The organism is Carboxylicivirga sp. M1479 (genome assembly GCF_007097485.1).
Classification (GTDB): Bacteria; Bacteroidota; Bacteroidia; order Bacteroidales; family Marinilabiliaceae; genus Carboxylicivirga.
Map to the genome: position 1 here is coordinate 115,343 of NZ_VKDE01000018.1, position 57,671 is coordinate 173,013.

The 57,671-nt window shown below is 37.7% G+C and carries 34 protein-coding genes and 1 riboswitch (2 of these 35 running past the window's edge); of the genes, 23 read left to right on the top strand and 11 right to left on the bottom strand.

Annotation, left to right across the window (positions count from 1 at the left end):
• On the top strand, window positions 1-33 hold the 3' end of the coding sequence (locus FNN09_RS12410) for a tyrosine-protein kinase (protein ID WP_143302683.1). It extends 2,361 nt beyond the left edge of the window; the window shows 33 of its 2,394 coding nt (coding positions 2,362-2,394); its start codon lies beyond the left edge, outside the window; it ends in the stop codon at window positions 31-33.
• Window positions 34-39: 6 nt separating this feature from the next.
• Here FNN09_RS12410 and FNN09_RS12415 read toward each other — a convergent pair whose 3' ends face one another.
• Window positions 40-795: a glycosyltransferase family 2 protein gene (locus tag FNN09_RS12415; protein ID WP_143302684.1), complete on the bottom strand. Its 756-nt coding sequence runs from the start codon at window positions 793-795 to the stop codon at window positions 40-42.
• Between the two features lie 5 nt (window positions 796-800).
• Window positions 801-1,388: a hypothetical protein gene (locus FNN09_RS12420; RefSeq protein WP_143302685.1), complete on the bottom strand. Its 588-nt coding sequence runs from the start codon at window positions 1,386-1,388 to the stop codon at window positions 801-803.
• Window positions 1,389-1,669: 281 nt separating this feature from the next.
• Between FNN09_RS12420 and FNN09_RS12425 the strand changes: the two genes are divergently transcribed.
• From FNN09_RS12425 to gyrB, 5 genes are all read left to right on the top strand, one after another.
• Entirely contained in the window at window positions 1,670-2,809 is a 1,140-nt protein-coding gene (locus FNN09_RS12425) for a pyridoxal phosphate-dependent aminotransferase (protein WP_221932490.1), read from the top strand.
• Between the two features lie 90 nt (window positions 2,810-2,899).
• Window positions 2,900-3,631, top strand: a complete 732-nt coding sequence (locus FNN09_RS12430) for a cell division ATP-binding protein FtsE (protein WP_143302687.1) — start codon at window positions 2,900-2,902, stop codon at window positions 3,629-3,631.
• A 159-nt stretch (window positions 3,632-3,790) separates the two neighbouring features.
• On the top strand, window positions 3,791-6,835 hold the full coding sequence (locus FNN09_RS12435; RefSeq protein WP_143302688.1) for a tetratricopeptide repeat protein: 3,045 nt from the start codon (window positions 3,791-3,793) through the stop codon (window positions 6,833-6,835).
• Entirely contained in the window at window positions 6,836-8,596 is a 1,761-nt protein-coding gene (locus FNN09_RS12440; RefSeq protein WP_143302689.1) for a hypothetical protein, read from the top strand. It abuts the gene before it with no gap.
• A 164-nt stretch (window positions 8,597-8,760) separates the two neighbouring features.
• Window positions 8,761-10,725, top strand: coding sequence for a DNA topoisomerase (ATP-hydrolyzing) subunit B (gyrB, locus tag FNN09_RS12445; RefSeq protein ID WP_143302690.1), 1,965 nt, complete (start codon window positions 8,761-8,763; stop codon window positions 10,723-10,725).
• A gap of 56 nt (window positions 10,726-10,781) precedes the next feature.
• On the opposite strand, the gene dapF is transcribed toward gyrB, so the two are convergent.
• Window positions 10,782-11,567 carry a diaminopimelate epimerase gene (gene dapF / locus FNN09_RS12450; protein WP_143302691.1) on the bottom strand — a complete coding sequence of 262 codons (786 nt, stop codon included), beginning with the start codon at window positions 11,565-11,567 and terminating at the stop codon, window positions 10,782-10,784.
• A gap of 277 nt (window positions 11,568-11,844) precedes the next feature.
• Between dapF and FNN09_RS12455 the strand changes: the two genes are divergently transcribed.
• Complete coding sequence (locus FNN09_RS12455; protein WP_143302692.1) at window positions 11,845-13,320, top strand: Do family serine endopeptidase; 1,476 nt, start codon at window positions 11,845-11,847, stop codon at window positions 13,318-13,320.
• An 81-nt stretch (window positions 13,321-13,401) separates the two neighbouring features.
• On the top strand, window positions 13,402-14,262 hold the full coding sequence (locus tag FNN09_RS12460; protein WP_143302693.1) for an RNA polymerase sigma factor RpoD/SigA: 861 nt from the start codon (window positions 13,402-13,404) through the stop codon (window positions 14,260-14,262).
• Between the two features lie 33 nt (window positions 14,263-14,295).
• On the opposite strand, the gene uvrB is transcribed toward FNN09_RS12460, so the two are convergent.
• The 3 genes from uvrB to FNN09_RS12475 form a co-directional block, all read right to left on the bottom strand.
• On the bottom strand, window positions 14,296-16,305 hold the full coding sequence (uvrB, locus tag FNN09_RS12465; RefSeq protein WP_143302694.1) for an excinuclease ABC subunit UvrB: 2,010 nt from the start codon (window positions 16,303-16,305) through the stop codon (window positions 14,296-14,298).
• A gap of 87 nt (window positions 16,306-16,392) precedes the next feature.
• Window positions 16,393-17,244: an outer membrane beta-barrel protein gene (locus FNN09_RS12470; protein ID WP_143302695.1), complete on the bottom strand. Its 852-nt coding sequence runs from the start codon at window positions 17,242-17,244 to the stop codon at window positions 16,393-16,395.
• A 363-nt stretch (window positions 17,245-17,607) separates the two neighbouring features.
• The gene (locus FNN09_RS12475) at window positions 17,608-19,515 is read right to left on the bottom strand and encodes a long-chain fatty acid--CoA ligase (RefSeq protein ID WP_143302696.1); all 1,908 of its coding nucleotides are present in this window, start codon (window positions 19,513-19,515) and stop codon (window positions 17,608-17,610) included.
• Between the two features lie 279 nt (window positions 19,516-19,794).
• On the opposite strand from FNN09_RS12475, the gene FNN09_RS12480 reads away from it, so the two are divergent.
• Window positions 19,795-21,138, top strand: coding sequence for a lipopolysaccharide assembly protein LapB (locus FNN09_RS12480; protein ID WP_143302697.1), 1,344 nt, complete (start codon window positions 19,795-19,797; stop codon window positions 21,136-21,138).
• Between the two features lie 61 nt (window positions 21,139-21,199).
• Here the strand turns inward: FNN09_RS12480 and FNN09_RS12485 are convergent, their stop codons facing one another.
• Entirely contained in the window at window positions 21,200-22,255 is a 1,056-nt protein-coding gene (locus tag FNN09_RS12485; protein WP_143302698.1) for an aldose epimerase family protein, read from the bottom strand.
• Between the two features lie 339 nt (window positions 22,256-22,594).
• Between FNN09_RS12485 and purL the strand changes: the two genes are divergently transcribed.
• On the top strand, window positions 22,595-26,284 hold the full coding sequence (gene purL / locus FNN09_RS12490) for a phosphoribosylformylglycinamidine synthase (RefSeq protein ID WP_143302699.1): 3,690 nt from the start codon (window positions 22,595-22,597) through the stop codon (window positions 26,282-26,284).
• 1,151 nt (window positions 26,285-27,435) lie between these two features.
• Window positions 27,436-31,164, top strand: a complete 3,729-nt coding sequence (locus FNN09_RS12495) for a DEAD/DEAH box helicase (protein WP_143302700.1) — start codon at window positions 27,436-27,438, stop codon at window positions 31,162-31,164.
• A 157-nt stretch (window positions 31,165-31,321) separates the two neighbouring features.
• Here FNN09_RS12495 and FNN09_RS12500 read toward each other — a convergent pair whose 3' ends face one another.
• From FNN09_RS12500 to FNN09_RS12510, 3 genes are all read right to left on the bottom strand, one after another.
• On the bottom strand, window positions 31,322-33,094 hold the full coding sequence (locus tag FNN09_RS12500; RefSeq protein WP_143302701.1) for a long-chain fatty acid--CoA ligase: 1,773 nt from the start codon (window positions 33,092-33,094) through the stop codon (window positions 31,322-31,324).
• A gap of 11 nt (window positions 33,095-33,105) precedes the next feature.
• Window positions 33,106-34,011: a lysophospholipid acyltransferase family protein gene (locus tag FNN09_RS12505; RefSeq protein WP_255434113.1), complete on the bottom strand. Its 906-nt coding sequence runs from the start codon at window positions 34,009-34,011 to the stop codon at window positions 33,106-33,108.
• 68 nt (window positions 34,012-34,079) lie between these two features.
• Window positions 34,080-38,156 carry a two-component regulator propeller domain-containing protein gene (locus FNN09_RS12510; protein WP_143302703.1) on the bottom strand — a complete coding sequence of 1,359 codons (4,077 nt, stop codon included), beginning with the start codon at window positions 38,154-38,156 and terminating at the stop codon, window positions 34,080-34,082.
• 440 nt (window positions 38,157-38,596) lie between these two features.
• Here FNN09_RS12510 and FNN09_RS12515 point away from each other — a divergent pair, with 440 nt between their 5' ends.
• The 8 genes from FNN09_RS12515 (at window position 38,597) to FNN09_RS12550 (ending at window position 52,550) form a co-directional block, all read left to right on the top strand.
• Window positions 38,597-39,277: a ferredoxin--NADP reductase gene (locus tag FNN09_RS12515; protein WP_143302704.1), complete on the top strand. Its 681-nt coding sequence runs from the start codon at window positions 38,597-38,599 to the stop codon at window positions 39,275-39,277.
• Window positions 39,278-39,371: 94 nt separating this feature from the next.
• The gene (gene miaB / locus FNN09_RS12520; protein WP_143302705.1) at window positions 39,372-40,718 is read left to right on the top strand and encodes a tRNA (N6-isopentenyl adenosine(37)-C2)-methylthiotransferase MiaB; all 1,347 of its coding nucleotides are present in this window, start codon (window positions 39,372-39,374) and stop codon (window positions 40,716-40,718) included.
• Window positions 40,718-42,007, top strand: coding sequence for a tRNA (N(6)-L-threonylcarbamoyladenosine(37)-C(2))-methylthiotransferase MtaB (mtaB, locus tag FNN09_RS12525; RefSeq protein ID WP_143302706.1), 1,290 nt, complete (start codon window positions 40,718-40,720; stop codon window positions 42,005-42,007). Before miaB ends, mtaB begins: the two co-directional genes overlap by 1 nt.
• 964 nt (window positions 42,008-42,971) lie before the next feature.
• A complete protein-coding gene (locus FNN09_RS12530; RefSeq protein WP_185968981.1) occupies window positions 42,972-46,052 on the top strand; it encodes a SusC/RagA family TonB-linked outer membrane protein in 3,081 nt (1,026 codons plus the stop codon).
• Between the two features lie 20 nt (window positions 46,053-46,072).
• On the top strand, window positions 46,073-47,815 hold the full coding sequence (locus FNN09_RS12535; protein WP_143302708.1) for a SusD/RagB family nutrient-binding outer membrane lipoprotein: 1,743 nt from the start codon (window positions 46,073-46,075) through the stop codon (window positions 47,813-47,815).
• A 255-nt stretch (window positions 47,816-48,070) separates the two neighbouring features.
• Complete coding sequence (gene tdh / locus FNN09_RS12540) at window positions 48,071-49,093, top strand: L-threonine 3-dehydrogenase (protein ID WP_143302755.1); 1,023 nt, start codon at window positions 48,071-48,073, stop codon at window positions 49,091-49,093.
• Between the two features lie 211 nt (window positions 49,094-49,304).
• Complete coding sequence (locus FNN09_RS12545; RefSeq protein ID WP_143302709.1) at window positions 49,305-50,525, top strand: hypothetical protein; 1,221 nt, start codon at window positions 49,305-49,307, stop codon at window positions 50,523-50,525.
• A 63-nt stretch (window positions 50,526-50,588) separates the two neighbouring features.
• Window positions 50,589-52,550: a dihydrofolate reductase gene (locus FNN09_RS12550; protein WP_143302710.1), complete on the top strand. Its 1,962-nt coding sequence runs from the start codon at window positions 50,589-50,591 to the stop codon at window positions 52,548-52,550.
• Between the two features lie 24 nt (window positions 52,551-52,574).
• Here FNN09_RS12550 and FNN09_RS12555 read toward each other — a convergent pair whose 3' ends face one another.
• Window positions 52,575-53,207: a DUF6252 family protein gene (locus tag FNN09_RS12555; RefSeq protein ID WP_143302711.1), complete on the bottom strand. Its 633-nt coding sequence runs from the start codon at window positions 53,205-53,207 to the stop codon at window positions 52,575-52,577.
• A gap of 130 nt (window positions 53,208-53,337) precedes the next feature.
• A riboswitch (cobalamin riboswitch) is annotated at window positions 53,338-53,514 on the top strand.
• 22 nt (window positions 53,515-53,536) lie between these two features.
• Here FNN09_RS12555 and FNN09_RS12560 point away from each other — a divergent pair.
• The 4 genes from FNN09_RS12560 to htpG form a co-directional block, all read left to right on the top strand.
• Window positions 53,537-54,682: an ABC transporter substrate-binding protein gene (locus FNN09_RS12560; protein WP_143302712.1), complete on the top strand. Its 1,146-nt coding sequence runs from the start codon at window positions 53,537-53,539 to the stop codon at window positions 54,680-54,682.
• Window positions 54,682-55,728, top strand: coding sequence for an iron ABC transporter permease (locus FNN09_RS12565; protein ID WP_143302713.1), 1,047 nt, complete (start codon window positions 54,682-54,684; stop codon window positions 55,726-55,728). The genes FNN09_RS12560 and FNN09_RS12565 overlap by 1 nt, the downstream gene beginning before the upstream one ends.
• The gene (locus tag FNN09_RS12570; RefSeq protein ID WP_143302714.1) at window positions 55,721-56,746 is read left to right on the top strand and encodes an ABC transporter ATP-binding protein; all 1,026 of its coding nucleotides are present in this window, start codon (window positions 55,721-55,723) and stop codon (window positions 56,744-56,746) included. The genes FNN09_RS12565 and FNN09_RS12570 overlap by 8 nt, the downstream gene beginning before the upstream one ends.
• Window positions 56,747-56,902: 156 nt before the next feature.
• Window positions 56,903-57,671 carry the 5' portion of a molecular chaperone HtpG gene (htpG, locus tag FNN09_RS12575; RefSeq protein WP_143302715.1) on the top strand. Its footprint extends 1,286 nt past the window's final position, so the window shows 769 of its 2,055 coding nt (coding positions 1-769); it begins with the start codon at window positions 56,903-56,905; its stop codon lies beyond the right edge, outside the window.

Consider the following 57,671-nt stretch of genomic DNA (forward strand, 5'->3'; position numbering starts at 1 on the left):
GCCGAGTATTATGGTGGACAAACGCACGTTTAAAAATAGCTATTTCTTTACAAACTGGATAAGCTTACTAAAATTCTTAATAAACAGAGCTAAAAAGCCGCCTACTCTGTTTTTAGATAAAGCTTTGTAATCTTCTTTTGTTTTTTGTAGGATGTTTTTAATAGAGTTATTGCTTACTCCCCCAATGCGCATATTAACAATCGTGTCGTTCAGGTAGTAACTTTGTGTCTCTTTATCGCTAAAAAGTCGCAACATGTAATCGTAATCGGCCGATATTTTGAATGTAGTATCGAACTTTCCAATCTTGTTAATGTGGTCTTTTTTAATGTAAACAGTAGGGTGAGGCGGCATCCATCCTCTTTTTAAAAGTGATTTTGAGAATTTTTGACTTTGCCAAAAACGAATGATCTTATAGGGTGGTGTGGTTTGTATGTAATTGAGGTTGCCATACATGGTATTGTATTCTTCCTCGGTCATCAGCATTTTTTCAATAATTTCCTTACTAGCAAACATGTCATCAGCATGCAAAAAACCAACCCAGTCTCCTTTTGCCATGTTCAGGCCTTTGTTCATTGCATCATATATGCCCTTGTCTGCTTCGCTAATCCATTGGTCAACTTTATCTTCATTGTTTTTGAGTACATCTATGGTGTTATCAGTCGACAGACCATCGATAATAATGTATTCAATGTTTTTACGCGCTGTTTGTTCCCAAACACTATTAATTGTTTCAATTAAAGTTTGTGCAGAATTAAATGTAACGGTAATAATTGTGATTTTCTTTTCTGGTTGCATAGGTTTTAATCGAAATAATATAGCTGAATGTCCTTCTTGAGATTTTCCTTGGCCTTGTTAATGTAAAAGTTGGTTTCATTAACGCCTTTTTCAAATATTATTTTTGATAAGTGAATAGCGGGTGAGTTGGGTTGCACTTCGCCAGATGCGGTGTTTATAAGTTTAATAACTACATCCCTTGATTTTAATATGGCATCCCAGGTTGGGGCGGGTAGGTAAATTTGCATGGCAAAATTATGTTCGAATTCATGTCGAATCGAGCTTAGTAGTTGCTTTTGTAACTGCAAGCTTGTCATGTTTGCTTTGTTTTCTCTTAATACAATTGCTTCCGGACTAATGCGTTCTAAAAGAATTGCTAAACGTTCATACGCTTGCAGTCTTGTTGGTATTAGTTCTTTAAAAGTACTGTTGGCCAACTCTAATTGCTTTTGTTTTAGGTTGTGTTTTAAAAACCATCGGAGTAGAACTAAGATGGGGGTGCTTATTAAAACAACTATACACGATAATTTAATTATTTCTTCAAAAACGATCATGGATGTGAAAATAATGTGGTTGAAATCAATTGTTGTTAAATTGTAAATTAATAAATCCAAATAAAATTAAGTGTTTAATATTTGATTTGTTACACGTGGTTCGTCAATAGTTTGTATGTGTAAGCAAAAAACATTTAATTATAATGGTGTATGTGCTATAAAATCTTGGTTGCTTATGATTTTTAACTAATTTTGTCCTATTCGCTTTGCAAGATATAAAATGTTTTGCTCCGAGAAGTGACAAAGTTATTGATCATTGTAATTAATAGGAGAGTTTTTTAATGAGTACAAGTATCATCTCTAACAGAATTAATGCATTATCTGAATCACAAACAATTCAGATGAACCAAAAAAGCCGTGAGCTTCAGGAAAGTGGTGTAGATGTAATTAATCTGACTCTTGGTGAGCCTGATTTTAATACACCCGAACATATTAAACAGGCAGGTATTAAGGCCATTAACGATAATATGTCTCATTATCCTCCAGTAGCAGGATTCCCAGCATTGAAAAAAGCAATTGCTGATAAACTTGCGAGAGATAACAATATGGCTTATTCCCCAGATCAGATAGTTGTATCAGCGGGAGCGAAGCATAGCTTGGCTAATGTGCTTCAGTGTGTTGTTAATAATGGCGATGAAGTAATTATACCTGCTCCTTACTGGGTTAGTTATATTGAGTTGGTTAAGTTAGCTGAAGGTGTTCCTGTTATAGTAGAGGCTGGTGTTGAAGCTAAATTTAAAATTACAGCTGAGCAATTGGAGGAAAGTATTACGCCTAAAACAAAGGCCATTTTATTTAATTCTCCATCGAACCCTACTGGTAGTGTTTATAGTTTGGAGGAGTTGAATGCCATTGCTGCTGTCTTGGAGCGTCATCCTGATATAATTATAATTTCAGATGAGATTTATGAGAAAATTAATTTTGTGGGTCAGCATGCTGGATTAGGACAGTTCGATGCTTTAAAAGAGCAAACAGTGATTATTAATGGTGTTTCAAAAGGTTATGCCATGACTGGTTGGAGAATCGGATACATTGCCGCTCCTAAAGCCATTGCTAAGGCTGTAACTAAGTTGCAGGGGCAGTACACGTCAGGTGTGTGTGCAATTGCTCAAGCCGCATCAATTCAAGCATTTGTTGGTGATCAGCAGTGTGTTGAAGAGATGCGTGTTGCTTTCAATAAACGACGCGATCTTGTATTAGATATTGTAAAGGATATTCCTGATTTTAAGGTGGCAACTCCCGATGGAGCATTCTATATTTTCCCTGATATCAGTCTTTATTTCGGTAAGAGTGTTGGAGATAGAGTAATCAATTCATCGATGGATATGAGTATGTACCTTTTGGAAAAAGCGCATGTTGCATCTGTTCCAGGAAGTGCTTTTGGAAGCGAGAACTGTGTGCGTTTTTCATATGCAGCAGCCGATGAATTATTAATTAAAGCTTTTGGTCGAGTTAAAGAGGCCTTGGCTCAGCTTAAATAGATGCTGAGCCTTGTTGAAAACTTGGTTTTATATCCCAATAAAAAATTGTTTCTTTGATTGCGTATTATTTAAAGCAATCGTTAATATATTATGAGTAAGCAACCCATTAAAAGTACAAATTCAAAAAGTAAAATTATTGAGTTTAAGTCGGCCAGTATTCGACAGCAAGAGCATCTTATATTACAAGATGTAAATTTCAGTGTTGAGCCTGGTGAATTTGTCTATTTAATAGGTAAAGTTGGGAGTGGTAAGTCAAGTTTGCTTAAAACGATGTATAAAGAACTGCCCCTAATTGAGGGATATGGGTTTGTGGCCGGTTATGCCTTAAAAACCATAAAATCAAGTCAAGTGCCTTTGTTAAGGCGTAAGATGGGGATTATTTTTCAAGATTTTCAATTGCTGTCAGACCGTAGTGTATACGATAATTTAATGTTCGTATTGAAAGCTACTGGCTGGAAAGTGAAAAAGGATATGGACAAGCGCATAAGGGATGTATTATCGCTTGTAGATATGGTCCATAAGGGCTATAAAATGCCACATCAATTATCAGGAGGAGAGCAACAACGCATTGGCATTGCACGTGCGTTGTTGAATTCGCCTGACTTAATTCTGGCCGATGAGCCAACGGGTAATCTTGATCCCGATACTTCGGATGAGTTGATGAATCTGCTTAAAAAGATTTGCTTGTCTGGTAATACTGTCGTTATGGCAACCCATAATTACAATCTTCTCAAGAAATTCCCAGGGCGTACCATTCGTTGTGAGGATACGCGCTTATTCGAGTCTAAGCAGGAAGAAATCGATTTTGACCTCTTGGATTAAAGAAAAATCATCAAATAATTGTTGTATAAAAATACTCTTGGCTTCACTTTCTCAGTGAGGCACTTTTGTTATCTTTAAGCACAATTTTTCATTCTTCGAAAATAAGGATGAGAAAAATACGTTTTACCTATTACAATCTAAATTTAAAGGCCTTATCTCATGATGAGAAAAATCGCATTACTGCTTTTTGTCTGCCTTGTGCACGGTTCCTTTGCGCAACAAACCCTCGATAATGATAACGATAAAGAATTATATAATCAGGCGATGGAAATGTATCGACTGGGTAAATACGGTTTGGCGCGTATCAACTTTACAAAATATGCCAATGAGTCAAAGGGTGAAAATGCCTCTTTAGTTAGCGAAGCTACTTACTTGTCTCGGGTTTGTGCTCAAAAGTTGCAAAACGAGGATGTAAAGTATTTATGGGAGAGCTATGTGCAAGATTATCCTTATAGTAATCGCTTGCATTATGCTAAAATGCATCTGGGGGATTATTATAAAGACCTAAATAAATACAAACAGGCTGCAAGGGCTTACGATAAGGTAAAGGCTTCTGCATTGGACGATGATACAAAAATCGATTATTACTTTTCTTCGGCCTACGTTCTTTTTATGATGGAGGATTACGATAAGGCTCTATCGAAACTTAATAAAATTAAGGGTAAGGATCACAAATATGCGTCATCGGTGCAATATTATTATGCACATATACAATATCAACAAGGGAACTATCAAACAGCGCTTGATGAGTTTAAGCAGCTTGAAAATGACAAAGGCTTTAAAAAGGTTATTCCTTTTTATATTGCTCAGATACTCTATTTGAAAGAAGACTATGTTGGTGCCATAAAGTACGCCGAGCCATTAAGCTCAGAGGGTACTAAGGACCGTCAGGCTGATATGAATCGCATTGTTGCTGACTCTTATTATGCTCAGGGAAATTACAAAGCTTCAATAAAGTATTATAATAGTGCAATTAAGTTATCCAAAGAGCCACTGCGCGAAGATTATTATCATTTAGGATTTGCGAATTATTACATTAAGAATTATGATGAAGCCATTGTTGGTTTGTCGCATGTAACTGCAGCAGACGATGCTTTAGCACAAAATGCCTATTACCATCTTGGCGATTCATACTTAAAAATGGATGATAAGAAAAGAGCACGTGTTGCTTTTGAGGCTGCCTCTAATAATGACTATGACAGGGATATACAAGAAGATGCTTTGTTGAATTACATCAAGCTTAACTATGAGTTATCTTTCTCCCCATTTAATGAAATTATAGATTCATTTTTAAAGTATATCGAATTATTTCCTGAAAGTGATAAGATTGATGAGGCCTATGAATATTTGGGAAAAGCCTTTTTAACCACCAAGAACTATCGTGAGGCACTGGCCTCAATGGAGAAAATACAACGTAAAACGGGCGATGTTTATCGTGCTTTGCAACGCGTAGCTTACTACAGAGGACTAGAACTGTTTACGAATTTAAATTTTGTTGAAGCTATCGAGTTCTTTAATTACAGTTTGAAATATGCTGAGTATGATAAAGAACTGAAAATTGGCGCCTATTATTGGCGCGGAGAAGCCTATTATCGAACGCATAATTACGCTAAAGCGATTGTTGATTTCCGTGAGTACATCTACCAGCCTGGTTCGTATGAATTAAAAGAGTTTACAATTTCTCATTACAATATTGCCTATTCGTATTATAAACAAAAAGAATATGCCGAAGCGCAAACCTGGTTCCGAAAATTTATTAATATGTCCGATGGACGCGACCGTGTTTTATTAGGCGATGCATATAATAGAACGGGCGATACCTATTATGTCAATCGTCAGTTTAGCCAGGCGATTTCATTTTACGATAAAGCATCAAAGGTGCCCGAGGGTGCTCCTGATTATGCTTTGTTTCAAAAAGGTTTTTGTTTAGGCCTGATGAAGCAATACAATGATAAAATTAGTGTGCTGGATCAAATGGTTAATCGTTACCCTCAATCGCCCTATGTTGATGATGCGCTTTACGAGACTGGTCGATCATATGTGTCTTTGAATAATAACGATCGTGCCATTTATTATTACAAAAAAACAAAAGAAAAATACCCCAATGGTAGCTATGCAAAAAAGGCATTACTACAACTTGGCTTGGTTTATTATAATAATGACGATAACCAGAATTCCATCGTTTACTATAAGCGTGTAGTCAATGAATATCCAGGTGCAGAAGAGGCAGAAGATGCATTAGTTGGTATTCGTAATATTTACATGGATAACGATGATCTTAATGGGTACATGAACTATACTTCCTCTTTAGGTGCTTTTGCTCAAGTGGACGAGAGAGAAAAGGATAGCTTGACTTTTGTGCGTGCTGAGAAGTTTTATATGCAAAGTGACTGTGAACGTGCGATATCTCATTTTAAAAATTACCTCGATGTTTTTTCTGATGGAAAATTCGCTTTGAGTGCACATTTCTATAAGGCCGATTGTCAGTATAAAACGGGTGATTACAGCGATGCGCTAAAATCTTTTGAGTATGTGGCTGAACGAGAGCGTAGTTTATTTACCGAAGAGGCTTTAATTCGAATGGGGGAGCTGTTATATCAACAAGGGGCATATAGGAAAGCATACGAGAGCTTTAGTCGCTTAGAGTTAGAGGCTGAAATTGCCGAAAATAGGTTGGAGGCTAAAATCGGTAAAATGCGCTGCTTGGCTAAAATTAATCAACCTGACGAGTGTATTGCCGCTGCCGATGATCTTTTAAGATCGCCAAAAATTGCTGATGAAATTAAAAGAGAAGCAATATACAATAAAGCCAAGGCATATGAACTGTTGTCAAATAAACACTTGGCTTTGGAAAATTATCGACTCATTGCTGCCAATACCAAAAGTGTAGAAGGGGCCGAGGCGAAATTCATGATAGCTCAAATGTTGTACGATAGTGGTGATAAAGATACTGCAGAGAAGGAAGTGTTTGAATACATTGATATGGGCACCTCGCACCAGTATTGGTTGGCCAGAAGCTTTATTTTATTGGCTGAGATTTACCACGATAGGAATGAGACTTTTCAAGCGATACAATACCTGCAAAGTATAAAGGATAATTACGAAGGAGATGATGATATTGAAGAACGGGTGGATGCCTATCTGCAAAGTTGGAGTCAACAATCTGATCTTTCAACAAGTACGAACACACAAAAAGTAGGATAAATGATGACAATAAGAAAAAGTTATATAATTGCCCTGTTTTTTTGCTGTGCCATTGGTCACAATGTTCTTAACGCACAAGAGAACATTAATCAAGATGTGAAAGTTGTTAAGGCTTATACGCCAACCATTTCAGATGCATATAAGGTTAATTACATGCCAGAGTTAAATGACTCAACAACCATTAGTCCTGCATTTAATTATCGTATTCTTAGCACATCGGCAAGCACTAATTATGAGCCAGCACCCATATCGCCTGCAAAAATTAGTTTCAAACGAAAAGAACATCTTAATTCAAGTTATTTAAAAGGTGGAATTGGGAATTATAGTTCACTTTTGGCAGAGCTTGGATACAATGTGTTGGAGAATGAAAAATACTTGCTGGGTTTTAATATTGGTCATATAAGTTCATTTGGAGAGTTGACTCTTGAGAATGAACAATCTGTTGAAGCGCCATTTCATGATACATGGGCCAGTGCTGATTTTAAACATTTTTTTGATGATAAAACTTTTGGTATTGAGCTCGGGTTTAATCGTTCAAAATATCAATATTACGGATACCAAACCCTAGTTTCTGATGAGTTGTACTTAGATAACGATGGTCAAGTTGCCTTGGGCAGTGATTTGTCGCCAGCAGTCGATCAGCGATTATCAGGTTTTGATGTTACAGCGTCATTAATGAATAACGAAACGGATGATCGTAAAACAAAATATTCCGCTTTTGGTGGCTTTAATGCGTTTGGATCATTAACAGGAGTTAGCCAAATGGGATTTAAGCTTGGAGGTCAATTGCTATATCCTGTTAACGACTTAGGAATTAAAGTCGACGGAGAAGTTAAAAGTTTTAGCACCAAAGTGCCAACTGCAACTGATGTGATGTATTCATTTAAAGATCGTTCCCATACTTTAATACGTGTTAACCCAGGTGTTGTGTTTAATTTTGATCGAGCCAGTATTCAGGTGGGAGTAATGATGGCTGGTTTTATTGATACGGAGGGCGATGAATTCTATGTCACGCCTGATGTGCTTGGGGAATTAACTGTTGTTGAAGGTATTGCCACGGTTTATGGTGGAATTACAGGTAGAGTCGGCATGAATGATTATCAATCAGTATTGAATGAAAATGCATTTGCTGCTGCTGATGTCAATGTTAAGAGTTCTATATATGGTGTTAATTTCTTAGCTGGAATTAAGGGGAACTTTAGTTCTGCTACGTCTTTTTCCTTAGGAATGGAATATGGATTCTTTAATAATGAACATTTTTGGGTGAATAGAAGTTACGCACTCCAAACTCCACCAGTTGATCAGGCGGGGATGCACTATTCAAATGTTTTTGATGTTGTTTATGACGATGGCTCCTTGTTAAAAGTGGCTGGTGAAATTTTATATAAGCCAAAGCCAAATATGGAGTTTTTGTTAAATGGAGCTTACTACGGATGGAATTTAGATGGTCTTGAGAAAGCTTGGCATAAACCTGAGGTTGAAATAGGTGTCGAAGGTCGTTTTAATGTTTTGGATAATTTGTTTGCTAAAGCTGGTGTAACCTACTTGGGAGATCGATGGGCAATGGATGTTAGTAATATTGATTTGTCCAAGAAATTGGGTGGTGTTGTAGATGTTAATTTAGGCGCCGAGTATTTCTTTTCTAAACAGTGGTCTTTTTGGGCGACAATCAATAATATGGCCGCCGCTAAATACTATAAGTGGAATGGATACCCTACGCAACGATTTAGTGCCAAAGCAGGGATAATATTCTCATTTTAAATAGCTTTAATTTGTTGAATAATTTGTCCCTCAAAGTGGTGGAAAATTCACTGATTTATAGCATCGAAAAATGATGAATTTTGCTATATTTGTAGGTCTTTCTATACGAAAGATGTATTTAACCGGTAAAGCCGGTTTTTTTACGCTTTTCAAAAGAATATAAGATGAGTGATCAGGTAAATGAGAATGTAAATAAACAAGGTGAATATAGTGCCAGTAGTATTACTGTATTAGAAGGTTTGGAAGCTGTTCGTAAGCGTCCGGCCATGTACATTGGTGATGTTGGTGAAAAAGGATTACACCATTTAGTATACGAGGTAGTTGATAACTCTATTGATGAGGCTTTAGCCGGACATTGTGATACCATTGGAGTGGTTATTCACGAAAATGATTCGATTACGGTTACTGATAATGGTCGTGGGATACCTACCGACTTTCATGAGAAAGAAGGGAAGTCGGCATTAGAAGTAGTAATGACGGTATTACATGCCGGAGGTAAATTCGATAAGGATTCTTACAAAGTATCTGGTGGTTTGCATGGTGTTGGTGTTTCTTGTGTTAATGCTTTATCAAGCATGTTAAAGGCCGAGGTACATCGAGGTGGTAAAATTCACACACAAGAGTATTCCATTGGTAAGCCTGTTACCGACATTATTGAGGTAGGCACAACCGATATTACAGGAACGAAAGTGACTTTTGTACCTGATTCTACAATTTTTAATACAACTACTTATAAATACTCAATTTTAGCCAATCGTTTAAGAGAGCTTGCTTTTCTTAATCAGGGAATTAAAATTGAACTTTCCGATGAGCGAGAGTTAGATGAAGAGGGAAATGTAAAGACTGAGGTTTTCTTTTCGGAAAGAGGTTTAGAGGAGTTTGTTGAGTTTATTGATGAGGCTCGTGAAAAACTAATCGATAAAGCCATTCATATTTCCACGGAGAAAAATGACATTCCTGTTGAGATAGCAATTTTATACAATACTTCGTTCTCTGAAAATATTTATTCGTATGTGAATAATATTAATACGATTGAAGGAGGAACGCACTTAACTGGTTTTAGACGTGGTTTAACACGTACCTTGAAAACATTCGCCGAGAAATCGGGTATGTTAAGTAAGCTAAAATTCGATATTAATGGTGATGATTTCCGTGAAGGATTAACGGCTGTTATATCGGTTAAAGTTGCTGAACCACAATTTGAGGGACAAACAAAAACCAAGTTAGGTAATAGCGAGGTAAGCTTGTCGGTTGATCAAGCGGTAAGTACCATGCTTGCCAACTATCTTGAAGAGAATCCTAAGGATGCTAAAGACATTGTTAGTAAAGTGATTTTAGCTGCCCAGGCGCGCCATGCAGCCCGTAAGGCTCGTGAGTTAGTGCAGCGTAAAAGTGTTTTAAGTGGAGGTGGTCTTCCTGGTAAACTGGCTGACTGTTCAGATAAAGATCCTGCTGCTTGTGAAGTATTTCTTGTCGAGGGAGATTCGGCGGGTGGAACCGCTAAACAAGGTCGTGATCGTAAGTTTCAGGCCATTTTGCCATTGCGTGGTAAGATATTGAATGTTGAAAAAGCTCTTCAACATAAGGTGTTTGAGAATGATGAGATTAAAAATATTTTCACGGCCCTTGGTGTTACAATTGGAACCGAAGAGGATTCGAAAGCTCTCAACCTTGAAAAATTACGTTATCATAAAACGGTTATCATGTGTGATGCCGATGTGGATGGTAGCCACATTGCAACTCTTATTATGACTTTCTTCTTCAGATACATGAAGAAGCTTATTGAAAACGGTTATTTATACATTGCTACACCACCATTGTATTTAATCAAAAAAGGTAAAAATCAACGCTACTGTTGGAATGAAGAGCAAAGGTTGCAATTGATCCAAGAATGGGCTGGCGGAAAAGAAAGTGCATTGCATATTCAGCGTTACAAAGGTCTTGGTGAAATGAATGCCGAACAGCTTTGGGAGACAACAATGAACCCAGAGGATCGAACACTTCGTCAAGTAACAATTGAAAGTGCAGCAGAAGCGGATAGGGTATTCTCCATGTTAATGGGTGATGATGTACCGCCTCGTAGAGAGTTTATTGAAGAAAATGCGACTTATGCGAATATTGACGTATAGTATATTTCAATGATATAAAAGAAAAGGAGCTCAAATTGAGCTCCTTTTTTTATGATCTATATTTCAATAGTTCCTTTGAAAACGAATTTTGCAGGCCCCTCAAGCCAGATGTCTTTGAAGCTATTTTCCTGTGGGGTAAAAAACACTCTTAGTTTTCCTCCTAATACGTCAATATCAAAGTCCGTATATTCTGGGTTTTTCAGGTGGGCTGAAATCGCACTGGCAACAACGCCTGTTCCACATGCTAAAGTCTCGTCCTCAACACCTCGTTCGTAGGTACGAACTTTTAGTTTATTTGCTTTAGTTTGCTCAACAAAGTTAACATTTGTTCCATTTGGGGCATAGGTGTCCGAGTAGCGTATTTGTTTACCTTGCTGGCGGACATCAACTTCATTTGTGCTTTTTACAAATTGAATATGATGAGGAGAGCCTGTATCAAGGAATGTATAATCACTTCCCTTTTTAATTTCCTCTACATCAATCATCTTAAGAGTGACAATTTCATTTTGGTATGCGGCATGATGTTCTCCATCTACTGCCATAAATGAAAAATCCTCAGGATTCGATACAGCGCCAATGTGTACGGCAAAAGCAGCAATGCAGCGCCCGCCATTTCCGCACATGGAGGCTTCCCTGCCATCGCTATTAAAATATCGCATCGTAAAGTCTAATTTAGGATGATTTTCAAGTAGCATAAGCCCATCGCCACCAATGCCGAATCGTCTATCGCACAGTTGATGTATTAATGAAATATTGTCCCCATCAAAATGCTTGTCCCTATTGTCAATTAAGACGAAGTCGTTGCCTGTTCCCTGGTATTTGAAAAAGTTAATGGTCCTCATTATGAGTTCTTTCTTTGTTGTTTACACTAAACAAAAGACAAATAGTCGTGTTTAAATTACAAAAGTACGCTGATATGGCAGAATATCCTTAATGTTTGGCAAAAAAACGTTAAGATCTCGTTAAAGTTCAGTGGTGGTGCAGTTTTTGGAGATATTGTTTTTGTATATTACAGAGTGCACATCTAAAAAATGTTAATTTAATTAATTGTTAAAGTTCTACAAGGATTAATATGTGGGATTTTAAACCTGACAATAACTACTAAAAATTATTACGAGTATGAATACAAAAAGAGTATTTTACACCTTTGCCATAGCAGTAATTAGTGCTGTGGTAGTTGTTTATGTTTATTCGCATATCAATACTAACGAACCTAAGGTAATTACTATTAAGGAAGAGGTTACTTCGTTAGGGAATTTCACATCCAATACTGCACAGACTAACTTGCCAGATTTAACAATTGCGGCTGAGCGTAGTGTTCATGCTGTAGTTCATGTTAAAACTCGCAGTAGTGGTGGTGATAATTATTCTGGCAATCCGTTCTATGATTTTTTCTTTGGACCAGGAAGTGGTTATCGTCAGCAGCCTCAGCCTGTAATGGGAGCAGGTTCGGGTGTTATATTAAGTGAGGATGGATATATTATAACTAACAATCATGTGATTGATAATGCTGATGATATTGAAGTGACCCTTAATGATAAGAGAACATTTTCAGCGACATTGGTTGGAGCCGATCCAACTTCAGATATTGCTTTGTTAAAGATCGATGAAAAGGGGCTCCCATTTATTAGCTATGGTGATTCAGATAACTTAAAGGTTGGAGAATGGGTTTTAGCGGTTGGTAATCCTTTTAATTTGACATCTACAGTTACCGCTGGTATTGTTAGTGCGAAAGCAAGAAGTATCAATATAATTGCCAATAGGAATCAAACCTTAGGGGTTGAATCATTTATACAAACCGATGCTGCCGTAAACCCTGGTAATAGTGGAGGAGCACTTGTTAATCAACATGGTGAATTGGTGGGAATAAACACGGCTATTGCTTCACGTACTGGATCGTTTACAGGTTATTCATTTGCCGTGCCAGTTACTATTGCTAAAAAAGTAGTTGCCGATTTAAAGGAATTTGGAGAGGTGCAACGTGGCTTATTAGGTGTTAGTATTATAGAAGTCAGTAATGTACCAGATGAATTGGCTGAAGAGTTTGGTGTGACCATTGATAAGATTGAAGGTGTTTTCATTGGTAGTGTTGCGCCTGATGGTGGTGCAGAGGAAGCAGGCCTTAAGGCGGGAGATATTATCTTATCAGTGAATGGTGAGAAGGTAAATTCAGTTCCTGAGTTGCAGGAGCGTGTTAGTATGCATCGTCCTGGACAAAAAGTGGATTTAATTGTATTACGTAATGGAAAACAGAAACCTTTTGAGGTGACTTTACGTAATATACGCGGAACAACCGGAATTATATCATCCAATAAATTTGACGAAACTTTAGGTGCGACACTTCAAAATGTGTCTTCCAACGACTTAAGGCGTCTTGGAGTGCGTTATGGCATACAAGTTGTAAAGGTAGGAAATGGAAGTTTAAGACAAAGTGGAGTTAAAGAGGGGTATATAATTACCAAAGTAAATGATACTAGTATTAAATCAGTTGATGATTTTAAGAAGTCAATTAGTAGCTCGGAAGAGGGGCTGTTTTTGACTGGTATTTATCCAAATGGTAGGGTTGTATACTATGCCGTTAATTTAAATGAGTAAATAGTTTCTGGCTTAAAGGCACGAAAGGTTGGAAAAACAAGGAAAAAGTAGTACTTTTGTGCCGGATTTTTTACATTGAATATGAGACAACTCAAGATAACAAAGTCGATTACTAACCGCGAAAGCGCATCTCTAGATAAGTATCTACAAGAAATTGGACGTGAAGAATTAATTTCCGTCGAAGAGGAAGTAGAGTTAGCTCAGAGGATTAAAAAAGGTGATCAGATTGCATTGGAAAAGCTAACCAGAGCTAACCTTCGTTTTGTTGTATCTGTAGCAAAACAGTATCAAAATCAGGGGCTTAGTTTGCCTGATTTAATTAATGAGGGAAATCTTGGGTTGATTAAAGCGGCTGAGAAATTTGATGAAACGAGAGGTTTTAAGTTTATATCTTATGCTGTATGGTGGATTCGTCAGTCAATATTACAGGCTTTAGCGGAGCAATCGCGTATTGTTCGTTTGCCACTTAATCAGGTTGGTTCTTTAAATAAGATCAATAAAGCTTACTCAAAGTTTGAACAAGAAAATGAGCGTAAGCCATCTCCTGAAGAATTAGCTGATAAATTAGAATTGCCAGCAGAAAAAGTTGCTGACACAATGCGTGTTTCCGGACGTCATATTTCGGTTGATGCACCGTTTGTTGAAGGAGAGGACAATAGTCTTTTGGATGTTTTGGTAAACAGTGATTCACCCAATGCTGATAAGTCACTTATTAACGAGTCTTTAGCTCGCGAAATTGAGCGTGCATTGGCAACTTTAACTGAGCGTGAAAGTGATATTATCAAGTTGTTTTTTGGAATTGGATGCCAGGAAATGACTTTAGAAGAGATAGGTGAGCGTTTTGGTTTAACACGTGAGCGTGTGCGTCAGATCAAAGAAAAAGCGATCCGCCGATTAAGACATACTTCTCGAAGTAAATTGTTAAAGTCGTATTTAGGATAATTATATTGCAACAATATATTGAAAGCCTCGAAATTATTTCGAGGCTTTTTTGTTAATTAGCTCTTCAAGTCTCTTAATTTCATCTCTATGCTGGGCAGCAGTGATGAAATCTAATTCTTTAGCTGCCTTCTGCATTTCTTTTTTAGTTCTTTCAATTGTTTTCTTCAATGCATCGGTGCTCATGTACTCAACCACTGGATCAGCTGCAATATTGGTTTCAGTAGGCTCTAAATAGGCTTTTGCTTGCGTTGATGCTTCAATGATAGATGTTAGTTGCTTGTTTATTTGTTGTGGCGTGATATTATTGAGTTGATTGTATTTAAACTGTTTTTCACGCCTGTAGAGGGTGGAGTCAATCGTTGCTTGCATGCTTTTGGTTATTTTATCGGCATACATTAGAACTCGTCCATTTAGGTTACGTGCTGCTCTTCCTGCTGTTTGAGTTAGTGATCTCTCAGAGCGCAAAAAGCCCTCTTTATCCGCATCTAAAATTGCAACCAGAGAAACTTCTGGTAGATCAAGTCCTTCTCGAAGTAAGTTAACGCCAATTAATACATCAAACGTACCAAGTCTAAGGTTTTCCATTATTTTAACCCGTTCCAAGGTATCTACATCTGAATGGATGTATTCACATTTAATAGATAGTCGAGTGAGGTACTTACTTAACTCCTCTGCCATTCGTTTGGTTAGAGTCGTTACTAATACGCGTTCGTGTTTTTCAATCCGATCATTAATCTCATTAATCAAATCATCTATTTGGTTTTGGCTTGGACGAACCTCAATTTCAGGATCTAGTAATCCTGTAGGTCGAATCAATTGCTCAACAACCACTCCTTCCGATTTCTCAAGTTCATAATCTGCTGGCGTTGCGCTTACATAGATAATTTGATTAATTAACGTTTCAAATTCCTCAAATTTTAGAGGTCTGTTGTCCATTGCTGCTGGTAAACGAAAACCATATTCTACTAAGTTTTGTTTACGTGATTTGTCGCCTCCATACATGGCTCTTATTTGTGGGATTGTAACGTGGCTTTCATCAATAACCATTAGGAAATCGTCAGGAAAATAGTCCAGCAAGCAAAAGGGGCGTGTTCCTTCATGTCTGCCATCAAAATAACGTGAATAATTCTCTATGCCAGGACAATACCCAAGCTCCCGAATCATTTCCAAGTCGTAATTTACCCGTTCGTCTAATCGTTTTGCTTCTTGATTTTTACCACTTTCCTTTAGAAAAGCTAAATGCTCGGTAAGATCATCTTGTATTTCTTTAATTGCCTCTTGGGTTCGTTCTTTTGATGTAATAAATATATTAGCTGGATAGATGGTTATTTTATCCATGGCTTCAATGCGCTTGCCATTTTCTGGATAGAAAATTTCTATATCCTCAATTTCATCTCCCCAAAAAATTACTCTACAAGCATGATCGGCATAGGCTAAAAATATCTCAACAGTATCCCCTTTAACCCTGAAGTTACCTCGCTCAAACAATACTTCATTTCGAGAATATAGACTATCGACCAATTGACGCAAGAATGTGTTTCTTGAAATGGACATGTTTTTTTCGATATTGATCACTCCAGAATGAAAATCCTCAGGATTACCAATGCCATATAAACACGAAACTGACGAAATAACAATCACATCCCTTCGGCCAGATAATAGGGCAGAGGTGGCACTTAATCTAAGTTTTTCGATTTCATCATTGATCGAAAGGTCCTTTTCAATGTATGTGTCGGTTACTGGCAGGTAGGCCTCAGGTTGGTAGTAGTCATAGTACGAAACAAAATACTCTACAGCATTATTGGGAAAGAATTGTTTGAACTCACCATAGAGTTGCGCAGCTAGTGTTTTGTTGTGTGATAGTATGAGAGTTGGTCTCTGAACTTGTTCAATGACATTGGCAACCGTAAATGTTTTACCAGATCCTGTTACCCCTAATAGTGATTGGTGTTTCAAGTCCTGCTCAAGCCCATTTTTGAGCTGTTCTATGGCTTGAGGTTGGTCACCTGTTGGAGAGAAGTCTGAGATGATCTGTAAGTTCATAACTGTAAATTCGGTATTATTCGTTGGGGTAAGAGACAAAAAAAGAGTTGCATTTGCAACTCTTTTAAATTATTTAAGTGGGTTATGTTACCTTCTTTTACGTCGTTTCTTATTGATTGACTTTAGGTTTTTCTTAGACGAACTCTTGTATTGTGATCGTGTTTTTAAGTATGCCTTACGGTTGTACTTGGGTTCATTTTTCCAACGGCTATCATCAATTAGGAATGTGAGGCCTATCGATGTAGTGTAGTAAAAATCATTTGCTTCAGTTTGATAGACTGTTCCATCGGGAGAAGTCCACTCACTATGGGCGTCTAATTCATCGGTTGTTGGGAATGTTCCGATGGCTTCAATGTTAACGCTCCATTGAGAATTAATCCAGTATGATAGACCTAATCCACCAGAAATAGAAGCTGTAATGCCACTTTTGTCCCTCCAATGGGCACCATCTTCTTCTCCTTGGTCATTTCTCGCACCAAAATATTCTGATGCACTGTAATAGAGTATTCCAACTTGACCTATTACATAGGGGTTAAAGGCTCTCTGTTTATAATAACCCAATAATAAGTTTAATGGTCGAAAAGATGCACCTGCATTCATTTCAACATATGTATTATCAAACCAAGCGTAAACATCTCCTTCAAAATCAATATCATCACCATCAGAGTAGGCGTGCTGTGAGCCGCTCATTTTTCCACCCATAAGTGATAAGCGACCAGATAAGAAAGTGTTTAGCTCTTTTTCCCCAACTACTCCAAAGGAATAATTAGTTCTTCCGTCATCCACTAAATCACCATAGAAGTGGTTAGCTCCAACTCGGCCTGTTACACTAAAACCTTCCCAAATTTTGGGCTTTCTTCTGCGTTGAGCATTGGAGTCAGATAGGGTAGAGGATAATATTACAATAACAACAATAAAATATCTTAATGATAATGGCATTCGAGTGTGATTTAATTTCGATGTAAAAATGTAAAAAACTTTACGATTACAAAAATCTAAGGTTTCGAAAGTAGTAATAAAGATGCTTCTTTCTATTAAAAAATTTACGGATCACCTCATTTTCTTAATAAAGGGGCTAATTTATTACACTTATGGCCTCAATTATATCTTGATTGAGGTGAATTATAAAAACGGATGAGTCAAATATACGTACATTCCAGCCATCATTATTAAAAGACAAAGATTTGATTGTGATATGATTTTTAAACCAAAATCTATGTGAGATCATAATGAAATAAAAATCGCTTTCAAGTACCTACTGATGACTTGATGTTTTTTTTACAGAATCTTCGTTTATATTATTTATCTGAGAAAGCTTCTAATGTTATTAATATTTGTGTCCGAAAAAAAGTTTTTAGCGGATGGAGTGTATAAATACTCAATCTCCTGTTCGAAATGTGCTTCAACTTTCGATCGTACCACTTTCATCGTGCTATTAAGAAGTTTATTTTCTTCGGTAAACCCATCTTTTAGTATTACTAGTGTGCTAGGTAACCATCTTGATGGAAAATTTAGCTCAGGATCACTGCTATTTTTAAATTCCTCTATCTCGGTTTGTATGAGTTGTAGTATTTCAACAATAGTCTGATCCGATTCAATGGTTTTGAGGTGATGTTTAAGCCAGTGATTTATTTTTTCCTTATTTAAAACAATTAGCCCACTAGTAAATGGATTCTGGTTATTATGCAATAGAAACTGATCGATGAACGTACAATGATCGATTACTGCCTCTTCAATTCCTTCTGGACTGTACTTTTCGCCATCAGCCCCTATTAATAGGCTCTTAAAGCGGCCTAGTACATACAGATAATTTTGATCATCCAAATACCCCAGATCACCTGTGTATAGCCATCCGTCTTTAATTGTTTGCTGTGTTGCTTCTTCGTTTCTCCAATATCCTTTCATTACGTTTTCACCACGGATGACGATTTCCCCTTTGTCCCCAACTTTAACAGTTTTTCCATCAGTATCACAAATTTTAATTTCAATATCGTTCACTACTTTACCCGATGACCCCAATTTATGGAATAAAGGTGTGTTTGCAGATATTATTGGAGATGCTTCACTTAATCCATAGCCTTGGAACATTGGAATGCCAATCGCATAAAAAAAGCGTTGTAATTCAATATCCAATAATGCACCACCTCCAATAAAATATTGCAGGTTGCCTCCAAAGCGTTCCTTTATTTTGTCAAAGATGATTGTTTTGAAAAGGGCATATATCGGATAGGTCAGTTTTTTTAGCCCATTTCCCGCATTATAGCCATCTGCATTGTACCAATATGCAAAATCAAGACCTTTGGTAAATAATTTTTGCGCAAAAGGACCTTTGCCTTCTATGGCTTTTTCAATGTTCTTTTTAAAGTTTTTGGCAAGTGCAGGCACACTCATTAAAATCTCAGGTTTTACTTCTTGCATGTTAGTCACGAAATTCTTTAACGTTTCGTGCTGATTTCGTCCAATTTGTACCGATGCAATAGAGGCGCCTTTATGCATGAATGAATATAGTGAGGCTGTGTGAGCGAATGCGTGATCCCAAGGTAACACAACTAGCGTTTTATAATGTTGTGGCACGTTTATATAACTAAAAGCTTGTTCTACATTGGCGGTATAGTTCCGATGTGTTAGCATTATGCCCTTTGGATCCGCTGTTGTGCCTGAAGTATAACAGATGTTAGCTATTGTATTGGGGCCAACTTTATCCATTTCAGCTTTAAGTGTTTCTGGATTATTTGTTTTAAACTGGCCTCCTTTGTCAATAAGCTCTTTGTGTATTATTTCCTTTTCGCCAAGTTCAACTTCATCGTCGAGTATGATTATCGTTTTTAACTTTGGGAGGTGTTCAGCGGTTAATCTTATTTTCTGGACTTGGTTTTTAGAAACGATTACTGTTTCAGCCTCGGAGTGGTTAAGACGGAATATTAAATCGGTGTCAGCTTCTAATTTTGTTGATAATGGTACATTAATAGCTCCTATGTGTAGTATTGCTAATTCACTAACTAGCCATAGACGTCTTCCTTCGGACAATAGTGCAACCCTGTCGCCTGCTGATATTCCAAGTGCTAAAAGACCATTTGAGAATTCATAAACTTCCTTTTGAATTTGCTTATAGCTGTAACTTTGAAAGGTATTGCCATTTTTCTCCCACATAAGTGGATTATTTGCATATGCTTGTACGCTATCCTCAAAAAAATTTATTAAGCTTTTCATAGTCTTTTACTTTTCAATTGAATTTAAAAAGGAATATTTCCTGTTCTTCACTTATTGCTTAAATTATATTTTAGCATCAATTGGATGTAATATAATCATTATCATACTAAAGAAAACAATATGGCAGGCAAAGTGTTCGTTATCGCCCAATTGTTGTTTGTATTCGCACATGTTTAATAGTTAATTGTGGTCGTAAATATCAGGTTACTAGATGAGAATGTTGAGTGGCAAGGATATTGATATTTGTTTCACACATTAATTAAGTTAAACCACATGACCATGAAGAGAAAGTCTTTAGTATTAATGCTGTTATTGGGGATAATGGCCAGTAATTCTTATGTAGGAGCCCAAGAATCCAACGCAATGGATAGTGTCGAATGTTTAAAAAACTATTCGTTATATAAGGAGGCACTAAAGAAGAAAATGTATGATTATTCAATTGACGCTTGGCGTTTAATGTTTGAGCAATGTCCTGATGTTACTATACGTTTGTATGCCGATGGGGTTAATATTTATAAGCATTACATTAAAATAGAGCAAGATAAAGCGACAAAACAAGCTTTGGTGGATACCTTGCTTATGATTTATGATCAGAGAATACAATATTTTGGAAGTCATCCCAAATATCCAGAGGGTTGGGTGTTAGGTCGTAAAGGTCTGGATATTGTTACTTATCGAAGAAACAATAAAGAATCGCTTAAAGAGGCAATTTCTTATTTTGAACATTCTTATCAGCAACTTAATGTGAAAATGGAGCCAATGGTTGCTGTCAATTGGCTGCAGGCCACAAATGCACTCGTTAACTCGGGCGATGTTGAACCCAACGAGCTTTTGAATGTATACATGAATGTTGATGAAGTGTTAGCATCCCATATGTCTCGACAAACTAATCCTAAACGAATTGCGATGCTTAACAAAGCAAGCGGAACGTGTGTGGAAATTGTGACTAAAAGAGGATTTGATGATTGTGTTGCACTGGAAGAAGTACTGCATGCAAAATTTGAGTCGGTAAAAGACAATAAGGATGGACTAGAGCGCTTAATCACTTTATTGGATGCCTTTGATTGTGTAGATGGTGAGTTGTATGCAATGGCGGTAGAGCAGAATTATGACTTAAAACCAACTGCTGATGCTGCATACTTGCTTGCTAAGTTTTTTATTAAAAATAACCAATTTGATAAAGCTAAAGAATACTATTTAAAATCAATAAGCTTAGCCAGTGATTCAGGTTTGCAGGCAAAGTGTTTTTATGAATTAGCTGTTGTTACTTTTTCGCATTATAAAGATAGTCCTGAAGCGCGTAAGTACGCACAAAATGCTTTGAGTAGAAAGGATGGGTGGGGCAAGCCACATATCCTAATTGGAAACATTTATGCCCAGGAGAGTGCAAAATATGGAGATAGTGATTTTGAACACCAAAGTGTTTATTGGGTGGCTATTGATCGCTACCAAAAAGCGAAAGCGATTGATCCGGAATGTGTGAAAGAAGCCGAAAAGCAAATCAACCTATATTCTCAATACTTGCCAGATCGTGAGACGGGATTTTTTCACGGGATAGAAGAAGGTGCTAACTATACGGTTGGTTCATGGATTAATGAGAAAACGGTCGTGAGATACCGATAAAAGAAATTCGATCACAAATAATCAAAGAGAGTGCTGTTTTTTTAGCACTCTCTTTGTGTTTTTACTCTGTGAGTCCGAATTTATACAAGGTGGTTTGTTTGTATTTTTCTCCTGGTGATAAAACTGGGCTTGGGAAATGTGTTTGGTTGGGTGAGTCAGGGAATTTTTGAGCCTCAAAGCAAATGCCGTAGTTTTCGGTGAAAGCGACATCGTCCCTTTTAAAACTGCCATCTAAATAATTACCTGTGTATACCTGAAATCCTGGTTCTGTGGTGTAAAACTCTAATGATCGACCAGTACTCTCATCGATAATACGAGCACCCAAGTTAAGGTCGCCAGGAAAACCGTTAATGACAAAGTTATGGTCATAACCGCGTCCATCAACATCAGAAATTCGATCTCCTATGTATCGTGGTAATAGAAAATCAAGAGGAGAGTCGTTAACAGAAACTATTTCGCCTGTTGGAATATCATTCTCGTCTTTCGGTGTGAATCTATCAGCATAAAGGACCATTTGATGCTTTAATACTGGTGTTTGCATGTTTGACAAATTGAAATACGAGTGATTGGTAAGGTTAACAACTGTTTTTTTTGTTGTTTCAGCTTCGTAATCAATTACCAGTTCATTATCAAAAGTTAAGGTGTACGTTAATTTTACATTTAACAAACCTGGGAAACCTTCTTCCATATCATCGGATTGAAGGCGTAGGATAACACCCGTCCGCTTGGGCTCTTTAAATGTTTCCATGTCCCATACCTTTTGGTGAAAACCTTTCGGTCCGCCATGCAATGAGTTGGGGCCATTATTGCAGTTTAAGGTATATTCTTTATCATCAATGCTGAATAGTCCGCCTTTTATTCGGTTAGCATATCTGCCGATGGCTGCCCCAAAGTACGGACAGTTGTTTTGGTATTCCTTAGTTAGGTAATCTTCTACCTCATCAAAGCCAAGTGCAATTTCGGCAAAATTACCACGTCTGTCAGGAGTTTTTATGCTCATAATAATACCACCATAGTTGGTGATTGTTACTTGCGTATGTTTCCTATTCTGCAGTGTGACAATTTCGATGTCTTGATTTAGCTCTGGAATGAACTTTTTATTCTGGTTAATTATCATAGTGGTGATTGTGGATTATATGCAAAAGTACGAAAAAAGTTAATTTTAACATTTTATTACTTTTTCATTGGAGGCGTACGAAAAAAGAGTAATTTTACTCTTGATAATTTGAATGCAATTCAATTATTTACGGACTACTTTTATCCGCAAGGATAACTTTAAATAAGCGCAGGTAGTTTTTTGGTTTTAGAGAGAAGAGGTTATTCATTTGAATAACCTCTTTGTTTTAATGTGCTTTTGTGAAAAAACTTCACTAATTATCTTTTCGAATATCATTAAAACTAAACAACTATTGCTAAATTTGCAGCTCATTAAAAACAAAATTCAAAACTTTCATTCATGGTTCTGTTTTTCAAGGGAGATTCAAAGCAGATTATTGCTGTTGGAGCACATATCGAACTTTCATCTGATAACATTAGTAAATTAGAGTGGCTTTTTAGTGGGGCAAAGCTTTCTGAGGATAAAACTTTAGAAGGCTTTTTTGTTGGTCCTCGTAAAGAAATGATTACTCCATGGAGTACTAATGCAGTGGAAATAACCCAAAATATGGGTATTGAGGGCATTCTGCGCGTAGAGGAGTTTTTTGAGGTTGATTCTGAAAAAGCAGAATTTGATCCAATGCTTCAGGCAATGTATAAAGGTATGGATGATGATATCTTTACCATTGATAAGGAGCCTGAACCGATCGTGCATATTAAAGATATTGCGGCTTACAATGCGCAAGAAGGATTAGCATTAAGTGGAGATGAGATTAAATACCTTGAGGATTTAAGTGTTCGTTTAGAACGTCCTTTAACCGATAGTGAAGTGTTTGGTTTCTCTCAGGTTAATTCGGAGCATTGTCGACATAAAATTTTCAATGGTATCTTTATTATTGATGGAGAAGAGAAAGAAAGTTCTTTATTCCAATTGATTAAGAAAACTTCCAAAGAAAATCACAACTACATTGTATCTGCTTATAAAGACAATGTGGCATTTGTTGAAGGACCTAAGGCAATGCAGTTTGCACCAGGTCGTCAGGATACTGCGGACTTCTTTGAAACGAAAGAAATTGATACTGTTATTTCGTTAAAAGCTGAAACGCATAATTTCCCAACTACTGTAGAGCCATTTAATGGTGCTGCTACAGGTGCAGGTGGTGAAATTCGTGACCGTTTGGCTGGTGGACAAGGATCGTTGCCATTAGCAGGAACGGCAGTTTACATGACTTCTTACTCGCGTTCTGAAGAAGGCCGTGCATGGGAAGATGCCACACCAGCAAGAGACTGGTTGTATCAAACACCAGAAGAAATATTAATTAAAGCTTCTAACGGAGCATCTGATTTTGGTAATAAGTTTGGACAGCCAATGATTTGTGGTTCTGTTCTGACGTTCGAACACTTTGAAAACCAAAAGAAGTTTGCCTTTGACAAGGTAATTATGTTGGCTGGTGGAATTGGCTTTGGTCGTAAAGAACATGCTTTAAAAGCTGATCCGGACAAAGGTGATAAAGTAGTTATTTTAGGCGGAGATAATTACCGCATTGGTATGGGTGGCGGCGCTGTGTCGTCTGTTGCAACGGGTGAATTTGATAATGCCATTGAGCTAAATGCTGTTCAGCGTTCAAATCCAGAGATGCAGAAGCGCGCGATGAATGCTATTCGTGCTTTAGCTGAATCGGATGAGAATCCGATTGTATCCATTCATGATCATGGAGCTGGTGGACATTTAAACTGTTTATCAGAGTTGGTTGAAACAACGGGTGGTACTATTCATTTGGATAAGTTACCTGTTGGTGATCCAACCTTATCATCGAAAGAGATTGCAGGAAATGAGTCGCAGGAGCGTATGGGGCTTGTTTTAAAAGATAAAGATATTGAGAACTTAAAAAATATTTCTGCTCGTGAGCGTGCACCTTTCTATGAGGTTGGTGAAACCACGGGTGATATGAACTTTAAGTTCGAAGACGATAAAGGAAATGCACCAATCAACTGGCAGCTGTCGGATATGTTTGGTAATCCTCCTAAAACAATAATGAAAGACGAAACAGCAGACGAAAAATTCGCAGCTGTTGAGTATGAAACAACACAGGTTGAGAAATACATCAGCGATGTACTTCAGTTGGAAGCAGTGGCTTGTAAAGATTGGTTAACCAATAAAGTTGACCGTTCGGTAACTGGTAAAGTGGCCAAGCAACAGTGTGCTGGAGAATTACAGATACCATTGAATAACCTGGGCGCTTGTGCCATCGATTTCAAAGGAGAAAAAGGAGTGGCGACTTCTATTGGTCATGCTCCAGCAATTGGTTTGGTTGATCCTGCAGCAGGTGCGGTGGTTTCAATTGCCGAGGCTTTAACGAATATTGTTTGGGCACCTTTAACACATGGTTTAAAAGGTGTTTCGTTAAGTGCTAACTGGATGTGGCCTTGTAAAACAAAAGGTGAGGATAGTCGTTTGTACCGCGCTGTTGAAGCAGTAAGTGATTTCAGTTGCGAGTTAGGAATCAACATTCCTACTGGTAAAGACTCACTTTCAATGACTCAGAAGTATAAAGACGGTGACTTGGTTTATAGTCCTGGTACTGTTATTATTTCAGGTGGTGCTGAAGTAAATGATATACGCAAGATTGTTGAGCCTGTTTTGGTTAAGGATACGGATACCACTTTATTACACATTGATTTATCTTTCGATAGCTTAAAGTTAGGTGGTAGCTCATTTGCTCAGGTTGTTAATAAGCTAGGAGCAGAGGCGCCAACAGTAACTGATGTTGAGTATTTCAAAAATGGTTTTAACGCCATTCAGGAGTTGATCAATAAAGGTTTAATATTAGCTGGACATGATGTTTCTGCAGGTGGTTTGGTAACTGCTTTATTGGAAATGAACTTTGCGAATACATCTTACGGTGCCAAGGTTGATTTAAGCGATTACGAAGAAAAAGATCTGGTAAAATTACTGTTTAGCGAAAACCCAGGTGTTGTTATACAAGTAAAAGATTTAGCTGCTGTAAGTTCAATATTGGAAGCGGGTGGAATTCAGTTTATGGCACTTGGTCAGCTTACTGAAGCACGTGAATTAGTGATTGAGAACAATGGTCAGGTATTGAATTTAGATATCGATAAGTACCGTAACGATTGGTTTAAAACATCGTACCTATTAGACCGTAAGCAGAGCGGAGAAGAATTAGCGAAAGAGCGTTTTGAAAACTATCAGAACCATGGTTTGGCTTACGATTTTCCAAAAGCATTTACTGGTAAAATGGATCAATGGAATTTAATGTTAGATCGTAAAGAGCGTTCGGGCATTAAAGCTGCTATTATCCGCGAGAAAGGTGTGAATGGCGATCGTGAGATGGCTTACAGCATGTTCTTAGCTGGCATGGATGTGAAAGATGTTCACATGACTGACCTGATTGCTGGTCGTGAAGATTTATCGGATGTGAACATGATTGTTTACGTTGGTGGTTTCTCAAACAGTGATGTATTAGGTTCGGCAAAAGGTTGGGCTGGAGCATTCCTATACAATCCGCAGGCTAAAAAAGCATTGGATAACTTCTATGCACGTCCTGATACATTGAGTTTAGGTATTTGTAATGGTTGTCAGCTAATGGTTGAACTAGGTTTAGTTTATCCTGAGCACGAAGAGAAGCCAAAGATGCTACATAATAACTCACATAAGTTTGAGTCGATTTTCTTAAACATGGAAATTGCTAAAAACGACTCGGTGATGTTAAGTTCATTATCAGGTTCTAAATTGGGTGTTTGGGTAGCTCACGGTGAGGGAAAATACCAATTACCTTATGCCGAGGATCAGTACAATATCGTAGGGAAATATGCGCACGAATCGTACCCTGCAAATCCGAATGGTAGTGACTATAATGCCGCTGCAATTTGCTCAAACGATGGTCGTCATTTAGCCATGATGCCTCACTTGGAGCGTGCAATTTTCCCATGGCAGTGGGGTTATTACCCTGCCGACCGTAAGGAAGATGAAGTAACTCCATGGATTGAAGCATTTGTTAATGCTCGTAAATGGATTGAAGCTAAGAAGTAGTTTTAAATACACTACATTATAATATAAACCTGACAGGATTAATTCTTGTCAGGTTTTTTTATGAAGTAGCCTTTTGTATAATTGAGCAACAGATGTTATCACTCAAAGAGATGACATCTGTATTTTAACGGTCTACCGTTTTAATTTTACATCCCTCACGTTCGGATGGGCCAAAAGCAAACTATTATTGCTCGCCGTAACATTACAATAGGCAAAAATTATATGATTATTGCTCCCCGCACCTTTGCAATGGGCAAAAGTTGTTTGATTATTGCCCGTTGTAAGCTTGTATTGCGCAATAAACATTTGCTTTTGCGGTTTACGCAATATTTGAAGCTAAAAACAATTGTTTTTTGTATTTCATAATGCTGGTGTGAAAAGCATTTGTAGATGAGCTTACCTGATGGTCGGACGTGTCAAATACATTTGTATTTTTCTTCCCCTAATCACCAAGTGGGCAAAATATATTTGTAGATTACTTATCTGGTCATTCGTTTGGGCTAAATAGATATGTATATCGTTCATCTGAACGAGTAGGCGAGCAATAAACATTTGCTTTTCTGATGTTTGCAAAATATCGAAGTCAAATATATTTGTTGCTTCCTACTGTTTATAATCTGACCCAAAGCATTTGTTTATTAAATTCTAATCGCGTACTAAAGTTTTTTTTGATGTGAATGCAATTGTTTCAAATTGAGTTGTTTATATGTGGTTTTTCTAAGCTTGGGTATTTTTGAACGCTGCGCGCTATGGCCTCTCTTTTAAATAGCTTACGTTTTATCAAAAGCTTTAGAGAGACCGGGAAGCTGAGAACTTGTTCGAAGATCACCCGGCCGCACTTAAGTTTGAGATAAATAAGAAAGTTATTTAAAAAGTAGCCTTGATCTTTTTTCCTTAGTTTTTGTGATCAAGAACAAAAAGTAAGTCCGGTTTGGGCGGATAGCCCAATTGATAAGAATAATTAGGACAACATTGATTAAATTCCTAATGTTTGTGCGCCTATCACTAAAACTACATGATGGTAGGTATTCATTATTTACTGAAAACCAATCAGATGAAATTTAACTACAAAATACCATAATCTATATTGCTGATTTGTCCCATTCTGTTTGTATTTTTGCGAATTAGCACTTTTGAAAAAGGGATGAACCATGGGGGAAAGCGTAAAAGATTATATAGTTGATGCAGTAGAGTTTTATGCTTCGGATGATATAATTCGTACGGGAACAATTTTATACAAAGAAGGCAAAGTGTCTCTTCAGCTTTATCAAAAAGCACTTGATAATTGGATATTTTCAGTAAAAGATACGAAAACACATAAGGTGCAAGTACGTCATTTAAATGAACGTCGTATTGAAACCATGTGTAACTGTTCGTTTATAGGCGGACGTTTTTGCACGCATACCATTGCGGCCTTATTGTTTATTGCCGAAATAGACGGTAATATTCAGTTAGGATTCGATAAGCGTACAGAGATGTCGAACAATCAGGCTGTTTCTGGTCGTTCGGTTTTGGGTTTTGAGCTTCCCTCATTTGAGCATATTACCGAAGGGTTTGTAAAAGCTAATACCACATACTCCATCCTTAATTCGGTAACCTATAGCTACCAGGTTAGTTGTATTTCCGAAATGACTTTACAGTCAAACAAGCTGATAGTGCAACTGGAGCAGAATTTCAAAAAGCATGTGAAGGTAGTTTTTAGTCACATTGATGGTAAGGTGTATGTTTCGCCCGATGAAAAATCCAACCTTAAATCGCTGACTGAACCTGAAGTTATCTGTCTGTTGAAAATAGCACGTTCCAGTAGTCCTGATATGCTAAAGCGTGTGTTTATTAATAGTCTGGAGGGACTTAAGACAGATACCCTCATCAAGCATGGATTGGAAGGGCAGGAGTTTGATACCTACTTTACCATTGGATTTGATGAGAAGGATGGTTTAATAGCGCAGCAAACCGAGTTTGCCAAAGGCTTGATTCCAGTAGAGGAGGAAGAGTCTCAGATTGTGAAGCAAATAGTAGAGCAGATTGATGTTGACCCGCTTCGTATATCGAAAAAGGATGTGGTGTTGAAGCAGGAGCGAGCTTTAGGTTTTGTGTTGGAGCTGAGTACTACTAAAACCTACTTTAGCGATAACTTTATTATTGAGTTAAGCACCATAATAGGCAAGCCTAATAAAACACGCGAGGCCTTAAGCTCACATATCGAAGAGTTTGATGGAGAGCACGATGATTTCCTCTTAAACATTAGTGAACATCAAAAGGAATTACTCGCGTTAATTAACGACTGTAATGCATCGGTAAAGCCATCGGAGTTATTTGTAGTGCACAAACGCATTATGGAACTATTGGCACAAGAGAAGCATGTGTACATTAACCAGTCGAATAACTATAAGCTGCGCAAAGGCGATTTAGAACCTATTGTTATTGCGGCTAACACCATCGATGCTTTTTACATGGTTAAAGAGGATGAGAATTTTGTTTACCTCGAGCCTAAATTGCGAATTGGAGAAAATACTTTTCCAATTGAAGCCATTGAAAAGGAAGCATCGGGACAATTTATTTATGTGATTGATGGTGTATATTATGTGACCAAAGATTATCGCGTAGCCAAGTTAATTACCGAGTATAATGAGCCTATTAAGGTTGTAAAATCCTTTAAGGATTACTTCTTTCATAAAGTAATAAGGCCTTTGGCCGATAGCTTTGATATGCAGTTTGAAAAAGACCTATATTCAATTGAGGCCGTTGAACTGGATTTCAAAAAGAAACAAGTGTATTTGTCGGAGCAAGACCAGCATTTGGTCATCACACCACAAGTTGAGTACCATCATGGTGTTTCGGTAAAATTAACCAACAATGGAAATGTGCTGGTTGAAGAGGATGACAAAATTATTCAATACAAGCGTAATTTCGAGCTGGAGGATGATTTTGCTGATCAACTGTCAACGCTTCATCCCGCCTTTGATGCACAAAAGAGTAGCAAGGTGTTTCATTTGCATTACAACGAGTTTAATCACGACATGTGGTTTTATAAGTTTTTTGATGCCTTGCAGTTAAATAATATTGAGGTTTATGGCTTAAATAATTTAAAGAGCTTTAAATATTCGCCGCATAAAGGTAAGATTACCACTTCCATTAGTTCTGGCGAAGATTGGTTTGACCTGACTTTAAACGTGAGTTTTGGCGATAATGTTGTTAAGCTTTCAGAGATAAGAAAAGCAGTGCTAAAAAAGCAACGCTATATTCAGTTAGCCGATGGATCGGTTGGAGTATTGCCTGCCGAATGGTTTCATCGTTTCGAAAAATACTTTAGACATGGCGAGGTTGATGGCGATCGCTTAATGATATCCAAACTACGCTTTTCGATTGTTGATGAGTTGTTTGATAATATTGACGATGTGAATGTATTGCAAGAGCTGGCCGAGAAACGACAAAAACTGGCTCGCTTTAAGCAAATTGATGCCACACAGGTGCCTGCCAATATAACGGCCGATTTACGCCATTACCAAAAGGAGGGTTTAAACTGGCTTAATTTCTTGCACGAAATGGGCTGGGGTGGAATATTAGCCGATGACATGGGATTGGGTAAAACCCTGCAGGTATTAACGTTTCTGCAGCATGTGTTGGATCAGGATTCTACTACCAACTTAATTGTTGTGCCAACAACGCTTCTGTTTAACTGGGAGAATGAAATCAAAAAGTTTGCCCCTGATTTAAATGCACATTATCATTATGGAGTGCAACGAGTAACGGATGCTTCGGTATTTGATGAGTACGATATTGTGTTTACTACCTACGGTATTCTTTTGCGCGATATTGAAATGTTACGTGAGTATCAGTTTAACTATATAGTGTTAGATGAATCTCAGGCCATTAAAAACCCTGCATCAAGGCGTTATAAGGCTGCTAACCTACTTAAGGCTAAATCACGATTGGCCTTATCGGGTACACCTATCGAAAACAGCACCTTTGATTTATATGCCCAAATGAACTTTGTTAACCGAGGTTTTCTGGGTGGTGTTTCGTCCTTTAAAGAGAGCTTTTCCAATGCAATTGATAAGGAGGGCGATGAGTTAATAGGTGGCGAATTACAGCGAATGATTAACCCATTTGTACTGCGTCGTACCAAAGAAAAAGTAGCATCAGAGCTACCGCCTAAAACCGAAGATGTCATCTTTTGTGAGATGGAGCCTGCTCAGCGTAAGGTCTATGATTATTACCGTGATTTGTTCCGCGATCAGATTATTGGTAAAATGGCCAGCGATGGCGTAGGTAAAAGTAAAATGATGGTGTTGGAGGCTTTAACACGCCTGCGACAAGTTTGTGATTCGCCTCAATTGATTAGCGGTAGTCATTTTGAAACCACTGAGTCGGTAAAGATTAAAGAGATAGTACAGCACATTACCGACCGAACTGCCAATCATAAAATATTGATATTCTCGCAGTTTGTGAAAATGCTTGGATTAATCAAAGATGAGCTTACACGCCGTAATATTGAGTTTGAATATCTGGATGGTAAAAGCACCACCAAGCAACGTGAAAACTCGGTAAATAACTTCCAGAATAACGAGGAGTTGAGGGTGTTCTTAATTAGTCTGAAAGCTGGTGGTACTGGTCTAAACCTTACAGCTGCTGATTACGTGTACATTGTTGATCCTTGGTGGAACCCAGCCGTGGAAAATCAGGCCATTGACCGTTGTTACCGTATTGGTCAGGATAAAAATGTGTTTGCCTACCGTATGATTTGTCGCGATACAGTGGAGGAGAAGATTATAAAGCTACAAGAGAAGAAAAAGAAACTGGCTGGCGATATCGTACAAACCGATGAAAACATCATGAAAACACTCACGGTTGATGATTTAAAAGATTTACTGTCGTAAATAGAACTGGATAGTTTCTATTACCATATAAAAAGCCCCAAACGTAAAATAGAATACGTTTGGGGCTTTTATTTTATAGAATAAGGGATGTCATCTTTAATGAGATAAAACACTTAAAGATGATATCCGTTTTTTTTTATGCTTAGGGTACTACTTCTTAATACATCGCCTCAATAATTTCTTTATATGCAATATTAACCTGCTTACGACGTACCTTAAGTGAATTGGTTAGCATGGTATTGTCAATGCTAAACGCTTCTGGTAGGATCGATATTTTAATAACATGCTCGTGTTTTGGTAGCTCGGTCTGTAAAATTTCAATGCTCTCCTGAATCAAGGTATGAACAGCTGGATGTTTGGCTAAATCAGCGTCAGATGTGTAGTTTATGCCTTGCTTGGCGGCCAATTTTTTCAACACATCAAACGATGGTACAATTAGGGCACTTAGGTATTTTCTGTTATCTCCAATTACACAAAGCTGTTCAATCAAATCACTTTTCGAAAGCTGTAACTCAATTTTCTGAGGAGAAATATATTTACCTGTTGAGGTTTTTATGATGTCCTTAATTCTTTCGGTCATGTGCAGTTTTCCAGGCTCAGGTATGCTACCTTGATCGCCCGTATAGTACCACCCATCAATTAATACCTCAGCTGTTTCTTCAGGCTTTTTATAATAGCCCGAGAATACCGTTTCGCCTTTTACGAGAATCATGTTCTCGTCGTTAATCTTCACTTCAATATTGGGCATTATATCGCCAGTGTAATCAAAATCGTAGTTGCTGTCGGGCATGCACGATACTGTGGCAGTTGTTTCGGTGGCACCGTAACCATAGCAAATAAACAAACCAATACTATGGAAAAAGCGTAATAGAAAGTTATTTAGCGCAGAACCTGCACAAGGCATGTACTTAATATTACCACCAAAAACCTGTCTTATTTTTTTATAAACTAAGGCATTGGCAATGTTTCTTTTTATTTTTAATCCAGCAGGAATGCTTGAGCCATCTTTTTGGTATTCAATATACTTTTGCCCTGTTTTAATGGCCCAGTTAAATACTGCTTTCTGTGCTTTAGGCCACTGATCAGCTGTTAAGCTAATGGCATCGTATGTTTTTTCGAAAAAACGAGGTACAACACACATAACGGTGGGTTTAACCTTAGGAAGTTCGTTGATTACCTCTTTAGGGTTAAGGTTGTACACGTTGATGCCTCCTGAATGTAGCAGATAATAGGTCCAGGTACGTTCAAAAACATGACTCAAAGGAAGAAAGGCCATGGAAACATCATCTTCACCCAGTGTTAAACGTTTGTCGTGAATTTTAAAGGCATACATAAAATGACTGTGGTTGAGCATAGCACCCTTTGGTTCGCCTGTCGTTCCTGAGGTATAGATGATGGTGGCTAAGTCATCAGTCTTTACTGTAGCTAGACGATTGTTCAGTTCTTCACTAAAAGCATCTTCTTGATTTTTTATAATGTCCTCGTATCGGCTAAAACGATCGTCATCAACTTTTTTACAATCGAATGTAATAACGTGTTGTAGTGTTGAGGTGTTATTTAAAGCTTGTTTGGCATTGTCTAGTTGTTCGTTATCGCCAATAAACAGCAATTGCATTTCTGTTTCGATAACGATGTATTCGAGTTGAGTGAAAGTGGCCGTAGGATAAATTGGAACAACAACACTTCCTGTTGATAGTATCGCCAGGTCGCTAGTGGTCCAATGTGGTCTGTTTTGACTGTAGATGCCAATGTTGGCTTGTTTACCTAGGCCTAATTGTAATATGTATTTGGCTAGTTGTTCCGATTCGGCTTTAAATTGGCTCCACGAAATAGACTTATAGTCATTGCCGACCTTGTGTCTAAATACATCACGGCTTGTATATTTATCTGCCTGCTTACGCAGCATATGAGCAATGTGCTTGTTTTCCATGTGTTTGTAATTTATTGTTTTGGCGATCGCTTCCAACGTTTATGTGACCAGAGCCAATCTTGAGGCTTTGCGTCAATAATTTCAACAAGTTTGTCCCTGTACATTTCAGTAATTTTACCTTTGGGAAGAGAGCGAGGTGTATCAGTTAAAAGCGATAGCTTTATCTCGTAATAACCACGTTTAACCCTTTGTATATCTATATAAACGATTGGATAATTGTACTTGACAGCATACTTTTCAGGTCCATTCAGAAAAGCCGTGTTCCGGTTGTAAAAATCAAGCCAGATGGCATTCTCCATTTGTTTGCCCCCTGCAGGTCCTTGATCTGCTGCCATCAGAAAGACATATCCTGAATTCTCATACTTTTCAAACATGGCTGAAGTTTCGTAGATCGATACCAGTTCGGTACCACATTTCATACGACTCTTCTTCAGAATGCTATTGGTATATTTGTTTCTCAATGGTTTGTATAAGGCTGCAAATTGGTTGTTGCATTGTAAGCTGCCCGATTGGCTTCCCCATTCCCAATTGGCATAATGCGCGGTTAATCCAATAATGCCTTTGTGTTCTTTTAGGATTTCATCTAACAATTCAGGGTTAAGTATGTGGTGTCGTTTTATGATTGAAGACTGTTTCATAGTGAACGACTTGAAACTCTCCAATAAGTTATCCGTTAGGTTTCTGTAAAATGCGTTTGTTATTTTATTTATCTCCTCAGCACTCTTTTGAGGGAACGATTTCTCAAGGTTATCAATGATTACTTTTCGTCGGTATTTAACCACGCGACCCATAATTAAACTGGCGAAGTTTGAAAACCAATAAAGCAAGCGAAAGGGCATAACACTCACAAGCCCAACAAAAAATAAAAATATAGCTGTTGTAAATAATTTCATCATCAAAAACTTTCCTGAAAACACCAAGTTTGCATACTTGTTATGGGCTGGTAAGGTTACATCAATTTTAAAAAGTTTGGTAGTATCATATATTAATTCCAACGGTTATGGGCTTGTTTATATTGGCCCGGCGACATGTTGAATTCTTTCTTAAAGCTTTTAATAAAGTAGGAACTGCTATTGAATCCTACTTTATAAGCTATTTCACTAATTTGATCTTCTGTACTTATAAGTTTTGCTGCTGCTTCTTTAAGGCGGATAGTTCGAATAAAATCGGTTGTTGATTTATTGGTTAAAGCCTTAATTTTTCGGTGTAGGTTACTTCTACTCATTCCAAGTTCGCTACCAAGCTCTTCAACGCCAAATGCTTCGTCTTCCATGTTCAGTCTAACAACCTCCAGAGCTTTTGTTATAAATTTCTCATCTACCGATGTGCTGGTAATTTCAGATGGCTGAATAATGGCGTTGCCAGTAAATATTTCTTTGAGCTTTTCCCTGTTTTTTAGCAGGTTATCAATGTAGGCTTTTAGTAAATCAGGATTAAAAGGTTTTGGAACATAGGCATCAGCACCTGTGTTTAACCCTTCAATACTGTTTTCTAGTGATGTTTTAGCAGTTAGTAATATCACTGGAATGTGGCTTGTCTGCACATCCTTTTTCATCTTATCACACAGTTCAATGCCTGTCATAATTGGCATCATCACATCGCTAACAACCAAGTCAAATGAACGTTTTTCAAGCAGATCAAAAGCCTTCTGCCCATTTTCTGCGGTTGTAATTTGATAAGTGTTCTCCAATACCGATGTTAGATATTCGATTACTTGCGGATTGTCATCAACCAATAGTAATTTATAATGGTGTTTCTTGATTGGATCACTTGTTTCTTTTAGTGTTTCAGTCTCTTGATTGTGAGCTGATATTGTTTCAGTAAACTCAGTGTAAGAGGTGTTTGATAAATTGCTGATTACTGGAATTGAAACCAAAAATGATGTGCCTTTATCCTTGCTTGATTCCACATCGATGGTCCCGCCATGTAACTCTACCAATGACTTGGTTAATGACATACCTATGCCAGTACCTACTTTTTGTTTATCAGCTTGTTTATAGGTTTTAAAACGATTAAATACTTCCTGTAAATTATCAGTTGGAATACCAGGGCCATCATCAGATACTTTTATGCTTAACTTTTGCCTTTCTAATACACTCTCTGACGAAAGGTGGATGTCGAGACTCACATTTCCATTTTCTTTTCCGTATTTAAAAGCATTGGAAAGCAGGTTATAGATGATTTTTTCCAGTATGTCGGCATCGAACTGAATCGTGAGTTCTTTGGTATTGCTCTTAATAACAAAGTTCATGTTTTTCTCACTCGCCATGTATCTAAACGACTCTCCACATTCCTTTATTGCTGCTATTATATCGCCATTGGAGGCATTTAGTTCGATAGAGCCTGTTTCTACCTTTCTGAAATCCATTACCTGGTTAATTAGCCTCAATAATAAATTGGTGTTTTTATGAGCGATATTAAATAGGTTCTGCTCTTTCTTATTCAGGTTAAGTTGTGTGCTTAAAGTTTCTAAAGGACCTGATATGAGTGTTAATGGTGTTCTGAATTCGTGAGATATATTGGTGAAAAATTGTAAACGCATTTGATTGAGCTCTTTTATCTTCTCACGTTCCATTACTTCAAACTCAAGTTTACGTCTTAAGTCAATCCATAACACAGTATAACGGATGTAGGCATACATAACTCCACCAATAACCAAGAAATAGGCTAGGTACGCATACCAACGCTTCCACCACGGTGCAAGTACTGTTATTTTCAGACTTGTTTCGGTGTTGCTCCATACGCCATCGTTATTGGCCGCTTTAACTTTAAAAATATATTCACCGGCACTCAGGTTATTGTATTTAACAAGCCTATTGGACGACGCCTTGCTCCATTGTTCCGATGAATTTTCGAGAACATAACTATAGGTGTTTTTTTCTGAGATGAAATAATTAATGGCAACGAATTCAAGGCCAATGTTATTTTGGTTATGCTTCAGAATTATCTCATTTGTGCTAGCTATGTTTTGTATTAATGGACTATTCTTGTCGCCAGCTTTTATGGGTGTATTGTTAATGTATAACTCGGATAGTAATACCTTGGGTACAGTCTTATTCACCTTAATTACCTTGGGGTCGAAAACACTTAAACCCTTAACGCCTCCAACCATTAACGATTGATCTGAGGTATATAATAAGGCACTAAACGTACTGCCCAAAAGACCATCTCGGCCATCGTAGTTCTGAAATCTGCCATTTTCTATTTCATACTTGGAAATGCCTCCCTGTGTTGCAAACCATAATATGCCCTCTTCTGTCTGTTTAATGTCGTATACTTGTTCCTGGGCTAGACCATCGTTATTTGTAAGGTTGATGATGTCTCCACTGTTTGGGTTGATGTTATAAATTCCACCCCCATTGGTGCCTATCCAAAAGTTCCCATCAAGGCTTTCATGAATACATAGTATGGCATTTCTGCCGACCCCACTGTAATTAATGCTTTTATTTTCTTCATCAAATAAGTAGCGAATATGCTTCTTTTCATTATGCAACCAGATGTAAATTCCATTACTTGTGCCTATCCAAAGATTATCTTTAGAGTCGACAAATAAGCTTAGGATATATCCATTCATTAATTGGTCTAATTGTGGGTATATATCACTGAGGGGTGTGAAAGTTTTGTTTTGAGTGTCAAACTCCATCACACCATTTCCAAGTGTTCCAATCCACAGCTTTCCTTTTTTCTGCTGACATATGGACCAAACCGAAATAGATAGTGACTCATAATCGAATAAATTCCTTGGCGTAAAAGTAATCAGTTCATTAGTTGCCTCATTAAGATGGGCCAAACCACTGCCATAGGTTCCAAGCCAGATGTTGTTCTTGTCATCTTCAAAAATGCGTTTAATTACATTGCTTTTAAGGTTTGACGAGAGTTGATTAAAGCGCGAAAACCGGTTGTTTGATACATCAAATAAATTAAGACCACCACCGTCGGTTCCCACCCATATGCGCTTTCGCGAATCTTCGAATAAGGAAATAATATTGTTGTCACTTATGCTTTGTTGATTATAAGGTTGGTGCACATAGTGTTGAAACCTATTGCGTTCCATGTTAATGATGCGTATGCCTTTACCAATAGTTCCAACCCAATACAAGCCATTACTATCGATGTACATTGAGAAGATGGCTTTGGTATCGAGTTGCGAAAAAGCTTGGTTCTGCTCTTGATCGCTTATTACAATTTTTTTGACCGGGTCAATGTTAATAATTCCACCTCCATCAACAGCCGCTAAAATACTTCCATCTTTATTTAGCGTTAATGACAATATGATGTTGACATTGGAATTGTTAGGATCCATTTGAAAACGCTCATATACTTTCATTTCTTTATCAAAACGGAAAAGCCCCATGTTATCAGTCGCTATCCAAATGCTTCCATTGCCATCATCGAGCAAAGCATTGATTTGCATAGTAGGGAACTCAAAGTTGATAAAGAAGTGCTCCTTAGGATTAAAAACGCTTAGCCCATTACCATAAGTGCCAACCCATATTTCGCCATTAAAACCTTCTGCAATTGCCGAAATGGTGTTGATGTATTCTCCTATGCTTTCTTCTTGTGAGAAGCATGTAAAGCCATCTATTTGCTCATGGTAATAATGCAATCCGCCGCCCATAGTGCCAACCCACATATGTCCGCGACTATCAAGTAATAAGGCGCCAACATGGTTGTTTTTTAACGATGCAGGTTGTGTTTCATCTGCCCAGTAACGTTTAAACGATTCGGTGTTTTGATTGTATTTGTTAAGTCCAAAGCAGGTTCCCACCCAAATGTCACCATTGTTATCTTCTACAAGTTTTGTAATAAAGTTACTTGACAGAGTTTCTTCGTTATCTGGTGCGCTATAATAATTCGTTATTTCATATCCATTGTAACGGTTGAGTCCATAATATGTACTAAACCACATATATCCTTTGCTGTCCTGAAGAATTGCATTAACAGAATTATTGCTTAATCCATTCTCAGTGTCCAAACCACTTAATGCCATTTGAGAGAATTGAGCAGAAGCAATACTGACAGAAAACAGAAATAAAAGCAGAAGATATTTGGATGATCGCATAAGATACTTTTTCAGGCGTTCAAGATAAATAAAAATAACTACTCAGGTTTGGCTTTAAGGCAACTTTATAAGCCTTTTGACGCGTTACTAGGCGTGTGTGAATTTTGACTAGTGAAATTATATAACACCATTTAGCTTATCCATAACGCTTCAGAACTAATTTAATAAATAACAAATTTCGCACCCAATGGTTGAGTGTATTGCGAATTGTTAACACTCCTAAATAGTTCTGGAGATGACTATGCTAGGTGGGATTATAGATTATTTTTTTTGCCTAAAACCGTTTAGAGCTTCAATTTATAATACGATTATAACCTTAATTAACACTTGTAGGTCTTTTTTATTAAACCAAATTATAGTTTGGTGTGTTAATTGGTGGGAGAAAACCCATTGTCACAGAAAGTGCTCAATGGAATTTAATTACAACAAAGATTATAAATATGGGAAAAGAGGTTCCGGTAGCAAATAAAATCAAAACCGATTTACACGAAATTTTAGATATACGTCATTTAACTGATAGCACTTTTGTATTAAGGATTGAAAAGAAAGATCTGGACTTTGAGGCTGGTCAGCATGTGTGTGTGGGGCCTCCAAATGGGATCCATACGAGAGAGTATTCCATATATAGTGCTGAACAGGATGATTGTTTAGAGATTTTAGTTAAAGAGGTTGAAAATGGTCTTGTTTCGCCGAGTTTAAAAAAGGTTCAAAAGGGAGGTTATGTAGTCGTGGAAGAGCCTGTTGGCTATTTTACAATCAACAAAGATTTGCCTGCCGATCAAAAGTATGTATTTATTGCCAGTGGCACAGGTATCTCGCCCTTTCATAGTTTCGTAAAGAGCAAGAGCAATCTTAATTATACTTTACTACATGGTGTTAAGAAAGCTGATGAGGCTTATGATTCAGATGTTTATGAAAAAGGTAAATATGTGCTTTGTACATCTCAGGATACTAAAGGCGATTACAATGGCAGGGTAACATCGTATTTGAAAGATAATAAGTTTGGTACCGATGTTCACTATTACTTATGTGGTAATTGCAATATGATTCATGATGTATATGATATATTAGAAGAGCAAGGTGTGAGTACCGATAATATTCATGCAGAGGTGTATTTCTAGTAAGGAATTTCGAAAAGTAGTTAAAGGGAAAGAACTGTAAGATGAGTTATCAAGTATTGAAACTCTCTTCGAGTGCAAAATAAAACATTATACAGTGAAATATCATTTAGTAACATTGGGTTGTCAGATGAATCAATCTGACAGTGAAAGGGTAAAGCGAGTGTTGGAAGGCATGGGTGCCCAATGGACCGATAGTGAAGAAGAGGCGAATATAATCGGTATTTTAGCCTGTTCGGTTAGGCAAAAGGCCATTGATAAGGTGTATACAAAAATTGGTAAGTGGAATAAACGCAAGGCATCGCATAACCTAATTACTTTTATAAGTGGTTGTGTATTACCTGCCGATAAAGAGAAGTTTTTAAAACTCTTTGACATCGTATTTGCCATGCGTGAGTTACCGCAATTTCCACAAATGCTATCACAATATGGTATTACCACTCCAGCAGGATTAGAGCGTGATAATCTTAATCCTAAAGAGGAAATTAGTTTCTTTTGGAAGGTAAAGCCTAAATACAACAGTTCTTTCGAAGCATTTATACCTATACAAAATGGCTGTGATAAATTTTGCTCATTTTGTGCAGTGCCTTATACACGAGGAAGAGAAGTTAGTCGTCCATCAAACGAAATAGTTGATGAGGTAAAGTCTCTGGTGGAAAAGGGCTATAAGTCAATTACGCTTTTGGGTCAAAATGTGAACTCCTATGGTTTGGATAAAAAAGGCAATGAGATAACCTTTAGCGAACTGTTGGATCAAATAGGCCAAATTGGTGAGTCTACTTCAAATCAATTTTGGGTATATTTTACATCGCCTCATCCGCGTGATATGGGCAGAGAAGTGGTTGAAGTGATAGCCAAATATAAATGTTTAGCAAAACAAATACATTTACCTATACAGTCGGGCGACGATAAGGTACTGATAAAAATGAACCGTAAGCATTCGGTGAAAAAGTATCGCGAAACCATTACTGCTATAAAAGAGTTAATTCCTGAGGCTACCTTATTTACCGATATTATTGTTGGCTTTACTGGCGAAACAGATGAGCAATTTGAAAACACACGTAAGGTGATGAAGGAGTTTAAATATAACATGGCCTACATAGCTATGTACTCAAAACGACCTGGTGCCGCCTCGTACAGTTGGCCCGATGATATAGATATAAAAGTTAAAAAAGAACGACTGGCTTTGCTAACCAAAGATTTGGCCGCCGAATCGGGAGCCTATAATTCAAATATGATCGATCGCGTATTTCCGCTGCTGGTTCGCGATACAGATAAAAAACAAGGTTTCTTGAGTGGCCAGACTGAAGGGAAGATTACGGTTCGTTTTGCCTCTGAGGACCATTCTTTAATCGGGCAGATCGTTAATGTTAAAATAACATCGAGCACTAACTTTTCGGTCGAAGGCGAATTAGTTTCTAGTGAGGTTGAAGTTGTTGGGTAATGAAGAAAAAAGTTGGGTTTAAAACACTTGGTTGTCGATTAAATCAATTCGAAACGGATGCTTTAGCATCTAAATTTGTTGGTTTAGGTTACGAGGTGGCCGAAGATAGCCGAAATGCCGATGTGTTTGTGGTTAATACCTGCACGGTGACGAATCAAAGTGACCAAAAATCGCGAAGTGTAGTTAACAAGGCCATTAATCAAGGGCATACTGGTATGATGATTATTACGGGATGTATGGCCAATCATCATAAGGAGCAGTTAGAGAAACGTTACCCGAATGCTTATGTTGTTAATAATGAGCAGAAGAGTGCTATTCCACAATTGGTAGAAGCGCATTTTAATAAAGAAATATTACCTGCCAATGAATCAAAAGGTGGTGTTTTTAGTTATGTGCCTGCAGCTGAAACTTTTCATACCCGTAGCATGATTAAAATCCAGGATGGTTGCGATAATTATTGCACATTCTGTATCATACCCAAAGTGCGAGGACGCGCCGTTAGTCGCTCAGTTGATGATATTTTAGAAAATATCCGACAGGTTGTTGGTTTTGGTTATAAGGAGGTGGTCATAACTGGCGTTAACATTAGTCGCTACTTATCTGATGGAGTAGGTTTCTCTGGCCTGCTGAAACAAATCGTAGATATTGACTTGGATTTCAGGGTGAGAATATCATCCATTGAACCCGATAGCTTTGATGATGATTTTTTTAAGCTCTTAGAGCATCCGAAAATTACACCACATTTGCACCTGTGTTTGCAGAGTGCCTCGGAATCAGTTTTACTCCAAATGCGACGCATGTACACCTACAAACTGTATAAGCGTATCGTTGAAAAACTTCGTAACATCAATCCTTTGTTTAATATTACCACTGATATTATAGTAGGATTCCCTGGCGAGACAGAAAGTGATTTTGCTCAATCTTTATCAGCGCTTGAAGAACTTGGCTTTGGACATGTACACACCTTTAAATATTCAAAACGTGAAGATACCCGTGCTGCTCGCATGACGAAGGTTATTGATGAGCGTGAAAAATCAAAACGTAGCGAATTGATGCGTCAAAAATCCTTACATGCCAAAATAAAATATCGTCAACAATTTATCGGACAATCATTAAGTGTGCTTATCGATACGGTAAAAGATGATTTTTCGAAAGGATATGGCGAATACTATGTGCCAGTAAAGATTAATCAGAAGCTGGAAAAAAATCACTTGCATACTCTTACAATTACAGGTATTGAAACTGGCGGGGACGATCCTTGTCTAATTGCTGAAAGGATAGCACTTTAAATTTAAAAAGAGTACAGGCAAATCATTATAGTACTAGAAATATGCTGAGCTAACGACTTACATATATAGTTCAATGATATTATAACATCATGGTCTTTAAATAATGTGTTATTCGATTAATCCAAACTTAGAACGCGTTAACCAAGCTTAAGATCGTGTTAAATAAGCTTCAGATTGTGTTAACCTACATCCCATCATATCAACCGAAGCCCTTATTAGGTCAGGTAGAGCATAGAAAATGTCAACCGAAGTTCCGAAAATGCCATATAGATGTGCTTATGAGTCAGGCAAAGGGCTTGGTATATTAAATAAGTAAGCAAATGTCCCAAGCAATGGACAGAAAGAGGAAGATAAGTGCAATTTGCCGCTAGTAATATCTAATCTTAATTATGCTCGATTGTACTTCACTAAGACTAATTAAGCATTCACCTCCTAAGCTGAAAGTTTCGTAAACACCAACTTTGAATAATAATTGGTATGAGTTTGTAATTTATTTACTTCTCCAAATCACTTAAAGGTGGACGTCTTTGCTTTTATTTCGTATTATTTCTTGTGTACTGCTGTTCAAAATTGGCTTGTTAATATCGATTAACTATAAAACCCGTATGCTGGTTTCAATTTGTTATGAGCTAAACTTGATATAAATAAACACTTTTTAAGTGCTTGATTGTTAGATGTTGGAACAATGGTACAACAAAGAGACAATAGTACTATCGAAGTGTTAAAAGTTCTATTGATTACAACAATGATTAAATTATTTGTGGTGGCGTGACCATAAATTTGTAATCATGAAATTGACAATGAGCAATAGAGATAAACCATCGAGTATAAAGCATGAAGCACGCAGGTATTTTTTAATACGTAGCGTGCTAATTGTGCTTCTTATACTTATGCTAACCCTTTTGCTACTTCTCACATTTATTTAAATACAAACATGTTAACTAATTCCAAAATTAAACTCTTTATGAAAAGAAGATTTGATTGGTTTCAAAGAGGACTCATGGGAGCTGTTATGTTACTATTATCAGTAAGTATAGCGTTTGCCCAAGATGTTACAATTAGCGGTACTGTAACCGGTGCCGAGGATGGAATGCCAATACCGGGTGTTTCTGTCGTTCAGCAAGGTACAACAAATGGTACAATTACCGATATCGACGGTAATTACTCTATTACTGCTCCATCTGGTGCTGTAATCAGTTTTACTTTCGTAGGTATGAAAGCGCAGGAGTTCACATTAAGTGGACAAACAACAATTAATGTTGCTTTACAACCTGATGCTGTAGATTTAGATGCTGTCGTAGTTACAGCACTTGGTATTAAACGTGAGGAGAAATCCTTAGGTTATGGTGTATCAAAGGTTGATAGTGAAGAAATACAAGCAGCTGCAGGTAGTGATGTATTAAGTTCAATGCAAGGTAAAGTTGCAGGTTTAGACTTGGGTTCATCTCAAGGTGGCTTAGGTTCTTCTAACCGCGTAGTGCTTCGAGGTAACAGTTCTATTTCTGGTAACAACCAACCACTATATGTAGTGGATGGCGTACCAGTAAACAACTCAACCATTGAGGAAACAACAGGTGTATGGGATCGTAAAGATTTCGGTTCAGGTTCAATGGATATCAACCCAGATGACATTGAAAGTGTAACTGTACTTAAAGGGCCAAATGCTGCTGCCTTATACGGTTCACGTGCACAGAATGGTGCTATTATTATTACAACTAAATCAGGATCAAAAGGTCAGGGTTTGGGTGTAGAGATTTCAAGCTCCAACATGTTCGATGTAGTTACTGAGCAGTATTTACCAAAAGTTCAAAATAAATACGGACAAGGAAGTTACATCAACAACGTACCAACCTACACGACAACTGTAACCGACGATAGTTGGGGACCTGAAATGACAGGACAAAGTTTACCGTCGTGGAGTGGATTTGAAGATAATTTAACTTATTCGCCACAACCGAATAATATTAAGGATTTCTTTGAGACAGGTTTTAAATCAACCAACACAATAGCCTTAACTAAAGGTGGCGAAAACGGATCTTCTCGTTTTTCTTATACCAACTTAAATGGTAGCGGTATTGTTCCAGGTAATGAGCAAAACCGTCATAACTTTAATATCAGAACACAGTACGATTTATCTGATTGGTTACGTGTAGATGCAAAAGCTAATTACATTAACCAGGAAATTGAAGGTGGTACTTGGTTAGGTGAGGGTAGTAGTAATGCCATATATGGTTTATTTGCTTTGCCACGTAATACCAATCTGAACGAGTTGAAAAAGTACAATTATAACAACTCGCCTAATGATCCATATATCGGTACTCAAATGAACCCATATTGGACAACTCTTCACGATAACATGATCAATAAAAAAGATCGTTTAATCGGATTTGTAAAGGTAGACTTCGATATCAACGAAAACTTATCAGGTTTTGTAAGAGCTGGTACCGATTATACTGACAATACTGTTGAAGAGCGTTATAACTTAGGTCACAAGCAAAATAAAACTGGTCAGTGGATAATGAACCAGTACAAGCGTCGTGAAACTAACATCGATGCCTTATTAAGCTATCAGAAGCGTTTTGGTGAGTTAGACTTTGGTGTTAACCTAGGTGGTAACATGATGAATAACAAAAGCGCCGTTACGTATAACCGTGGTGATGATGTGATTTCTAATGGTTTCTGGAATATTCAGAATTACTTAAATAAGAATGCAAGTTATAACATCTATGAGAAGCAAGTTAATTCAGTTTATGCAACTCTTAACTTAGGTTACCAAAACTTCTTGTATTTAGATGCTTCTTTCCGTAACGATTGGAGTTCTACTCTTCCTGAGGAAAACCGCTCTTATTTCTACCCAGCTGTTTCAACAAGTTTATTGATCAACGAAATTGTTGAGATGAACAATGTGAACTTACTTAAAGTTCGTTTAGGTTATGCAGAAGTGGGTAACGATTCAGATCCTTATCGTTTAGCAACTACTTTTGGTGTTAACCCATTGTTAGATCACAACGGTATTCCTTTAATGGATGTTGATGGAACACCAGGTGTACCTGATCTTAAGCCAGAGCGTACAGGTTCATTTGAATTTGGTGTTGACTTTAGAGCTTATAACAGCCGTTTATTTGCTGATTTTAACTACTACTCGCAGTCAACTAAAAACCAGTTATTCACAACTAAAGTATCATCTGCTACAGGATATGTTAATAAATACCTTAATGGTGGAGATGTAGTAAATAGTGGTTTTGAATTATCTCTTGGTGGTGTGCCAGTTAGAACAGGTTCTTTCGAATGGGAAACTACTTTAACATTGGCCAAAAACACAACCGAAGTAAAAGAATTAGCTGAAGGATTAGATACTCAGGTATTGGCCGATTTAGGCAACTTAGTTGGAGGTGTTCAAATTGTAGCTAACAAAGGTAAAAATGGATACGGTGTTATCATGGGTGTGCCTGATAAAGTAGATGGAGAATATCAGTTAGGAAATAACGGTTTCTTACCATTGAGTGAGCAGGTAGAACTAGGTAACTTTACGCCAGATGCAACATTTGGTTGGTTGAATACATTCTCATACAAGCGCTTAAATTTCCGTGCTCTTATCGACGGTAAAATTGGTGGAGATGTAATGAATGCTACTAAAGGAGAATTAACCGCTAAGGGTATAACTGAAAATACTTTAGCACACCGCGAAAGTGGTATTGAAGTTTCAGGTGTTGATGCTGATGGTAACCCAACGACAGTTCTTATGAATGCTCAGGATTACTGGGGTGGTTTAGCTGGTTATGGTGCTCCTTGGGTGGTTGATGCAACCAACGTTCGTTTGCGTGAGTTAAGTTTAGGATATAACTTCAAGCTAGATCCTGATTTCTTTATCAAGAACTTAAGTGTCAATTTCAATGCATATAACTTATTCTTCATCTATCGCGATGAGGATGCAAAAGATATTGACCCGAACCAAACATGGGGTACTGGAAACGCACAAGGATATAACTTGTACAACGTTCCTACAACAACTTCTTATGGTTTTACTGTTAATGTTAAGTTTTAATTACAAGTAAATTTAAACAGATGAAAATATTTAATAAATATATTCTTACAGGTTTGATTGCTTTGACAGTTTTCAGTTGTACTGATGATTTTGATCAAATGAATACAAACCCTAACTCTCCTTCAGCGGATAACCCTGCTACAGAAGCAGTATTAGCTAGCTGTATGCGTAAGGCTTTCCATGAGGATAGATACGAATTTTGGAGAGGTGTTGTTTTACATGCTGAGCGTTTCGCAGGTCATGTAGATGGTGGTTATACTGGTGGCTGGTGGGCTCCTGGTGATTCTTATAACTACAACGAAGGATGGACTGCTGCTGCATGGGATTCTTATAATTCATCATCATTTGTGAATGGTTATGGTGGAGCTCTTTTTGCTAATACCAATGTATTACTTGAGTATTATGAGTTAAACCCTGAAGCGCCATACGCTAAAGAGTTTACAGGAATGTGTCATGTTTTAAGATCTTTCCAATTCTTAAAAATTACCGATTTATTTGGTGATACACCTTATTCAGAGCATGGTAATATTGATATTCCAACACCTAAGTTTGATGCTCAGCAAGCTATATATGACGACATAGAAGCGAAATTGAAAATGGCTGTAGAGGAGTATCTTAAGGAGGACGTTACTATTGGTACAATGTCAAGTTATGACTTAGTTTATGGCGGAAAGGTTGCCAACTGGAGAAAGTTCGCTAACTCATTACGCTTGCGTATGGCTTTACGTCGTTCAAATGCCGACGAGGCTGGAGCGAAAGCAATTTTAGCTGATATTGTAAAGTACCCATTGTTAGAGGGTAATGATGATAACGTTAAAGTTGATCGTACTGAGTCTTCTACTGACCTTCACAACCAATACTATGGTTTCTTTAAAACATGGCCAGGTGCAATGCCACATGGTTCATACAGTTGGGATGGTTTTGTTACTGATTGGGGACCTGGTCCAGGTGCATTTATTCCTGCTCGTGAAATTGTTGAGGTAATGAAAGGAAGCCCTCTTTATGCATCTGATGTTAAAGAAGGTGGTTCTTCAAGTGATGATATTAATGCCCTTTCAGGTATTGTTGATCCTCGTATGGATAAATTCTTTATGCGACCTAAAGGTGATGTTGTTGCCGAGCATAAAGGACGTCCTGGACGTGCTGAGTATTTCTTAAAAGAAGGTGTTATTACCAATATTCAAAACGATGAAATGGAAGGTGATGTACACAACTACTCTTGGATGCACCCATCGATTTGGTATGATGGTGGTACTTGGGATCCTGTAAGTCTTGATTATGCAGAAGTTTGTTTAGCATTAGCTGAAGCTGTTAACAGAAACCTGGTGACTTATACCATGTCTGATGTTGATTTATTGCGTGCAGGTTTGGAAGCTAGTTGTGAGCGTTGGGGTGCAGATGCAGGTACTTTTGCCGACGATGTAGTGGCTAAATTTAGCAATGGAGATGCAACAGCGCAGGAAGCAATTATTGCAACAGAGCGTTGGGTATCTGCTTATACAATGCCTCATCAGGCCTACTCAATTCTAAGAAGAACAGGTCATCCTGAGTATGTTTATTTAGATAAAGATGTTACCATTACTGGTACATGGGTAAACCCTGATGGTTCTGAAGAAACTCGTACAATTGAAAAGTATGCTCAAGGAAGTACCAACTTCAAGTTGCCTCAGCGAATGAGAATTCCTGAAAGTGAAATTGCAATTAATAACAATGTGCCTGAAGAAAACAAGGACATGTTAAACAAAGTTTGGTGGGCTAAATAAGTTACCAAGCAAATTAAATAATAGTCTCTAAAACCAACTATTATATATATTAAGTGTGATTAATGATGAAGGGTTCTGCTTAGGCGGAACCCTTTTTTTCCTTTTAAAAAGAGTGGCAATATTGTGAAGCTTTAATTATTTTGCATAATGTGATATTAATCATGGGTACAATTCAAATACCTTTTGCACATTTGCTATTTAGAATTGGAATAGATAGGAAAGTAAAATAAGATAAAAAACTACACAATGACATTAATGAAAGCTCTAGTGAAATCAAAGGCCGAAAAAGGTATTTGGTTGGAAGAGGTAAAGATACCTAAAATTGGACCTAATGATGTGTTAATCAAGGTGTCGAAGTCGGCAATTTGTGGTACCGACTTACATATTTATAAGTGGGACGAGTGGGCTCAGAATACCATTCCTTTAGGTATGACCATCGGACATGAATATGTAGGCCATGTTGCTCAAGTGGGTAGCGAGGTGAAAGAATTTAAAGAGGGTGATCGTGTAACAGGTGAAGGTCACATTGCTTGTGGTCACTGTCGTAATTGTCGTCGAGGTCGTCAGCATATTTGTGAGCGAACTGTAGGGATTGGTGTAAATATCGATGGTTCATTTGCCGAGTACGTTAAGGTGCCAGCAACCAACGTCATGAAAATTAATGCTTCCATTCCTGATGAGGTATTAGCTATTATGGATCCATTTGGTAATGCTACTCATACAGCTTTATCGTTTCCATTAATTGGCGAAGATGTATTAGTAACAGGATCAGGGCTTATTGGAAGTATGGCTGTGGCAGTTGCTAAATTTGCTGGTGCTCGTTATGTTGTGGCTACTGAAACAAATGAATTTAGAGCTGAATTGGCACGCAAAATGGGTGCCACACGTGTGGTTAATCCAATTACTGAAAACCTACGTGAGGTAATGGATGAAATTGGTATGATAGGTTTTGATATTGGTCTTGAGTGTTCAGGTGCACCAGCTGCTTTTAATCAGTTAGTGGAGCACATGTATAACTCTGGTAAAATATCAATGTTAGGAATACTTCCATCAAGTACTCAGGTAGATTGGAACCGTATTATCTTTAAAGGTTTAACCTTAAAAGGTATCTATGGTCGCGAAATGTATGAAACTTGGTATCACATGGAGCAAATGCTAATGTCAGGAATGGATTTATCTCCAATTATTACTCATCGTTACAGCATTAATGATTTTCAAAAAGGATTTGATGTGATGGAAGAGGGGAACTGCGGAAAAGTGCTTTTAAACTGGGACTAATTAATTCTTAGTATATCGATTGATTAAAGGGTAGTCATTAGGCTGCCCTTTTTCTTTTTCCCGACGGTTTGTTTTTATTCTTAAATTTGCAACATGAGTTGATCTCAAAGGGTATTTGTTTGAAGGAGATCAAACGAAACGCTTTTTGTTTACAATAAGTTCCACCAGCCTGCTGTAGGCAAGTCTGGAAAATGAAAATAATTTTAAGCAGATGAATATTAAAAACTTTCCATATTTAAAACTGATATTTATTTTTTCGATGACGTCCCTCTCTGTTATTAGTAGTGGGCAAGATCAAGAATCATGGGCTGAGCGACTAAATAACTTAAATTCGATGCTTGATCCTAATAACAAGCGCTTTGAGCTATTGGCATTGTCAAAGGATTTAATGCAACAGGGTATCCCGAATGAGAAATTAAATGAATTAGAAAAGTATACAGACCAGGTGCAGGTAGTAAAGTCTGACGACGACATGATTACTGTTGTAGCATTTGGCGCACCCACGTATAAAGGCGTTTATCAGTTAGAATGGATTATTCATCATGATAATCAATCATGGGCATTTAGTGAAGAGTATAACTCTACCTTCAGTAGCGGAGCGAAGGATTTAACTTTTACTTTCAACAAAACGGAAGATGATCTATACAGCTTAAAAGTTACTACAGGCAAACAAACCCTCGTTGATGCATGTGATTTAATCAGTAAATGCTTATTTGAGCAACTTCAAACCCTTAGTTCTGATCAGGAAAAGGAAGATTTAAATGCCTTATTGCTAAAGCGATTAAATAATTTGTGGTCAGATGAGGCATATTTTAGCAAGGCATTTACAGGCTTAAAGCGGATGAAAACATTGCATTCGGAAGATGGGAAAGTAAAAATTTGTACCTACAACCTGCAAAAGGAGGGTTTTAATCAGTTCTTCTGTGGGGCTGTGATAACTAAAGATGATGAAGTAAGCGTGCACATGCTTACTGATACTTCTGAAAAAATACGTTCGCCCGAGAGATCTTCCTTAACTAATAAAAAGTGGTACGGAGCCTTGTATGTTGATTTAATACAAACATCGGGAGGGGGTAAAACTTACTACACGCTCATAGGGTATAAAGGCCACGACGAATTTGTAAAAACTCGTGTATTAGATGTTCTTTTAATTCAAAACGGACGTTTGCGCTTTGGAATGCCAATTTTCAAAACCGATAGGGTAAGCCGTAATCGTGTGGTTTTCCAGTACTCATCAAAAGCAACCATGATGCTGCGTTACGATGCGCGCGAGAAACTGATTGTGTACGATAACCTGGCTCCAGCAGATCCAATGTATCGAGGTGTTTATCATTATTACGGACCCGATTTTTCATACAACGCTTTTAAATTTACCAAAGGCGTTTGGGAAAATAGGAAAGATATTGATTTACGAAATCCCAAGAGCGAATAGCGCACTTTTAGTGCCTAGTAATTAATGCCTAATAACAATTAACGCTTAATAAATAATTATAGCATGACTCCTTTTGCCTATCAAGTTGAGCAATTTGCCGATTTACGAATTTTGAGATATGAGATTCCTAATTTCGAAACTTTACCACTCAACAAAAAAGCCTACATCTATTATTTATCGCAGGCTGCATTGTGTGGTCGTGATATAATATGGGATCAGCATAACGAGCATAACCTGTTTTTAAGGGGTTGTCTAGGAATTATTTACAAGGAATTGGATAGAATAAATTCATCGTTCCAAAAATTGGAATTGTACTATAAGCGTGTTTTATTTTCTAATGGCTTACACCATCACTACAGTACCGAAAAGATACCAATTGACCTTACTGCAAAAGAATTGGACGAATGGGTAAGTTGTTTTTCTTCTCAGGAAATAAACAAACTAGGTCTTAAATCATCGGATGAGTTGAAGACTAAACTATCTAGCTTATTAATGGATGTTGAGTATGCAACAAAACGTGTTTGTCAGGATGAGGGCAAAGATTTGGTGCAACATTCAGCCAATAATTTTTATAAAGATTTAGCACAGCACGAGGCAGAAGCTTTTTATTCAAAGCTGAAGGATGAGGATGAACCACATGGCATATCTCATGGCTTAAATAGCCGACTGATAAAAACAGACGCTGGGATACGTGAAGAAGTATGGAAGCTTAACGGAAAATACTCAAAGGCCATTGAGAAAATTATTTATTGGCTAAATAAAGCTGCTGAAGTAGCGGAAAACAAGCAGCAGAAAAAGTGCATCAATTTGTTGTGTGAGTATTATATAACGGGCGACCTTAAGCTTTTTGATGAATATAGCATTGAATGGTTGCAGGAGCAGACTGGAAGTATTGACTTTATAAATGGCTTTATTGAGGTTTATGGCGATCCTCTTGGTTTTAAAGCTACCTGGGAAAGTCTGGTTAACATTACCGATGAAGAGGAAACAGCCAAAGCATCCATTATAAGTGAGCAGGCGCAGTGGTTTGAAGATCATTCTCCTGTTATGCCTCATCATCGCAAAGACAAAGTGAAAGGCGTAACTATGAAAGTGATTAATGCGATAATGTTGGGAGGAGATTGTTATCCTGCTTCGCCATTGGGAATAAACCTGCCAAATGCCGAATGGATACGCGAGGTGCATGGTTCAAAATCAGTTTCTTTGCAGAATATCAGTCATGCCTACGAAATGGCTTCCTTAAGCTCTGGTGTTATTGAAGAGTTCGCCTATTCAATTGACGAAATTAAACTGCATAAACTATACGGCAGTATCGCAGATAATCTGCATACGCATTTGCATGAATGTGTGGGGCATGGCTCAGGGAAATTAGAAGAAGGAGTTGGGTCCGATGCATTAAAAGCTTATGGTTCAGTTATAGAAGAAGCCCGAGCCGATTTGTTTGGTTTGTACTTTATGGCTGACGAGAAAATGATTGAACTGGGATTAGTGCCGCACATGGATGTGGCCAAAGCACAGTACAACTCATATATACGAAATGGCTTAATGGTTCAATTGGCACGCATTGCTGAAGGAGCCAATATTGAACAGACACATATGCGCAATCGACAGTTAATTGCCTCCTGGGTTTTGGAAAATACTAGAGAGAGTAATGCTGTTGTAAAAGTAGAGAAAGAGGGAAAAACATATTTTGTCATCAATGATTATAAGCAGCTACGTTTGTTATTTGGTCAATTACTTAAGGAAGTGCAACGTATTAAATCGCAAGGTGATTACTTAGCGGCCAAGAAGTTGGTAGAAACATATGGGGTGCACGTCAATAAGGAAATACACAGTGAGGTAATCAGGCGATATTCGAAACTCAATGTTGCACCATACTCAGGTTTTCTTAACCCTGAGTTAACGGCCATTTATACTAATCAAGAGCTAATAGATGTAAAGGTAAGCTACGACGAGAGCTTTATGGAGCAGATGCAACGTTACAATGTTGAGTACAACTTTGAAATGGGGAATAGCAGGCCGTAATATGGCCTGCTGTATTTAATTTAGTTATTTAAATAATTCATTTTCCCATTCAATATAAAACTGGCCATCTTCAACTACAAGTTGTTCGTTGGTATCAACAATACGACTTTGTTCGTGTTTGTAGCCATAGGCAGTAAACGAGAATGTTCCACTGATGTTTTTGTTAATGGCGTCAAACGATGTTATGGAAATCTCTCCAACTGGCTCTGTAAGTTTACTTTCTTCATAGAAACAATACGTTGTGTAGAATAAACCTTGTTGGATTCCATTAATTAAGTTGACCGATTCTAGTCCTGCCGATGCCCAGTGATAAGTAATATCAGGCGTACTTCTGTGTAAGCTAATGCTTTTCTGATCGACAGCTTTACGATAAGGGAATTGAAGACTGATAAAAACATCGCCAATGTTGGCTCGTATGGTTAAGCTTGAATCAATTACTTCTTCACTATCGGTCTTTGATAAAATGGCAGTGCCAAACGAGAATTCGGCCCTATCATAATTATAGACTGAGTCTTGATAAAGGCAAAAAGGGACCTGATTAATCTTGGCTTTCACATAGCTTGTTTTAATCTCTGGATCTTCTTCTGGTAAAATAGTGTCTTTTGAGCAGGCAGTAATTAATAAAACAAGTAGACTTAAGGAAATAATGTGTTTCATTGGGTTTGTTGTTAGTGTTAAATATGAATTAGAATAGTTGCTTTTTGTTAACAAATACTGTGCCTTAATAATGACTGCTGTCGAGTATTTGTTGATATACCGACTGGACGTTTAACAATCCAATATAAAACATTACTTTTGCGTCGTTGGTAAGATAGGGAATCAGGTTAATTGCCTGAGCTGTTCCCGCAGCCGTAATCAGTGCCCAGTTGGGAATTTGATCAATACAAACCACTGTTGAATATTCAATGGGAAGGGATGATCAAAAATGAGAGCCGGAAAACCTGTCCGCTAATGTATTATTCATCAATCTTTCGGGAGAAAAAGAAATGACTAAAAACATTCTATTATTCCTTTTGGGAACTACCGTTTTACTAGCCTGTCAATCCAAGTCGAGTAAAGGTGCAGCCGACGGAAACCATATTCAGGCTGATAGTACTTACATTCCAAAATATGCCAAGGGATTTAGTATAAATTATTTCGAAGGTTATAAGCAAATTGTACTTAACGACCCATGGGGCGATTCCACCAAGACAGAAACATTTGCATTGCTTACAGATGAGACCTTAATTAATAATGCGAAAGAGCATAACGATCACGTAATCACTCATACACCAAATAAGTGGATAGCGCTTTCTTCAACAATGGTTAATTATGCGAATGTATTGGACATGAAGCACACCATTAAAGGTGTTGCAGAACCGCAGTACATTGCAGATGACTTTATTCAGGAAGGCATAAAAAATGAAAGTATTAAAAATGTGGGAATGGCGGTAGCACCCGATGTGGAAGTAATGGTTGATTTGGAACCAGACTTTATGATGGTTTCGCCCTTTAAAGATAATCACTTTGCTGCTGTTACATCTGCTGGAATACCTGTTATAACCAATGCTGACTATTTAGAGCAGACTCCTTTGGGACGTGCTGAATGGCTAGTTTTTGTTGGCGAGTTATTGGGCGAGGGTAAAAAAGCTAAGCGAATTTTTAATGCCATTGCAAAAGAATATGCTGAGGTTCAGAACCTGGCTGCTCAAATAACAACTAAACCATCTGTTTTCACTGGGCATATTTATCAAGGCATTTGGTATACGCCAGCGGGTGAAAGTTATATGGCTAATTATTTTAATGATGCTGGTTGCAATTACATATATAAAGACAGTAGAGGCACAGGATCTTTATCTCTCGATTACGAAACAATAATTGATAAAGCTGAACATACAGAGTATTGGGTGTTAATCATTAACTATCCTACCGAAGTGACCTACTCCGAACTTGAGAAAATAGATAATCGCTACACTGATTTTGATGCTTTTAAAAAGAGAAAGGTGGTAGTTACAAATGCCTCCCATTCACTTTATTTTGAAAAGGGCTTGTTGCAACCACACTTGGTGTTGGCTGATTTAGTTCATGCTTTTCATCCTCAATTATTGAAGGATTACAAGCCGAAATATTTTCATCAATTAACTAACGAATAATGGAAGATCATCGTTTAAAATGGGTTCTGGGATTTAGTTTGCTAATTGGGCTCATTGTTGTTTTGTTTTTACTTAATATTGGTTTTGGCTCTGTAGCCATTCCATTCGACGATATTTTAAAAGTTTTGCTTGGTGATGAGGCCTCACGAAAAGCCTATCATTCCATCATATTAAAGTCACGTTTACCTCAAACAATTACGGCCGTATTGGCTGGCGCAGGATTGGCTGTTGGTGGATTGCAAATGCAGACTTTATTTCGTAACCCATTGGCAGGGCCATCTATACTTGGTATTAGCAGTGGTGCTGGTTTAGGTGTTGCTTTAATATTGCTTTTTGCTGGCAATGTGCTTGGTGTAACGGTAAGTGCTTATGGCATGCTCGGCCATCTTACAGTTGTTGGTGCAGCCTTTGTAGGTGCCTTTTTTATACTGATGCTCATCGTGTTTTTTGCTCGTGCTTTGCGGGATAATACTATTCTATTGATCGTTGGTATTATGGTGGGATATGCTGCTTCGGCCATAATTGGGGTAATGAAATTTTATAGCCCCAAGGAAGATGTACATGCCTATGTTATTTGGGGTTTGGGTAGTTTCTCAAATGTTTCTTGGGAGCACTTGTCGATCTTAATTCCCATTGTGGTTGTTGGATTGTTATTCAGTTTACTACTGATTAAGCCACTTAATGTGTTGGTGTTGGGCGAAAATTATGCCGAGAACCTAGGTGTTAACATTAAACGCACTCGACTGGCTATTTTATTTTGTACGGGATTGTTAACAGCTGCAATTACTGCTTTTTGCGGTCCTATTGCTTTCCTGGGATTGGCCGTACCACATCTAACCAAAGGATTGTTTCGCACAAGTGATCAAAAAGTATTGATGCCTGCAGTTATATTGGCTGGTACTGTATTGGCCTTGTTTTGTAATTTTATAGCCCGAATGCCTGGTTTTGAAGGAGCATTGCCTATCAATGTGGTCACAGGCCTTATTGGAGCACCCATCGTTATATCTGTAATTGTTAAACGACGTAAGCTAAATATCAATGGATAATACCATTTTATTACAATCAAGCGATTTAGCTGTTGGGTATAAACAGAGCAATGGCCGCACACAGCTCTTACATCAGGATATAAATGTACAACTCAATCAAGGTGAGTTTGCTTGTTTGTTGGGACCCAATGGCGCTGGTAAATCTACCCTCATTAAAACATTAAGTGGATTTATTCCTAAAATTAGTGGTGATGTTTGTATCAATGGTTTGAATTTACACGATTATAAACGTGGCCAACTTGCCAAGGTTGTCAGTGTTGTTTTAACCGAAAAATTGCAAGTTTCGAACATGACCGTGTTTGATTTAGTGGCTCTGGGAAGAACACCCTATACCGACTTTTTTGGTAATTTAAGTGCTACTGATAAAGGCCTAGTACTACAAGCAATTAATGACGTAGGCTTGCAGGGGTTTGCCAATCGCCAGTTAATCTGTATGAGCGATGGCGAACGTCAGAAAGCTATGATTGCAAAAGCGCTGGTGCAGGATACTCCATTAATAATTCTGGATGAACCAACGGCTTTCCTCGATCTACCCAGTAAAATTGAAATTGTGCAGTTGCTCAAAAAACTGGCTGTTAACAACAATAAAGGCATCCTTTTATCAACACACGATTTGGAACTAGCTCTTCAGTTGGCCGATAAAATTTGGCTCCTTGCTCAAGGGAGACAGCTAGAATGCGGAATACCAGAGGATTTAGTTCTTTCAAACAGTTTTAAAAGCTTCTTTGAAAAGGAGGGAGTTTTATTTGATAATGAAAGTGGCTCATTCAGAGTTCAAAAAGATCAATTGAAAACCATTCAGGTAATAGGAGAGGGAGTTGAGTATCAATGGTTATGCCATGCACTTAATCGCATTGGATTTCAAACAACATTAGTAGAAGGTGATTATCCAAGTATAAAAACTGTAGAAAATGCGAATGAAGCATTTGTGTTAAATGGTGTAGATGGCCATGATAAACAGTTCAAAACGATTGAGGAATTGCTTTGTGAAATAAATATATTCTTAAAGAGCAACTAACAAGCACCTTATTCTACCTTCTAACCTTAGCTTCTGCCAAAATTACCTTACACTGTCATCTCGTTCTGTCGCATTGTCACACATTGACGAATGGCACAGGCTTTGATAACTTTGTGCCGTTAAAACGATTTTTTTAAAATATAAATATTAGTGACGATGCAAAAAGGACATATTGGTGTAACTACCGAAAACATTTTCCCGATCATCAAAAAATATCTTTATTCTGATCATGAGATATTTCTACGCGAGTTGGTATCTAACGCTGTTGATGCCACGCAAAAACTAAAAACACTTTCTTCAGTAGGCGAGTTTAAAGGCGAAGTAGGCGAGGCTCCTGTTCGTGTTATTCTTGACGAAGAGAAAAAGACGATTACAATTTCTGACCGTGGTGTTGGTATGACATCAGAAGAAATTGACAAATATATTAATCAGGTAGCTTTTTCAGGAGCTAACGAATTTCTTGAAAAATATAAGAAAGACGCCAATGCAATTATTGGTCACTTTGGTTTAGGCTTCTACTCATCATTCATGGTGTCTGAAAAGGTAGAAATCATTACTAAGTCATTCCGCGATGGTTCACAAGCTGTTAAGTGGAGTTGCGATGGAAGCCCTGAGTATACTTTGGAAGAGGTTGAAAAAGCCGATCGCGGTACTGATATTGTTCTTTATATCGATGAAGACAATAAGCAGTATGCAACAAAAGCTGAGATTGATACTTTATTGAAAAAGTACTGTCGTTTCTTACCTGTTGAGGTTGTTTTTGGTAAAGAGACAGAGTATAAAGATGGCAAGCAAGAGGAGACAGATAAGGATAACGTTGTCAACGAGACAAAGCCTTTATGGACACGTACGCCATCTGAATTAAAGGATGAAGATTATAACAAATTCTACCAGGGATTGTACCCAATGTCTGATGAGCCTTTGT

What these genes read in the sequence shown, in the direction of transcription:
- FNN09_RS12415 (WP_143302684.1), bottom strand. Translation starts at nt 795, where the DNA reads ATGCAACCAGAAAAGAAAATCACAATTATTACCGTTACATTTAATTCT.
- FNN09_RS12425 (WP_221932490.1), top strand. Translation starts at nt 1,670, where the DNA reads ATGAACCAAAAAAGCCGTGAGCTTCAGGAAAGTGGTGTAGATGTAATT.
- FNN09_RS12430 (WP_143302687.1), top strand. Translation starts at nt 2,900, where the DNA reads ATGAGTAAGCAACCCATTAAAAGTACAAATTCAAAAAGTAAAATTATT.
- FNN09_RS12435 (WP_143302688.1), top strand. Translation starts at nt 3,791, where the DNA reads ATGATGAGAAAAATCGCATTACTGCTTTTTGTCTGCCTTGTGCACGGT.
- FNN09_RS12440 (WP_143302689.1), top strand. Translation starts at nt 6,836, where the DNA reads ATGATGACAATAAGAAAAAGTTATATAATTGCCCTGTTTTTTTGCTGT.
- gyrB (WP_143302690.1), top strand. Translation starts at nt 8,761, where the DNA reads ATGAGTGATCAGGTAAATGAGAATGTAAATAAACAAGGTGAATATAGT.
- dapF (WP_143302691.1), bottom strand. Translation starts at nt 11,567, where the DNA reads ATGAGGACCATTAACTTTTTCAAATACCAGGGAACAGGCAACGACTTC.
- FNN09_RS12455 (WP_143302692.1), top strand. Translation starts at nt 11,845, where the DNA reads ATGAATACAAAAAGAGTATTTTACACCTTTGCCATAGCAGTAATTAGT.
- FNN09_RS12460 (WP_143302693.1), top strand. Translation starts at nt 13,402, where the DNA reads ATGAGACAACTCAAGATAACAAAGTCGATTACTAACCGCGAAAGCGCA.
- uvrB (WP_143302694.1), bottom strand. Translation starts at nt 16,305, where the DNA reads ATGAACTTACAGATCATCTCAGACTTCTCTCCAACAGGTGACCAACCT.
- FNN09_RS12470 (WP_143302695.1), bottom strand. Translation starts at nt 17,244, where the DNA reads ATGCCATTATCATTAAGATATTTTATTGTTGTTATTGTAATATTATCC.
- FNN09_RS12475 (WP_143302696.1), bottom strand. Translation starts at nt 19,515, where the DNA reads ATGAAAAGCTTAATAAATTTTTTTGAGGATAGCGTACAAGCATATGCA.
- FNN09_RS12480 (WP_143302697.1), top strand. Translation starts at nt 19,795, where the DNA reads ATGAAGAGAAAGTCTTTAGTATTAATGCTGTTATTGGGGATAATGGCC.
- FNN09_RS12485 (WP_143302698.1), bottom strand. Translation starts at nt 22,255, where the DNA reads ATGATAATTAACCAGAATAAAAAGTTCATTCCAGAGCTAAATCAAGAC.
- purL (WP_143302699.1), top strand. Translation starts at nt 22,595, where the DNA reads ATGGTTCTGTTTTTCAAGGGAGATTCAAAGCAGATTATTGCTGTTGGA.
- FNN09_RS12495 (WP_143302700.1), top strand. Translation starts at nt 27,436, where the DNA reads ATGGGGGAAAGCGTAAAAGATTATATAGTTGATGCAGTAGAGTTTTAT.
- FNN09_RS12500 (WP_143302701.1), bottom strand. Translation starts at nt 33,094, where the DNA reads ATGGAAAACAAGCACATTGCTCATATGCTGCGTAAGCAGGCAGATAAA.
- FNN09_RS12510 (WP_143302703.1), bottom strand. Translation starts at nt 38,156, where the DNA reads ATGCGATCATCCAAATATCTTCTGCTTTTATTTCTGTTTTCTGTCAGT.
- FNN09_RS12515 (WP_143302704.1), top strand. Translation starts at nt 38,597, where the DNA reads ATGGGAAAAGAGGTTCCGGTAGCAAATAAAATCAAAACCGATTTACAC.
- mtaB (WP_143302706.1), top strand. Translation starts at nt 40,718, where the DNA reads ATGAAGAAAAAAGTTGGGTTTAAAACACTTGGTTGTCGATTAAATCAA.
- FNN09_RS12530 (WP_185968981.1), top strand. Translation starts at nt 42,972, where the DNA reads ATGAAAAGAAGATTTGATTGGTTTCAAAGAGGACTCATGGGAGCTGTT.
- FNN09_RS12535 (WP_143302708.1), top strand. Translation starts at nt 46,073, where the DNA reads ATGAAAATATTTAATAAATATATTCTTACAGGTTTGATTGCTTTGACA.
- tdh (WP_143302755.1), top strand. Translation starts at nt 48,071, where the DNA reads ATGAAAGCTCTAGTGAAATCAAAGGCCGAAAAAGGTATTTGGTTGGAA.
- FNN09_RS12545 (WP_143302709.1), top strand. Translation starts at nt 49,305, where the DNA reads ATGAATATTAAAAACTTTCCATATTTAAAACTGATATTTATTTTTTCG.
- FNN09_RS12550 (WP_143302710.1), top strand. Translation starts at nt 50,589, where the DNA reads ATGACTCCTTTTGCCTATCAAGTTGAGCAATTTGCCGATTTACGAATT.
- FNN09_RS12555 (WP_143302711.1), bottom strand. Translation starts at nt 53,207, where the DNA reads ATGAAACACATTATTTCCTTAAGTCTACTTGTTTTATTAATTACTGCC.
- FNN09_RS12560 (WP_143302712.1), top strand. Translation starts at nt 53,537, where the DNA reads ATGACTAAAAACATTCTATTATTCCTTTTGGGAACTACCGTTTTACTA.
- FNN09_RS12565 (WP_143302713.1), top strand. Translation starts at nt 54,682, where the DNA reads ATGGAAGATCATCGTTTAAAATGGGTTCTGGGATTTAGTTTGCTAATT.
- FNN09_RS12570 (WP_143302714.1), top strand. Translation starts at nt 55,721, where the DNA reads ATGGATAATACCATTTTATTACAATCAAGCGATTTAGCTGTTGGGTAT.